This is a genomic window from Bacillus sp. TCT6 (genome assembly GCF_056033845.1).
In genome coordinates this window covers 4,973,864-5,031,276 of sequence record NZ_JBVYHX010000001.1, presented here as the reverse complement: position 1 = coordinate 5,031,276, position 57,413 = coordinate 4,973,864, and the positions used below count along the sequence as shown (strand labels likewise).

Sequence of the window (57,413 nt, the reverse complement as noted above, 5' to 3'; positions counted from 1 at the left end):
TTTTGAATAGAAGAGCTTGTCTTTTCAGATACAGCAGCTAGTTCTGTTGCGATATGCGTAATTGTCATAGCAGTTAGTTCTTTTTCTTTCTCATGCTCTTTTTGCATTCTTTCATATTCAGATTCATAAGCTGCAAGAACAAGTTCTTGTTCAAGAGTGAATAATTTATTTATGACATTTATAGAATAGGAAAAATCATCGATTGTTGTTATTTTTGTTTGCAAAATCTTCATAATAGAGCGGAATAATTCTTGATAAGCAGCAGTATACCATTTTCGATGTAAGCCAATTTGTACATGTCGTTTGGCAATCCTAACACGCTGTTCAATAAAATCTTCATGCATATTGCCGCTGAATAATTCTTTAATATGTGTTTTTAAAGTTTGCTTTAGTTTTGGAATAGAGCTGTAACGTTCAATAATAGTAATTAAATTAGGTTGTTTTGTAATGTTGGCATAGAATTTTTCAGTAATCCAATCAATTTCTGCATAAATAAAAGGCTGTAGTACTTTTACAACTTGTAAATCTTCTTTTGAAATGTGTAGCATATCCATTTGAATTTTCAGTTCAGAATTAGTAGGTACATTAAAAGTTATTTGTTGGTCCTTACTTAATTCGATTATACTGGTGTTTGTTTTATTAATATTTTTTTTGAAAACCCCAAGCATCATTCTTCCCCCTGTGTATAAAACGTTTTCAATTTTAAAACTAATATAGAGTAATTATATATGCTTATATATAATTACTCTATATTAGTTCGTAGAATAGTATATAAATTAAGAGAATTCTAGATAGAATTCTCTTAATGGCCTTTATTAATTTTAGCATGTGTTTTAAAGAAAACAGGGAAATGCACATTATATATTACAGTGACGACACGAATAACGAATGTTACTAATAAACAAACATAGAAAGCTAATACGTGCGCGCCCATAGCGTGTGTGATTAGGAAGCTAATTGCTCCTAAGATAGAAGCGATTGCGTAAATCTCTTTTCGGAATACGTAAGGGATATCTTGAGCACAAATGTCACGCAAAATACCGCCTCCAATACCTGTAATGACTCCCATTGAAACAACTAGAAATGAGGCGTCAACATGATGTGACATTGCCGCATTTGCACCAATAGCTGTAAAAACGCCTAAGCCAACAGCATCAGAAAGCATAATAACGACTTGAAGTTTATTGATGCGCTCAAAAAACATACAAGTAAATAATGCTGATAATACACTTACGAAAAAGTAAATGGGTTTTACAAATGCGACAGGGGGCAGGTTACCAATCATGATATCACGAATAATACCGCCGCCGAGCGCAGTAGCTACAGCTAAACAAAGGACACCAAATAAATCTAAATCTTTTTTTAAACCAACTAATGTACCAGAAATGGCAGCGGCGATAATGCCAAGAAACGTAAATATATCGATTAATAACATGGCCTTAATCCCTTCCTCTTAAAGATGTTCCAGAGAAAAAATATACACTAAAGTATTGGAAATAACAATTACTTTTCGTTACATGTAGAAAAACGGATAAAATACATAAAGAAAGCGTTTGAAAATGTTTAGGGGAAAACGAAGCAAAGTTAATTTTTAGTTGTAGGGTAGCCGAGTGAATGTCATTTTTTAACCGTTAAATTTTGTATATTAATAAAAGGATTAATAAATGTTTGCTATAATGCTGATAATAAGTGAAAGAGTGTTAGATAGTTTTTATAGAGATAGGGAAGGATAGCTAAAGGATAATATTTTCTAGTTACTACTTACGATGGATTGGCTAGTTTCGGTATAAAAATAGTTCTCAATTTAAATATGAGTTATGTTATAATTGCTAGGTGTGTTTTAACGATAATAAATTATGATTAAAAGATAATGTTAAGATTTTGTATGGAGGTCTTGGAATGTTAGCAAATCAAGCTAGGGTTAGATTTGAGCATTTTTTGCTCTTTTTTATTATTTTACAGCCTGTTTTAGATTTATTAACGTCTCTTAGCATCACTTTATTAAAGTCAAATGCTACCGTTGGAATTTTAGTAAGATTCCTTATTATGGCTGTTGGTGGTATTTACATTTTAATTCAGGCAAAAGAGAAGGAAAATAGAAAGTTTTTAATTTATCTTATATTATTAGCCGGAGTTTTAGGGGTAGGATTTATTAATAATAAACTAGTTAAGGATCCTATTGTACTTAGTGAAGAAGTTAAATTCGTTGCGAAAGCATTATATATATATATTATGCTGGGGTCATACATTTTAGCTTTAAAATCATTGAAAAAGACAGTTAATATTAGTGATAAGGTTCGAAATAGTATTGTATATTCTACATTAATCATTAATGCAATTATGGTTATTTCTATTTCAACATCTACTGACTTTGGTAGTTATGAATGGATGAAGGTTGGTTCTCGAGGTTGGTTCTATGCAGGGAATGAACTAGGTTCAATCTTAGCTATTATTTTCCCTATTGTGGTACTATATTCTATTCAAAAAACAAAAAGCGTGAAGCACGTTTTATATTGGATTCCATCAATTTTAATGATTTATTCTTTAATTCAAGTTGGTACGAAAGTAGGAATGGGTTCAATTGGTGTTACGTTAGCGGCAGCAATCGGAATCATTGTACTACAATTATTATTTGATAGAAAAAACCCGAATAAAAAAGCTCTTGCGCTTAACGCGGTAATTGCTATTATCCTATTAGCCGGTGTAGTTGGGACGTTTAAACAAACACCATTAGCGCAAAATATGGGTATTCACAATAACTATTTAACAGAGCAAAATGTAGCACAACAAGATCAAAAAGAACAAGAAATTAAAGATAAGCTGAAAAAAGAACAAGAACTTAAAGAAAAAGAAGAAAAGCACCATAAGGCTGAAAAACCAGAAGAAAAAGCGAAGATAGAAGTAGAAGTTAAGAAAGAACTTGAGAAAGAGCAAAAGAAAGAAAATCAAGAAAACCTTATTTTCAGTGGACGTCAAGTATATGAAGAAAGACATAAGCAGTTCTTTAAAGAAGCGCCAGTGTCACAAAAGTTATTAGGAATGGGTTATGCAGGTAACTTTAAATACAATGAACAAAAGCAACCAGATCCAAAATTAATTGAAATGGACTTCCATGATTGGTTTTATGATTTCGGGATTATTGGCTTTGTATTACTAATGATTCCATTTATTTATTACGGGCTAAGAATTCTACTAGCATTTGCTAAGAGATTTAAGGACATATTTAATATAAAATATGGAATGATTTCAGCAAGCTTATTGTTAGCGTTAGGTATTGCTTATATTGCAGGACATATTTTAACAGCACCAGGAGTTGGGATTTACTTTGTAGTGGTGCTAGCTTATCTAATAGTAGACCTAGAAATTGAATGATAAAAATAAAAGCTAACTTTTGTTAGCTTTTATTTTTTAGTACAGTAAAATAAAAATAGCTGGAAACGTAGCAAGGATTTAAAGGAGGAAAAAACATGAGAATATTGCATATGAATGCAGGAGCAGAAGATGGGGGAGGGAAAACACATATTATTTCACTTCTCGATCAGTTTCCAACTGGTGAAGTAGAATTAGCAGTATTTGAAGATGGAATTGTTGCGAAGGAAGCAAGGGAATTAGGGATAAAAGTCCATGTGTTTTCACAAAAATCGCGCTATGATTTATCCATTTTAAAGAATATAAGTGAATTTATTAATAAAGAAAAATTTGATGTAGTTCATACGCATGGTCCTAGGGCTAATTTCTATGTTTCTTTAATGAAAAAGAGAATAAAGGCAAAATGGGTAACGACTATTCATAGTGATCCATTTCAAGACTTTACTAAACAGGGCTTAAAAGGTTGGATTTTTACGAAATTAAATTTGAAAGCCTTAAAAAATATAGACTTATTTTTCGTAGTAACAAATAGATTGAAAAAAAGCCTGGCAGCATTAGGGATTTCAAATGAAAAGATGCATGTTATTTATAATGGAATTGAATACGATAAGGAAAAAGCAGAAGGCTATAATAAAAAAGAAATGTTCAATATTGCTGAAGATGTATTTACGGCAATCCAAGTAGCGCGATTACATCCTGTCAAAGGACATGAAGTTTTATTCGATGCGTTACAACAAACAAAATTGGAGAAAATTAAAGTATTATTAGTTGGCGATGGCCCATTAGAAGAAAATCTAAAGTCATTAGCTACTGAAAAAGGGATTAACGATAAAGTAGAGTTTTTAGGACATCGTCAAGATGTAAAACAATTATTTGCGTCGTCACATGTAAATTTATTAACTTCTCATAGTGAAGGGTTCCCACTAGTTTTATTAGAAGCGGCAAATCAACGCGTACCATCAATTGTGACTAGGGCTGGAGAAATTGAACCATTAATCGTAGATGAAACTTACGGATGGATTGTGCCAACAGATGATGGAAAGGCATTAGCATTAGCTTTAGAAGAAGCGTATGATAAGTGGAAAACTGGAGAATTAGCAGCAATGGGTAAACATATTTATGAGCATGCTACTATGAATTTCTCACTTCAAAAACTATATGAAGATACAAAGGAAACATATAAGCAATTAATAGCGAAAAACTTGTAATGATAGAGAGGATAGTTAACTATGGCAGTACAAACAGTTGATATTCTAGGCGTTCCTTTTTCTACAATGACAATGGATGAAACGGTCAAATATTTAAAAGAACAACTAGAAGCGGAGCGAACTCATACGTTTCAGGTAGTAACAGCAAACCCTGAAATTGTTATGTGCGCAAAAAAGGATGAAAAGTTCTATCAAACATTATTGAATACAGATTTAATTACACCTGATGGTATTGGGGTTGTAAAGGCAAGCGGCATGCTTGGTACACCTTTAAAAGAACGTGTAGCAGGTTTTGATTTAATGTGTAATTTACTTGCGAAGTTATCAGAAGATAGTAAACCAGTATCTGTTTTCTTATTAGGTGCAAAGCCGCATGTTGTACAAGCTGCAGCAGATCATTTAACAAAGACATATTCAGCTGTATCCATCGCCGGTACACAAGATGGTTATTTCAAACAAGAAGACGAAGAGAATATTATTTCTCGCATTCAAGAAGCAAAACCAGATTTATTACTTGTTGCACTCGGTTTCCCGAGACAAGAGAACTTTATCCAAAACAATAAGCATCGTTTAGAAACGAAAATGGCTGTTGGAGTGGGTGGAAGTTTAGACGTATGGGCTGGAGAGGTAAAACGTGCACCAAAATGGATTCAAGCGATTCATTTAGAGTGGTTTTATAGATTATGCAGTAATCCAACACGCTGGCGTCGTCAGTTAGTATTAGCGGAATTTTTAAAAGAAGTAATGCGTTCGAAAAAGTAGCGAAATATCGCTACTTTTTTTTATTTATTCATTTTTAATGAAGTGAAACTTTAATCAGTGAGTCATCCCTACTGATTATTAGCCCTCACCAATCGGGATAGACGTTTTACTTTTTGGGAATGATGAAGGAGAATTTTTTACACAAAAGTATTTTACTTATACAATTCACACATGTAAAATGATGTGTAAAGACACCTGTGTGAGGAGGACTTCTAGTGGGCAAGGTAAAAGAAATTTCGAAGCGCAAACTACTTGGTATAGCTGGACTTGGATGGCTATTTGATGCAATGGATGTTGGAATGCTTTCATTTGTAATGGTAGCCTTGCAAAAGGATTGGGGATTAACGAGCCAGGAAATGGGCTGGATAGGCAGTATTAACTCAATCGGTATGGCAGTAGGAGCGCTTATTTTTGGGATACTATCAGATAGAATAGGCCGAAAATCAGTCTTTATTATTACATTATTATTATTTTCTATCGGTAGTGGTTTAACTGCATTAACAACGACACTCGCGATGTTTCTCGTTTTACGCTTTTTAATTGGTATGGGGCTTGGCGGAGAGCTTCCGGTTGCCTCTACACTAGTATCAGAGAGTGTTGAAGCGCATGAGCGTGGGAAAATTGTTGTGTTATTAGAAAGTTTTTGGGCAGGTGGATGGCTAATTGCAGCCCTTATCTCGTATTTTGTCATTCCTAAATATGGTTGGGAAATTGCGATGGTATTGAGTGCAGTTCCAGCACTATATGCTTTATATTTAAGATGGAATTTACCGGATTCCCCAAGGTTCCAAAAAGTTGAAAAAAGACCATCTGTTATTGAAAATATAAAATCAGTTTGGTCTGGGGAATATCGTAAAGCAACAATTATGCTATGGATTCTATGGTTTTGTGTTGTCTTTTCTTATTATGGAATGTTCCTTTGGTTACCGAGTGTAATGGTGCTAAAAGGATTTAGTTTAATAAAAAGTTTCCAATACGTACTTATTATGACATTAGCTCAACTTCCAGGATATTTCACCGCTGCTTGGTTTATTGAACGTCTCGGTCGTAAATTTGTGTTGGTTACGTATTTAATCGGGACAGCTTGCAGTGCCTATTTGTTTGGGGTTGCGGATTCATTAACAGTATTAATCGTGGCAGGTATGTTACTATCCTTCTTTAACTTAGGTGCTTGGGGAGCATTATACGCCTATACACCTGAACAGTATCCGACGGTTATTCGTGGTACTGGTGCAGGAATGGCAGCAGCATTTGGGCGTATTGGTGGTATTCTTGGGCCACTATTAGTGGGGTATTTAGTTGCCTCAGAAGCTTCACTATCACTAATATTTACGATTTTCTGCGGATCAATTTTAATTGGTGTATTCGCTGTAGTAATACTTGGACAGGAAACGAAGCAACGAGAATTAGTATAAAGTGAAATTTTAAACGTAGCCCTGACCGTTTATTACCCTACACTACTCCGCTCTTTCTAGGCAGTTAATGTAGGATAAAGGGGGAGAGGAAACCGAAGTGGTTTCCTTTTTTCTGTTTTTTTAGATAAATAATGGTATAGTAAGAAAAAGGGATTATTTCTTATAAAAGCGAATGTATACAGCAGGACATATGGACAAAGAATTAGGTGGTTGAAGAAATGAAAATTTTACTGATCATGGAAGAGGCAGAAGAGAGAAGAGAGTTAGCTGAAAATTTCACTGAAAATATGAGAAATGTAGAATGTTTTGAAGCAAAGACAGGAACAGAATCTTTATTTATGATGAAAAAACATATACCAGACTTTGTTTTTTTAAGTTCCAAATTACTAGATGGTACTGGTTTTGAATATGCAAGTTTATTACGAGAAATAAATTGCTATACAAAATTTATTTTTGTAGGTGAAAACATAGAGGAATCTATTACAGCTTTTCGTTTCCAAGCATTTTATTATTTATTACGACCATTTCGTGAAGAAGATTTACAATTTCTTTTATATAAAATAGGTAAAGAACAAGGTGAGAAAGCAAAGAGTTATTTGCGGAAACTACCGATAGAAAGTCAAGAGGGTATACGATATATTCTTCCAGAAGATATCGTATATGTAAGTAAAAATAAAGAAAATAAAACTGTTTCAATTTACACAACGAATAATCAGTATATTTCAACATATACACTTCAGGAATTAGAAAATAAGCTAAATGCATATGATTTTTTACGTGTGCATAAAAGCTATTTAATTAATATGTCATATGTAAAAGAACTGAAACCTTATTATAATGGCACGTATAATTTGTATTTAGATAGGTATGATGAGCAACCGATTCCAGTCAGTCGTAATTATGTAAAACGCCTTCGAAATAACATTGAATTATAGTAGGTAATGAGAGTATTTTAACATGATAAACTGAAAATCCTTCATGATAGGGAGGATTCAAGTTAAATATTCAGAAAATTTAGTACAATCTCCACTAAGAAATAGTATTGGGGGAATTGTATGTGAAGACATTGAAATCGATCTTACTTTGGGGTGTTATTACAGCAGTAGGAGCAGGGGCTTTTGGGGTAATAGCTTTATCACAAGGTGAAACCATTAATGCTGTATGGCTCTTAGTAGCTGCTGTATGTGTATATGCAGTTGCTTATCGCTTTTATAGTAGATTTATAGCGAGAAAGGTTTTTAATTTAGATGATAATCGTCAAACACCAGCCCATACATTAAACGATGGGAAAGACTATGTTCCAACAAATAAGTGGGTATTGTTTGGACATCACTTTGCAGCGATTGCTGGGGCGGGACCTTTAGTAGGACCGATTTTAGCAGCACAAATGGGATATTTACCAGGGACCATTTGGATTATTGTTGGGGTAGTTGTTGCGGGGGCTGTCCAAGATTTTGTCATTTTATTTGCTTCGATGAGACGTAATGGTAAATCGTTAGGAGAAATGATTAAGGATGAGATTGGGCCTGTTACAGGACTAATTGCAATGATAGGTATTTTAGGAATTATGATTATTTTATTAGCAGTATTAGCGTTAGTCGTAGTAAAGGCACTGATTGGAAGTCCTTGGGGAATGTTTACGATAGCAGCAACGATTCCCATCGCTATTTTAATGGGAGTTTACATGCGCTATATTAGGCCTGGTCGTGTTGGAGAAGGGTCAGTAATTGGTATTATCCTACTTATTTTATCTCTTATTGGAGGACAGTATGTAGCAGAAAATCCAACACTTGCAAGTATGTTCACATTTAGTGGCGAAACAATTGCTATTATGCTTATTGTATATGGATTTATTGCATCTGCATTACCAGTTTGGATGTTATTAGCACCACGTGATTATTTAAGTACATTTTTAAAAGTTGGAACAATTGTTGGATTGGCGATTGGTATTTTAATTGTAGCACCTGATTTACAAATGCCAGCAGTTTCGCAATTTATTGATGGAACAGGTCCTGTTTTCTCCGGTAATTTATTCCCGTTCTTATTTATTACGATTGCCTGTGGTGCAGTCTCTGGATTCCATGCTCTTGTTTCATCAGGTACGACGCCAAAAATGATTGAACAAGAGGGACATGCACAGCCAATTGGTTACGGAGCAATGTTAATGGAGTCGTTTGTAGCTGCGATGGCAATGATTGCAGCTTGTGTATTAACACCAGGAACTTATTTTGCGATTAATAGTCCGGCAGCACTTATTGGTACGGATGTATCGCAGGCAGCTCAAGTTATTTCTTCATGGGGATTTGCTATTACACCAAATGAACTAAAAGAACTTGCTGTAAATGTTGGAGAGCAAACAATTTTATCACGTACAGGTGGCGCACCAACGTTAGCGATAGGTATGGCATATATTTTCTCACAAGTAATAGGTGGAACGGCGATGATGGCATTCTGGTATCATTTTGCTATTCTCTTTGAAGCCCTATTTATTTTAACAACGATTGACGCAGGAACGCGTGTAGGACGATTTATGATTCAAGATATTTTAGGGCATGTATATAAGCCGTTTGCGAAAACAGATTCTACATTAGCGAATGTAATAGCTACAACGTTATGTGTATTAGGATGGGGTTATTTTTTGTACCAAGGGGTAGTAGATCCGCTTGGTGGAATTAATACATTATGGCCACTTTTCGGTATTGCAAATCAAATGTTAGCAGGTATTGCATTATTACTTGGAACGACAATTTTGTTCAAAATGGGGAAAAAGGCATATGTTTGGGTGACACTTATTCCAACTGTTGGATTGCTTATTGTAACGATGACGGCGGGTTATCAAAAGCTATTTCATGAAAACCCTAAAATAGGATTTCTATCTCATGCAAAGGTGTTCCAGGGAGCATTAGATGAGGGGAAAGTGTTAGCACCAGCTAAAAATGTTGCTCAAATGAAGCAAATTATTTTCAATGATTATATTGATGCAGCGCTTTGCGGGATTTTTATGATAGTTGTAATCGCTGTATTAATTTCTGCAATTCGAATTTGGATTCAAGTATTAAGAAATAAGCCGATGCTGCTAAAAGAGGCAGCATATATTTCTAGAGATGAAAGTGAGTCGAGGAACTATTATGCTTAAACGACTACGGAAAGTATGGGGGGAAAGAAAACGCTTTATTAGTTTGCTCGTTGGGGTACCAAGTTATGAAGTATATGTGGAGCATATGAAAAAGCATCATCCTGAAGAAGAGGTTGTATGTCAAAAGCAATTTTTTGCTGAGGCACAAGAAGCAAGATTTAATGCAAAGGGTGGAAAAATATCACGCTGTTGTTAATGAAGAAGGGCGAGTTTTCGCCCTTTTTATTTTTTTTGCTGTTTCACGTGGAACAGCAAAAAATAAACAAAAAACTTTGGGAATTATAGGGATTTCGTATACAATAAAGTGGGGAAGGGGATAGATGGAAAAGTAGGGAGATTATTTTATGTTAAGGGACTTATTTGTAAATACAACAATTATTCTTTCCTTTATTTTTGTTGGAGGTCAGCTTTTAAGAGATAGGCCGTTAAAAGAAGAGTTTTCTCTTTGGCAGAAATGTGTAGTAGGTATTCTTACTGGAATATTAGGTATATTACTAATGTATTTCGGTGTTCATGTTGGTACCATCCTATTGGATTTGCGCTACTTAGCTGTTATTTTAGCTGTTATAATTGGAGGCCCGATAGCGAGTACTATAGCTGTTAGTATGATTTTAGTAACTAGGTTATTATTTATGGATTATTCATTAGCTTCTCAAGTAGCTTTTTATACAATTATTGCGATAGGAGTAGGTAGTATCTTTATTTCGCGTCTAAATATCTCTCTAGGAGAAAAGTGGGCATGGTTACATACATATATTTTATCTATTCTAATCCCCTCACTATATATATGGTTAATTAAAGATATTAACATAGTAGGATTATATTTAATTTCTAGTATTATTACAGGCTACATAACATTCATAAGTGCAAATTACGTTTTACAATCCAATGAGTTATTCCAAACGATGAAGCAATACGCAACGGTAGACGCATTGACAGGTCTAGGAAACGTAAGACAGTTTGATTTAGAGATGAATCGTCATATTAGTAATAAGAACATGAAAAATGATTCGCTTTGTTTACTACTTATAGATATTGACCACTTTAAGTATGTAAATGATACGTACGGGCATCCTGCAGGGGACGAAGTGTTAAAACAAGTAGGATGTATTTTACGAGAAACTTCACAATTTCCAGATTTGGCTTTTCGAAAGGGTGGAGAGGAGTTTGCGCTTTTGATACCGAATAAGGGATTAGCTTACGGAATTCGTATGGGCGAGCAAATTCGTATAGCTGTTGAAAGTCACCCATTTCAATTGTTAGATGGAACAAAAATAAAAATTACGGTTTCGGTAGGGGTTTCAGAGTATGAAGGGTCATCAGAGCAATTTATTCAAGCGGCGGATGATGCGTTATACTACTCGAAACGAAATGGTAGAAATAAGGTCAGCTCTGCATCTTAAAGATAAGATGACCAGAAGACATAAAGCTTATAAAAAACACTCACAGAGGCAATGTATGAACCTTGTGAGTGTTTTTATTTATATATTAGACAAGTTCTTTTGATACAACGAATTTACGATATGCACCATGGTGAGTTGGACCTACGTATTCGTTAATTTTGAATGAGTAACGAATAGCAGCTGTGATGAATTCTTTAGCAGTTTTTACTGCTTCTTTCACAGGTTTTCCTTTTGCAAGTTCTGCTGTAATTGCAGCAGAATATGTACAACCTGCACCGTGTGTATTGGTTGTATCGATTTTTTCTGATTCTAGAAGATCGAATGTTTCTCCATCATATAGGACGTCGATTGCAGTTTCCGTACCAAGTTTGCTTCCACCTTTAATTAGTACGTATTTGGCACCTAAAGCGTGGATTTTCTTCGCTGCTTCTTTCATGTCCTCAAGAGAATTAATTTTCACACCGCTTAATTGGTAAGCTTCAAATAAGTTTGGTGTTACAACTAATGCCTTTGGCACAAGAACGTCACGTAAGCAATCGTTCGTTTCAGGATGTAATGCTTCATCTGCACCTTTACATACCATAACAGGGTCAACTACTACATTTTTGAAATTGTGCTTTTCGATTGTTTCTGCAACCATTTCAATAATTTCTACTGATCCAAGCATACCTGTTTTTAAAGCGTCTACGCCAACACCTTCAATTGTTGTTTCTAATTGTGGTTTTAATGTAGAAGCTGGGATTGGAAATACGTTATGTGCCCAACCGTTATGTGGATCCATCGTTACGATTGTTGTAAGAGATGTCATTCCGTATACGCCAAGTTCTTGGAATGTTTTTAAATCTGCTTGTATACCAGCACCGCCACTTGTGTCAGAACCAGCGATAGTAAGTGCTTTATTTAATGTCATTATGAAAGCCCCCTCAAGTGATATAATGAAAACTATGTTTTCACCATTATATCAATGTTACGAATAAGTACAAAGTGAAAAGTAGATGATTTATTTTAAGAGCTATTTAAAATCTTGTATGCAGGAGACTGATTATGTTTCGAGATAATCGTACAAATGAATTAGTTATATTAAAGGAAATTGCAGAAACATTAAATACATCAAATGATACATATCATGTATTGCAAGCAGTACTAGAAAAATTGCTCAGTGTAACAGGTTTAACGACAGGCTGGATTTTTCTTGCGGATGAAAATGGGAAGTATACGAAGGTGATCGATTACCAGTTACCAGAGGCACTTAAATATGAAAATAAACGCCCGATGTGTGAAGGTGAGTGTTGGTGTTTACGCGGCTTCGTAGATGGGAAATTAGAGAGAGCCGTTAATATTATTGAATGTAAAAGAATTAATAATGCAATTGAATATAATTGGGGAGATACAGAAGGAATTCTTCATCATGCTACGGTTCCTTTAAAGGCTGGAGGAGAGAAATTTGGTGTTTTAAATGTAGCTAGCCCAGGTAAAACACATTTTTCGGAAGAAGAATTAGTATTGCTCCAATCAGTTGCTTTCCAAATCGGGACGGCTTTAAAGCGAACAAAATTATATGAAAATGAAAAGCGAAGAGCACATTACTATGTGAAATTGGAGCGGTTTATTCAAGCTTTAAAAACGATTCATAAGTTTAATGTATTATCTGAAAAGGTGGTAAATCACGTAGGTGAAGTATTTCAGTGGAATCAAGTGGCGTTTTTTATTAGGGAAGAAATAGAGTTATCTTTGCGAGCTTCTTATGGGCAGGAAGAGTTACAAGAGGATGTAAAAGAAGCGGCAAAGAAGGCGTTAGAACAAGGTGAGCTAGCTCTATTAAAACGTGTAAATGGAGTTGTTATTGCTACGCCAATACATATTCAAAATCATATATTTGGTGTTTTATGTGTTAGTTTAAATAATGGAGAATTTGATGTTAATACAATAGATATAATTCAAGCGTTATCGAATCACGTTTCATTAATAATAGAGAATCTAAGATTAAACGAACAGCGCCGTGAACTCGTACGACTGGAAGAAAGAAACCGATTAGCAAGGGATTTACATGATTCTGTTTCGCAAAAATTATTTTCATTAACCTTTATGACAAAAGGGGCTGAGGCCGTTTTAAAAGGTCAAAATGAAAAGGTTGACCAATCTTTGCATGAGATGCGGGAACTAGCGCAAGGAGCTTTAAAGGAAATGAGAACATTAATTTGGCAGCTTCGTCCGGCAGGATTAGAAAAAGGTTTATTACCAGCTTTAAAGCAGTACGGTGAAAACTTGGGACTGAAAATTCGGGAACAAGTTACAGGTGTTCGTGATTTACCGCGTGTAGTAGAGGAAGCGTTATGGAGAATTGGACAAGAAGCTTTGAATAACGTAAGTAAACATGCGAATGTCAGAGAATCAACGATTTATTTCAAAGTGACAGAGAAGAATGTATCATTAGAAATAGTCGATCAAGGAAACGGCTTTGTAGAAAAGGATATAAAAGAGAAGAAATCACTCGGCATGACTACGATGCGTGAAAGAGTAGAATTAGTTGGTGGAACAATTAAAATTGTAAGTAGTAAGAAGCGAACGAGCGTAAAAGTAAATGTACCATTATGATGTGAAAATGAGGGAAGTTTGTGAAAATAAAAGTATTGTTAGTCGATGATCATACAGTCGTTTTAAAAGGATTAGCATTTTTCTTAAGTACACAGGAAGATTTAACGTTAGTTGGAGAAGCAAATAATGGGAAAGAAGCGTTAGTGAAAGTAGGGGAGACGAATCCAGATGTTGTATTAATGGATTTATATATGCCCGAAATGGATGGTGTCGAGGCGACGGCGTGCATCAAAAAAGAATATCCGAATGTGAAAGTAATTGTATTAACTAGCTTTTCTGATCAGGCGCATGTTTTACCAGCGTTAAGGGCGGGGGCAAGTGGGTATATTTTAAAAGATGTAGAACCGGATCAGCTTGTTGAAGCTATTCGAAGCGCATATAAAGGTAATATTCAATTACATCCGGATATAGCAAATACTCTTCTCTCTCAAACACTACCTGTGGAAGAAAAGGAAGAAGAACCTTCTATTCAAGTGGATGTGCTAACGGCGAGAGAAAATGAAGTGCTGCAGCTATTAGCGAAAGGGATGAGTAATAAAGAGATCGCTTCTGTTTTAGTTATTACAGAAAAAACAGTAAAAGCTCATGTAAGTAGTATTTTGAGTAAGTTGAATTTATCTGATCGCACGCAAGCGGCGTTATATGCAGTGAAAAATGGAATTGTATAAGACAAAAGTCGTAAGACCTAGTTCGCCTTTAGAAGGTGGACTTTTTTTATGGAAAAATACGTCTATGTGAGGACGAAAATGTATTGATATAAAGATAAAATATGTTTGTAAGCAACAAAACAACAATTACAAGGGATACCTTTTTTGAAAGCATATAACAACATAAGAGTGAGTACTAGGAGGAAGAAATAATGGCAACAGTTTTATTTGTTAAAGCAAACAACCGTCCAGCGGAACAAGCAGTTAGTGTAAAATTATATGAGGCATTTTTAGCGAACTATAAAGAAGCACACCCAAATGATACAGTAGTAGAACTTGATTTATATAAAGAAGAATTACCATATGTAGGTGTAGACATGATCAATGGTACATTTAAGGCAGGTAAAGGATTTGATTTAACAGAAGAAGAGGCAAAAGCAGTAGCAGTTGCTGATAAGTATTTAAATCAATTTCTAGAAGCTGATAAAATTGTTTTCGGCTTCCCATTATGGAACTTAACGATTCCAGCAGTGTTACACACATATATTGATTATTTAAACCGTGCTGGTAAAACGTTCAAATATACACCAGAAGGTCCAGTTGGTTTAATTGGAGATAAGAAGATTGCATTATTAAACGCGCGCGGCGGCGTATATTCAGAAGGTCCAGCAGCTGAGGTAGAAATGGCTGTTAAATATGTAGCAAGCATGATGGGCTTCTTCGGTGCAACAAACATGGAAACAGTAGTTATTGAAGGACATAACCAATTCCCAGATAAAGCAGAAGAAATCATTGCTGCAGGTCTTGAAGAAGCAGCTAAAGTAGCAAGTAAATTTTAATTTAAATTATAATCGTCACTCAAAGAAACAGCATTAACGTTTATGTTAATGCTGTTTCTTTATATTTTCAGCTCGTCAGCAAGCTTTTCTAATGTATTTCGATCTTGTATATAATATGTTCGGCCTTCTTTTTTTAAATAATTTTGTTGGCAAAATTGGTTTAATACATATAAAAGATGACGATAGCTGACATTTAAGTATTCTGCAGCCTCAGTATGCTTTTCTATATAACAATTATTTTGTTCTGTTAATAAAATAAAAGCAGCTAATCGATTTTCGAAAGGATAACTATAGTTTTTTGCGTAATTTTCAGTGCGAGTAATTGTCTTTTCTCCAATAAATTTGCATAAGTGCTGTAAAAACGTTGCATCTTGTAATAAAAGTTGCTGACAATCTTTAAGAGGAAGTGCTAAACAAACACAATCTTCTAGTACTTCAACGGACTTGGTGATATTTTCTACTCCTATTAATCCTAATTCCCCGATAAAAGATGGTGCTTGAATAAAATTAATTAATGAAACTTTCCCGTTTTTATGATTCATATATATTTTTGCTTTCCCAGAAATTAAGTAATAGAGATAAGGGAGGGCGTTTCCTTCGCTACATATCATCTCTTTCGTTTGAAAAGAATGCAGCTCTACATATGGCAAGACATGAAATGAAAATAGGGTATGGAATTGATGGATTCGCATGTATTGATAAATTTCTTCTTCATTTTTGCTGATTTTCATATTTTCACCCCTATTTATAGTATGAGATATCTCCTATTATCTTTACAAGAAGGAATGATACGATTTATGTAAATTTGTTTTTGTAGAAAAGAGAGTGTGATGAATTTATGAAAAAATATAAAACATTGCTATTTGATGTAGATGATACATTATTAGATTTCCAAAAGGCTGAAAAAGTAGCTTTACAGGTGCTTTTTGAAGAGAAGGGAATCCCTTTAACAGAGGAGATAGGGGCTCGTTATAAAAAAATAAATAAAGGTCTTTGGAATGCTTTTGAAAAAGGTGAACTATCACGTAATGAAGTTGTAAATAAACGATTCTCTATGTTGTTTAAAGAGTATGGAGAAGAAGTAGACGGTATATTATTCGAAAATAATTATCGTAGCTACTTAGAAGAAGGAAATCAACTCATGCAAGGTGCGTTTGAATTTATAAATCAAATTCAAGGGGAGTATGAGTTGTATATAGTGACAAATGGTGTTTCTAAGACGCAAGATAAACGTTTGCGTAATGCAGGGTTACATTCATTATTTAAAGATGTTTTTGTTTCGGAAGATACAGGTTTTCAAAAGCCGATGAAAGAGTATTTTGATTATGTTTTTGAACGGATTCCTAACTTTGCACCTGAAGAAGGGCTGATTATTGGGGATTCATTAAGTGCCGATATTAAAGGTGGATATGTAGCGGGAATTGATACTTGTTGGTTTAATCCAGAAAGGAAATTAAATGATAGTGGGATTATACCGACATATGAAGTGCATAATTTTGAAGAATTATACGCTCTATTAAAACAGTTTGTTTAATGAAAATAGATGATTGGGGTTTATTTTACATGAATCATTTTTTCTAAAGGTCTTTTTCGAGTTAGTATGGAATATATTTCTTTTGTTGCTTTATATGAAATTGTTAATATTTATTTTAGAACATTCAGAAAAACTGTTTGACATTAGGAAATTATTGCTATAAAATCAACGGTAATTGCATAGTCTTATCAAGAAAAGGTGGAGGGACAGGCCCGATGAAACCTTGGCAACAGCCGTATAACGGAATTGTGCCAAATCCTGCAGGTAGTAATCCTGAGAGATAAGAAAGAGCCTTTAGAGCGTGTTTTCAAACTGCTCCTTTCTTGTTTTCAGGAAAGGGGCAGTTTTTTATTTTGTATAAAAGAAAGGAGAATGAGAGATGGGAGAATCATGGGGAAAAGGAACGATTTGTGTGCAAGGTGGCTATACGCCAAAGAATGGTGAACCACGTGTTTTACCACTTTATCAAAGTACAACGTATAAATACGATACTTCGGATGATTTAGCAGCCCTATTTAACTTAGAGGCAGAAGGATATATTTATACGCGTATTGGAAACCCTACTCTAGCTGCATTTGAGCAGAAGTTATCAGATTTAGAAGGCGGGGTAGGAGCTGTTGCAACGGCTTCTGGGCAAGCGGCTATTATGCTCGCAGTTTTAAATATTTGTAGTAGTGGAGACCATTTACTTTGCTCTTCAACTGTTTACGGGGGAACGTTTAATTTATTTGGGGTGAGTTTACGTAAGCTTGGCATTGATGTTACGTTCTTTAATCCCAATTTAACGGCAGATGAAATTGCGGCACTTGCTAACGATAAGACGAAGCTCATTTATGCAGAATCATTAGGAAATCCAGCGATGAACGTTTTGAATTTTAAAGAATTTTCAGATGCAGCGAAAGAGTTAGAAGTGCCTTTTATCGTGGATAATACATTAGCAACTCCTTATTTATGCCAAGCATTTGAGCACGGAGCAAATATTATCGTTCATTCTACGACGAAATATATTGATGGTCATGCAAGCTCTTTAGGCGGCATTGTCATTGACGGAGGGAACTTCGATTGGACAAATGGGAAATATCCTGAACTTGTTGAACCGGATCCAAGTTATCACGGCGTAAGTTACGTCCAAAATTTTGGTGCAGCAGCTTATATTGTGAAGGCGCGTGTTCAATTATTAAGGGACTACGGAAACTGTATGAGCCCATTCAATGCGTATATTAGCAATATCGGCTTAGAAACGCTGCATTTAAGAATGGAGCGTCATAGTGAAAATGCTCTCGTAGTTGCTAAGTGGCTTGCTAACCATGAACGTATTGAATGGGTGAATTATCCTGGATTAGATAGCAATGAAAATTACTCGTTAGCACAAACGTATTTGAAAAAAGGTGCTAGTGGTGTTTTAACGTTCGGCATTAAGGGCGGATTAGAAGCGGCGAAAGAATTTATCGCAAATGTAAAACTAGCAACTCTTGTAACGCATGTAGCGGATGCACGAACTTGCGTTATACATCCTGCTAGCACAACGCATAGACAATTAAGTGCTGAAGATCAGCGTCTAGCTGGCGTTACATCAGATTTAATTCGTTTATCTGTTGGCATAGAAGATGTTTCTGATATTATTGCAGATTTAGAAGCGGCGCTAGTCGGAGGCAAAGAACATGCCGATCATAATTGATAAAGATTTACCAGCTCGCAAAGTGTTGCAGAAGGAAAATATATTTGTAATGACGAAGGAGCGAGCAGAAACACAAGATATTCGGGCATTGAAAATTGCTATCTTAAATTTAATGCCTACAAAGCAAGAAACAGAAGCGCAATTACTTCGTTTAATTGGCAACACACCGTTGCAATTAGATGTTCATTTGCTTCATATGGAATCACATTTGTCTCGCAATGTAGCGCAGGACCATTTAATGAGCTTTTATAAAACATTTCGTGATATTGAAAATGAAAAATTTGACGGGCTCATTATAACAGGAGCACCAGTTGAAACTCTTTCTTTTGAAGAGGTAGATTATTGGGAAGAGCTTAAACGTATTATGGAGTATTCAAAAACGAATGTAACATCTACGCTCCATATTTGCTGGGGGGCACAGGCTGGCTTGTATTATCATTATGGTGTTCCAAAGTATCCTCTTAAGGAAAAAATGTTCGGTGTATTTGAACATGAAGTTTGCGAGCAACATGTGAAATTGTTACAAGGGTTTGATGAATTGTTTTTTGCTCCCCATTCTCGTCATACAGAAGTACGAGAGAGTGATATTAGAGAGGTGACAGACTTAACATTATTAGCAAATTCTGAGGAAGCGGGTGTTCACCTTGTCATTGGGCAAGAAGGAAGGCAAGTGTTTGCCCTTGGGCATAGTGAATATAGTTGTGATACGTTAAAGCAAGAATACGAACGAGATCGTGACAAGGGATTAAATATTGATGTGCCAAAAAACTATTTTAAACATAATAATCCAGATGAAAAGCCCCTTGTTAGGTGGAGGAGTCATGGGAATTTATTGTTTTCTAATTGGTTGAATTATTACGTGTATCAAGAAACCCCTTATATATTGTAAAGAAAGATTGTGTAACACGTGGCAACGTTTTCCTTGTAAAGATTAACCTTTATTTTTCCGAATGTTCTAAATACATTGTTTTTCAGATTTTTTATTCATATAATTTCATCTAAACACAATTTTTGAGGGGTGGACAGTACTATGAAAGAAATTCAAGTTGGGTTATTAGGTCTTGGGACAGTGGGTAGCGGTGTAGTTCGTATTATTACGGATCATCAAGAAAGACTCATACACCAAGTAGGTTGTCCAGTGAAGGTAACGAAAGTATTAGTGCAAAACATTGAGAAAGAGAGAGAAGTAGAGGTACCTTCTACTCTATTAACACAAGATGCAAATGAAATTTTAGATAATCCAAATATTGATGTTGTCATCGAAGTAATGGGTGGCATTGATGATGCAAAATTATATATTTTACAAGCTTTAAAAAGCGGAAAGCATGTTGTAACTGCAAATAAAGACTTAATGGCATTACATGGAGCTGAATTATTAGCGACAGCAAAAGATAATAAAACTGATCTCTTCTATGAAGCGAGTGTGGCGGGGGGAATTCCAATTCTACGCAGTATTGTAGAAGGACTCTCTTCAGATCTTATTACGAAAGTCATGGGAATTGTAAATGGAACGACAAATTTTATTTTGACGAAAATGTCAGACGAAGGGAGAGCATATAACGACGTGTTAAAAGAAGCCCAACAACTTGGATTTGCAGAAGCAGATCCAACATCAGATGTAGAAGGTTTAGATGCAGCAAGAAAAATGACGATTTTAGCTACTCTCGGTTTCTCTACAAATGTAGAGCTTGGAGATGTGAACGTAAAAGGAATTACCTCTATTACAGAGGAAGATATTGAATACAGTAAGAGCTTAGGTTATACAATTAAATTAATCGGTCTTGCAAAACGAGATGGTGAAAAATTGGAGGTTACGGTTGAACCAACTTTACTTCCAAATACACACCCTCTTGCGGCAGTACAAAATGAATATAACGCTGTGTATGTGTACGGTGAAGCAGTTGGGGAAACGATGTTTTATGGACCAGGGGCAGGAAGTTTACCGACAGCGACAGCTGTTGTTTCGGATTTAGTTGCTGTAATGCAAAATATTAGATTAGGGGTAACAGGAAATAGTGCTGTAGTCCCACAGTATCAAAAAGTATTAAAAGAGCCAGACGAAATAGTCGTGAAAAAGTTTTTAAGACTGCATGTAAAAGACGAAATTGGTGTATTTGCAAAAATTACTTCATTGTTCTCTGAGCGCGGAGTTAGCTTTGAGAAAATTATTCAAATGCCGCTTGAAGAGAAAGGAAAGGCTGAAATTGTAATTGTAACGCATCGTGCGTCTCTTGCTGATTATGATTATATTCTACATACGTTGCAAGGGTATGAAGAAATAGATTGTTTGAAAGCGAACTATCGAATTGAAGGGGATGCTAAGTAGTATCTCTTACCATAAAACAGAAAGAGCCTATTAAGCAGCTTGCTTAATAGGTTCTTTTCTATTTAAAATCTGTGTACCAACTTGAATAAATGCTTGGATAATCCAGCCTGTTGTAAAGGATAAGATGATGGTTCCAAAATAGATAGGTCCATCTAATAAAAAGCTTAAAGTTAAAAATAAAAAGGCTAATGAAATCTCTGTTCTTCTAAACGTCCATTTTTTCTTCTCACCAACGGTTAAAACGAAAGCTTCTTGAGGCGCTGCGCAAAGGTTTGTAGAGACGTAAAGACCAATTCCAGCTCCAACGAATAGATTTCCGCAAATAAGTGTTATATATTTTGGAAGAGAGCGGATAGCGTCCATAATAGTTATAATGGAACCAATCCAATCAACAAAAAGAGAAATAAGAACCATCGTTACAATTGTACCGATTGTAATTTGTTTTTTATTCCAAAAGAGTACGATAAGTGTAAAGGCAAAGTTAATCATGAAAATCCAAAAACCAATACTTATCCCAAAATTTTGATATAGTGCAATAAAGAAGGAATCATAAGGGCTAAGTCCAAAGGAAGTAATTGTCGTCATCATATTAATACCGATGGCAAGAATGAGTAAACCGCCAATGAAAAATATATATTCTAATTTGAATCGAAGCATAGTTGTATATCCTTTCTAAATATATTTGCTAGGAAAGGATATATTGTGGAAAGCTTACCAGGTCAAGAGAGAATTTTTGTGAGAAGGGGAAAGTGAGATGACAAATATAAGAAAGATTGCTGAACTTGCTGGAGTATCTGTTTCAACTGTTTCACGTGTACTAAATAATCATCCGTACGTAAATGAACAGAAACGAAAAGAAATTTTAGCGATTATAGAAGAATTAAATTACACGCAAAACGTGAATGCAATTCATTTAGTGAAAGGAAAAACGAATGTAATTGGCGTTTTATTGCCACACGTAAATGATCAATATTATAGCGCTATTATTGAGGGGATATCAAAAGAAACGGCAAAGAATAATTATAATATGATGCTTTGCCAGACAAATTATAGCGAAGAAAGAGAACTAGAAATTTTAAATATGTTAAAAATGAAAAAGCTTGATGGGGTTATTATTTGTTCTCGGGCAAATAGTAAGGAAAAGCTTGAAGAATATACGAAATTCGGCCCGATTGTTATGTGTGAAGAAATAGATTCAAAATGCATTTCAAGTGTCCATATTGATTACTACAAAGTATTTTCACGTGGGATGAAAAGCTTAATAGATGCCGGTCATACAAATATTGGATATTGTATTGGAAGAAGTAATAGCGTTAATAGCCAAAGACGAAAGAGGGCGTATGAAGATTCGCTTCAACAGAGTATCGTAACACCGTTAGAGACCTGGAAATTTGAGGGGTGTTTTACAGTGGAAGATGGACGCAATGTAATTAGAGAATGGGCTCATATGTCAGTAAAACCGACGGCGTTCCTTGTATCTTGTAACCATATTGCAGCGGGGATGGTTACAGAAGCAAAAAAACAAGGAATTCGTATTCCAGAGGATATTACGATTATTGGGTGTGATGATCAAGAGGTGGCAGATATATTGGGTATAACGACGATTTCGCATTCTAGTAAAAACGTTGGATTGAAAGCGTTTGAATTATTATATGAAAAGATTAATGAAGAGAAATTAGATGTGAAGCATATAGAGTTATTACCAGAGTTAGTAGATAGAGAAACGACATAATTGAGAAGGTGTGAAAATCGCTTTTCAAAATTTCGTTTGGTATAATTATGGACAATCTATGAGGGCTAAAAGGGGTTTTGATATGAGATCAAAAGTAGTAAAAGTAATTCTACTCATTACAATTGCATCTTTCTGTTTATTTGCATATGGCTTTGTTTCAGGTGTAAATGATGTATTAAATCCGAAAGCTTCAAATTTAATTAAAAAGACCGATGTAGTGGCAAAAGAGAAAAAGAAAACGGGAACGTTACAAATCGTTAGTTTAGGTGATTCATTAACGCGTGGCGTTGGTGATAAAGAAGGAATTGGCTATGTTGGGCGAATGAAAGAGGATTTACAAAAAGATTATAAGCAAAAAATTGCATTAACAAATTTAGCAGTTAGTGGTGCAAAAATGCCCGATTTATTAAAACAAATTGAAAGTAATGGCGCTCAATATTCAATTAAGCAAGCAGATGTAATCGTGTTAACGATTGGTGGGAATGATTTGTTCCCAGGCTGGGAATCGCTTGGGAAGATAGATTTAGATACGTATCGTCCTGACACAGAAACGTTTCAAAATGAAGCAAAGAAAATTATAGAAGAAATTCGTAAATTAAATACAGATAGTCCAATTTTTTGGCTTGGTTTATACAATCCTTTTGAAGATGTAGAAAATTTAAAAGGGTCTTCAAACATTGTTGTGGACTGGAATGCATCTTTAGAGAAGTTAGCGCTAAACGATAAAAATGTGTATATTACACCGACATTTGATTTATTCCAAAACCGCGGAAAAGATTTATTATACTCTGATCATTTTCATCCGAACGAAGTAGGTTATACGTATATGGCAGAACGTTTAGTTCAAAATGTTGTAAGTAAATTAAAACTAGAACAAGGAGGGGTAAAATGACGACGATACTTTCCGTACGAGACTTGAAGAAGGTAATTGGAAAGAAGACTCTTGTAGAGGACATTTCCTTTGATGTAAAGCAAGGAGAAGTGTTCGGGTTCTTAGGACCAAATGGTGCTGGAAAGACGACTACCATTCGAATGTTAGTCGGATTGATTACGGCGACAGAAGGTACGATTTCTATCGGTGGTTATTCGATTAAGGACAATTTCAGAGAGGCGATGCGTCAAATTGGGAGTATCGTTGAAAACCCAGAGTTGTATACATATTTAACAGGATGGGAAAATTTAAAGCAATTTGCTCGTATGTTAGGTGATATATCAGATGAACGTATTATTGAAATTGCTGAAATGGTTCATTTAGATGAAAGAATTCATGACAAGGTAAAAACGTACTCACTTGGTATGAAACAACGCCTTGGAATTGCGCAGGCGCTCCTTGGGAATCCAAAATTGCTCATATTAGATGAGCCAACGAATGGTTTAGATCCAGCAGGGATTAGAGAACTTAGGGAATTTATACATAAGCTTGTAAAAGAAGAAAATATGAGCGTGTTTATTTCAAGTCACTTGCTAAGTGAAGTGCAAATGATATGCGATCGCGTTGCTATTATTCATAAAGGAAAGATGATAACAGTTGCCAAGGTTGAAGAATTAATTAAAACAGCAAGTGATCGTGTAGAATGGATTGTTACACCAATTTCTAAGGCGAAAGATATGTTAGAAGCAGCCGAAGAAGTAAGAGAAGTGAGTGTAGAAGGCGAGCGATTATTATGCCGCATGGATATTGCATCTATAAGTAGTTGGAATAAACACTTGGTAGAAAATGAAATAGATGTACATAGTGTTAAGGAGCTTGTATTTACGCTAGAAGATTTATTTATTGAACTCACAAGGGGTGAGCAGCATGCGTGAATTTGCGAATCTAGTTTTAAATGAATCAGAAAAGATTTACCGTAAGAAACGTATTTTTGTTGTTATGCTTATTTTAGCAATCTTAATCCCGCTTTTTGTGTATGCGCAGTATCGCGAAATAGAAACGACACAAAAAAGACTCGGTACAACTGATTGGAAGGTTTCATTGCAACAGCAAATTGTTGATTCTCAGAACCGGTTGAATAATTCTAGATTGCCAGAAGAATGGCGTGATTGGTTAAAGGTAAGAGTTGAACAACAACAATATTATTTAGATCATGATATTAATCCGATGGCGCCAGGTGCACCGACTTTTGTCAGAGCATTTATTGAACAAGGAATTACATTGTTTATTCCGCTTCTCGTAATGATTGTCGCCATTGATATCGTTTCTGGAGAACGAAGTGATGGGACGATGAAGATGTTACTTACGCGGCCGATTCGGCGCTGGAAAATACTCCTTAGTAAATACGTGACGATGTTATTTTTCATTTCGCTCATACTGCTCCTTGTAGGTTTGTTTGCTTACATATTATCAGGGCTTGTATTTGGGTACTCGGGATGGAATTTACCTGTTTTAACAGGATTCGTCATTGATAAGGAAACGTTAAATACGAACTTTGTGCACCTTATTCCGCAGTGGCAATACATCTTAATGGCGTATGGACTAGCCTGGTTTGTTGCTATCGTTGTCGGAACTATATCATTTATGGTCTCTGTTTTAATTCGTAATACACCAGCTGGTATGGGCGTTATGCTAGCTGCATTAATTGCAGGCGGTATCTTAAGCTCATTCGCAACATCTTGGGAAGGCGCGAAATATATTTTTAGCGTGAATTTATCATTAACGGATTATTTATCAGGAAAATTACCTGCATTACAAGGCTTATCAATGGGATTTTCTTTGATGAATTTAACTGTTTGGGCAGTTGTTTCTCTTATTATTTCGTTCTTAGTATTTACAAAACAGGATATGTTGAATTAATTGGACAGGAAGTGAAAGCATGGAAAATGTTTTAAGAAATGATTGGGGACCATTACTGGCACCAGAATTTGAGAAAGAGTATTATCTTACTCTATCCAGTTTTTTGACAGAAGAATACAGCACGCATGTTGTTTATCCGAAGGTGGAAGATATTTTTAACGCTCTTCAGTATACAAGTTATGAAAATACAAAGGTTGTTATTTTAGGACAAGATCCGTATCATGGACCGAATCAAGCGCATGGTTTAAGCTTTTCTGTACAACCTGGTGTTAAAACACCACCATCATTGTTAAACATGTATAAAGAGCTTCGAGATGAATATGGTTATGAAATTCCGAATAACGGTTATTTAGTAAAATGGGCGGAGCAAGGAGTATTACTACTAAATACCGTATTAACAGTTCGTCAAAGTGAAGCAAATTCTCATAAGGGAAAAGGATGGGAGCACTTCACAGATCGTGTGATTCAACTGTTGAATGAACGTGAAAAGCCAGTTATTTTCATATTGTGGGGGCGCCATGCGCAGGCGAAGAAGAAGTTAATTACGAATCCGAATCATCATATTATCGAGTCTGTACATCCAAGTCCATTATCAGCAAGACGTGGTTTCTTTGGTAGTAAGCCATACTCTAAAGTAAATACGATTTTAGCTAATATGGGCGAAAGAGAAATTGATTGGGAAATTCCAAATTTATAAATAGAAAAGGTAGTTAACAGTCGTTAACTACCTTTTTATTATTATTGCTCGTTCTTTAATTTTGCATCTAGTACAAAAGTACCAAATGGGATAACTGATGAAACGAATGCTCCAAGTGCCCATAAAATTGATTTACGGTGTACGATTGTTACTTGAATTACTGCAAAGATGAATAGAATAAATAGAACACCATGAGCCATGCCTGTAATTTTAACAGCTGTTGCAAATCCTGCGAAATATTTCAATGGCATTGCTACAAATAATAGTAATAGGAAAGAAATACCCTCAACTAGTCCAATTGCTCTTAATCGTCCGATTGGTGTAGATAACATAAAGTAGCCTCCTTTAACGTATGCTTGTATATAGTAAATTTGTATTCTTTTTCAAAATAAAATAGTCTATTTTGTTTCATTATATACAAAAAGAAAGTTTACACTACGAGAATAGTGCAAAGTTCAAAATATAGTCACAAAAGCATGAGAATTTAAATAAAAACCTATTTGAAGTATTTGACTTCAAATAGGTTTTGTGAATGAAAATATTAAACAAGTACATCCGTTTTTAAAACAAATTTCTCTACAACTTTTGCAACACCATCGTTCATATTTGTATCTGTTACGTAATTTGCAATTTCTTTAATATCATCAGGTGCATTGCCCATTGCAACGCCAAGACCAGCAAATTCAATCATTGCTTGGTCGTTATAGCTATCGCCCATTGCGATAACTTCTTCACGCTTAATGCCAAGCTTTTGAATCAGTTTGTTTAAGCTCGTTCCTTTTGTAACACCGGCTTCAGTAAATTCTAAGAAGAATGGTTTCGAACGCATCACGCTTAATTGGCCTTCTAGTTGTTTTTGTAGTTTCTTTTCAACTTCAACAAGGCGTTCAGCTTCTTTATTCATTAATACTTTTACTACAGGCTCTTTAACTGCGGCTTTAAAGTCATCTACTACAACAATTGGCATACCAGTAATATCGCCCTCAATTTCAGTATAAGGATTATTTTCTTCCGTTACGATATCATCGCCCATATAAGTATGAATCCATACATCTTCAGTTTTACTAATTTCAAATAGGTTGTGAACGATTTCAGGAGATAGTGTACTACTAAAGATTTCTTCGTTTGTTTTACAGTTAATAATTTTTGCGCCATTAAAAGATAGAATGAAACTGCCGTATTCTTCTAAGCGAAGTTCTTTGGCTACATTGCGCATACCAAACGTTGGACGTCCAGAAGCAAGTACAACCTTTACCCCTTGCTCTTGTGCAGTCATTAACGCTTCTTTCGTACGAGGTGAAATAGTATGGTCATCACGTAATAAAGTATCATCTAAATCTAAAACAATCATTTTATAAGTCATATAGAAAATTCCTTTCTTTAATTGAAATCAAAATACATGTTCATGAAGATGTTGAGGAATAATAGTAAGACATCAAACCTCTTTGAAAAGAAGTAGATAAATCATTATGAGTGTGTTGCTCATAATATCGGTTAATAATCATTGGGGATGGATAAAACCCCAATGATTCAAGTTTGATTTTATCGTAACAACTCTAAAGGTAGAGTGCAATAATGGAAGTTTTCCAATTTACGATATTTGTTTTGCTGTGGAACGAGAAAATAGTATTTCTAGCAAAATGGCCATTACAGATCCAAGAACGAGACCGTTACTTAAAAACGATGCTAGAAATGGTGGAAGTGTGGAATATGCTCCTGCTGGAACAAACATAACTCCGACTCCTGTGAAGATTGAAAGACCGGCTACTTTAAATAATCGTTCTTTATCCTGGACAGTTTCGTATTCTCGAAAGGCAAGGCCAATCATGCTTGCGAATACAGGATAAATAGCGGCATAACCAACTGCAACAGGGATTGCTGCAAAGAATGAAGTGATCTTTGGAAATATACTAACGACAATAATAAAGCTTGACCCTAATATAAACGGGAGACGTTTATAAATATTAGTCGTTGCAATAAAACCTGCTGATCCAGAAATAGCGACAGGCCCAATAGCTGAAAATAGGCCGCCTAGCAATTGGTTGATTCCTGTTATAATGCCAGCTTGTTTAAAACGATCTGGTGCTGCATTCTTTTCATACTTAGAGACAATCCTTTGCACAACACGAATACTTGCTAACATATTTGTTAGAAGTAATAGTGTAACGAAAACGACCGTAATTGCCATGTTCCATTCAATACGAGGCATTCCGAAAACAAATAGAGACGGAAAACGGATTATATCTGTCACAGGCGTTACTGGATTTGATAACCCGAAGCATGCGAATAATATCCAGCCGCATACGATACTGAAAAGAACAGAATATTGTCCAATAATAGGTAGCTTCATGATGAAAAAGGATAGTAAAATAACAATGAGTGAAAGAATAAATACGTTAGGTTGTACTTCTGTATGTTTTCCATCAAGGCCAAACATTCCCTTTAAGAAGGAGCCACTAAGCTGCGCAACAAGAAGAAATAAATATGTTCCAATGACTGTCGGTGTAAAATAGCGAACGAGTTTATCAATAAGTCCAAAAGCGCTAAGAATAATACAAATAATACCGCTTAATAGGAAAGCATATTGAAGAACTTTAAGTGTCTCATTGTTTGATCCAAATAATACGACGCCTAAACTTGCGTAAAGGGAGAAAATTCCCCACCAAAGTCCAGCAGGACCTTCTTGAATAGGAAGTTTATGCCCAAATATAGCTTGCAAGAGACCAGCAAAGCCTAGAACAAATAATGTTCTTTGTACGAATGCGATAGCTTCAGCGCCATCAAGACCATAACTAGTTGCGACACTAATTGGTACAATAAGGCTTCCAGCTAAAATAAATAGTGCCCATTGTAAGGCGGAAAGAAATGTCTTCATTATATCAACCTCTTTCATAGATTCCGTATCTAGTATATACGTATTTTATTTCCACTGGCAAAGATTGTAGATAGAGAAAAGAGTTGAAATACGGTATGAATGCACGTAAGCAATTATGGATCGCAGTTATATGTATGACTTTTGTTGTAATTCTAGGAACGATAGGATTTATGACAATTGAAGAGATTAGTTTGTTTCAAGCATTTTGGATGACGATGATTACTGTATTGACTGTTGGATACGGAGATGCTGTTCCTGTAACGCAAGCGGGGAAAGTATTTGCGCTCCTTATTATTCCTGTTGGCGTAGGTATTGTTACGTATGCAATTGGGGTAGTGGCAGCTATGATTATTGAAGGGAATTTATTTCATGCAGTGCGGAGGAAGAAGATGGATAAACAAATAGCGCAGTTGAAAAATCATATTATAGTATGTGGTTGCGGTAGAGTGGGGCTTCAAGTTGTACATGAATTGCAAGAAAAGAAAATTCCATTTGTTGTTGTCGATAAAGATGAAAGTGTATTAGAGAAGGGAAAGCTTTTGTATATACATGGAGATGCGACGGAGGATCAAGTTTTACATCATGCTGGAATTTCAAAAGCGGCTGGTTTAGTTGCTATCGTAGCAAATGATGCTGAAAATGTATTTATTACATTAACAGCAAGAGGATTAAACGATGCAATTAAAATTGTGGCGAGATCTGAAAAGCCAGAAACTGAAGAGAAATTAAGGCGTGCGGGTGCAAATAAAGTTATTAATCCATCCAGTATGGCAGGAATTCATATTGCAAAAGGTATTGCGAATCCATTAACAGTTCATTATATTGATACAGTGCTGTATGGGATAGAACAGTCATTTGTCATTGAAGAAATTTTAGTTGGAAAAGATTCAATATTAGTTGGTAAATCGTTACTAGAGAGTGATGTGAGGAATCAGTTTGATGTAACGATATTAGCGATTTTGAGAAATGGGGATATTATACATAATCCAACGGGGCAGGAAAAACTGCAAGAACATGATATGATAATAGTATTTGGTTTAGTAGAGAAGCTGAAGCAATTTGAGAAAGAACTACAAAGTACGAGGTGATAAGGAATGCAAATATCGAGCGATAAGATTTTAAATAAAATGGCGAATGAAATTGCAAAGGCAAAAAGTAGTGAAGGACAAAAATCAAAAGATCATTTATTAGTTGTGCGTGCTTTATGCGATTTACTATTAGATGAACAGGTTGAATCTTCTACGTATAGGGAGCCGCAAATTCAATCGCAAGTAATTGGATCGCAGCCTATAAAGACAGTTCAACCAGTTATGCCAGTTTCTGGAGAACCTGTGTATATTAAAGAAGAAGGTGCAAATGGTAATTCTTTATTTGATTTTTAAGGATTAAATCGTTTGGCTTATATGAAAAAATTGCTTATGATAAAAGTAAAAAAGGGGAATTAAGATGAAAATTTTCTTTTTACTAGGTTGTATTGCAGCGGGGCTATCTGTTGCGTTAGGAGCCTTTGGAGCACACGGTTTAGAAAATAAAATTTCTGCGAAAATGTTAGAAGTTTGGAAAACAGGTGTTACATATCAAATGTTTCATGCAGGTGGACTATTCGTAGTTGCTTTATTGATGGATAAGGTTCAATCATCACTTTTAACTACTGCTGGTTGGCTTATGGTAGCTGGGATTATTATGTTTTCAGGCAGTTTGTATGCATTAAGTACGACAGGTATTAAGTTCTTTGGCCCAATTACGCCTCTTGGTGGCGTAGCGTTTATTGTAGCATGGATTTTAGTCGGAACTGCAGTTGTAAAAGGTTTATAAAAAAACAAAAGCTGGCATATGCCAGCTTTTTTTATGGTCTTGGAGCATAAGTTGCTTGTTGACTAGGTAAGTACGTAATTTCTTCGGGGAATTCCACATAATCTAAGTAAATCATTAATAGTAAAAAACGTTTCCCTGATTGTGGCTCACTAATTACAATATGATCGCGACCAGCTGCTTCGATAATACCTGTATACGATTGGGTACCGAGTGAGCTACCACGTTCATAAGTCATTACAACCGTAGCTTGCTTACCCTTGTTTAAACGAAGGATATTTTCAATATAGGATTGTTCTAATGGTAACATGCCTTGAGAAACGGCATATTGAGCTTGCGCCGCTTGTTGTTGCATTGCTTGCTGTTGTTGCTGTTGTTGTGGAGTCATTTGCTGCGGTTGTACATAAGTTCCAGATGGTTGATAAAATCCAGTTCCGTAATACGGGTTTTGTTGCTGTGCCATTCAAAAATCCCTCCTTATTATCAATCCTTAATATACGCTAGGACAATCTTCGCCAGATGGCTGGAAGAAGCAGTGCTTTTTGAAGCGACCAGAGTTTTGTTGATTATACCAAGTTGACGGACAAGGGCCTTCAGGTCTAAAAAACCATAAGGAAAAATTTGCAGGCCAAAAGCGTTGTCCCTGAATCGTTCGCCTTGCTAAAGCAATATCTTGTTCCCTTGCACGTTGATAAAAATACCCTTTTTGTGTTGCCTCAAAACCACCAGGATTTTGATACACCATTTGACGTAAATTACGTATTTTTTTAAAATCTAAACAATTTCCACGGACACGATTTACCCCAACGTTCCCGACCATCAACATCCCCTGTTGTCCTTCTCCTTCGGCTTCAGCACGCATCAGTCTAGCTAATAACTTTACATCTTCTTCGTTATAAGCAATAACGCCCATTATGTGTCACCTCTCTTTTTGGAATACCTTGTGGAAAGAGGTTTATCCCGCATTAACGGGCAGTAAGACTCCCACCTTAAAATTGGGCTGGAGCAAAGAAGGTGGGTGGGAGATCAAACTGCCCGTAAAAGCCCGATTAGTTCAACTAATAATCAGTGGGAATGAACAAAACCCCCACTGATTAAAGTTTCACTTTATCTCTAGATGAAGTGTGTAACAATTACTAGTTCATACGTATGAGGAAAAGGACTCAGATATGACAACCAAACGAAGTTTTACATGGAGAGAAGAAAATAAAAAAAGCTAGCGTGAGCTAGCTTTTCATCATTATTAAAATACTTTAGACCATAAGTTTGAGAAGAAATCTCCAATAGAGCGCATTGATAATACAAACCAATTTGCTTTTTCAACTTCTTCTGTCGTTTTTGCAGTAGCTTTCATACTTTTACTACCGTCTAAGAAACCATATTTATCAGTTGATTCTAAAGTAATTGAGCCTACTTTGGTATCTTTCTTAACAGGAGCAACTAAATGTCCATCTTCAGCAAGGGATTTATCTAATTCAGTCCCAATTTTATAAGGCTCTTTGCTACCTTTTTTCGCAATTACTGTTATTTCTTTTTCGGGTGCAACAGTTACTTGGTCTTCTTTCCCTTTTACTACAGAGATTGTATTGTTTTTATTAACTTTTAATTTTTGTTTTTCAAAGTTATTAAATCCATGTTCGATTAATTCACGAGATTCTGTGAAGCGTTCATCCATTGATTTTGTTTTAATAATAACCGAGATAAGACGAACATCACCACGTTTCGCTGTAATAGTGAACCCATATCCAGCGGTATCAGAACTACCAGTTTTTAAACCGTCCGTTCCATCATAAGAGAAGGCAGCGCCTGGTAACATCCAGTTCCAGTTTTCCATACGAATTGGTTTTGGATGATTGTCTGGGAAGTTTCTAAATCTTTGTTTTGTATCCTCTAGCATTTCTGGATACTTTGTAATAATCGTTTTTGCAAGAATACCCATATCGCGAGCTGACATGGAGTTTTCTCCGGTCGGATCTGTTCCTTCAGGATGTTTTCCTTTTAAATCAGCATTATTTAACCCGGTAGAGTTTACAAATTTATATTTCTTTAACCCTAGCTTTTTTGCATGTTCATTTGCAAGATTTAAGAAGTTTTTCTCACTTCCTGCAAGAAGTTCTGCTAAAGCAATACTAGATCCGTTTGCAGAGAATATAACAATAGAATGATATAATTCTCTTACAGTATATTGACGTCCTTTTTCGAACGATACATTAGAGAATTCATTATTACGAGAGACTTCATAAGCGTAATCAGAAATATTTACTTTCGTATCCCAAGTGATTTTTCCTTCTTTAATTGCTTCTAAAACAGCGTAAACAACAATTAATTTTGACATACTAGCAATAGCTAGCAATTCATCTGGATTTTGCTCGTGAAGTATTTTTCCTGTATCTGCATCAAATAAAAGTGCAGCAGCAGCCTCAATATGTATTTTTTCTTCCGCATGGGATGTTGTTACTGCTAAGGAAGAAATTGACAATACAAGCAATAGTAAAATAGACAAGATTTTTTTCATATAGATTATCACCTTCGCATCGTTATTTAGCATATAGCTCGTATCATTTTAGCATAAATTTGGATATAGAAAGGTTACAATTTTGTAAGGTATTTGAAAGAGATTTGTCGATTTTTGTTCAAATTTGCGGAGAAAAGCAGTTTTTTGAGGAGAAATATGGAGGGTAATAAAAAAAGGAACGAATTTCGTTCCTTTTTTTACGATTTTATATGTGTAAAAATTTCTCTACCTTGTCGTCTGGTAAAATGTTTCCAACGAAAAATGTTCCGAATTCACCATAACGAGCACTTACTTCATCGAAGCGCATTTCATATATAAGTTTTTTAAATTGAAGAACATCGTCAGCGAATAATGTTACGCCCCACTCAAAATCGTCGAATCCAACTGACCCTGAAATAACTTGGCGTACTTTACCTGCGTATTGACGACCAATTTTACTATGACTGTACATCATTTTTTTACGCTCTTCCATAGGAAGCATGTACCAGTTGTCATCACCTTGGCGACGCTTATCCATTGGATAGAAGCAAATGTGATTTGCTTTTGGTAGTTCTGGATATAAGCGAGCTAAGATTTGTGGGTTTTGATATGGATCTTCATCAGCTGGAAGGTAGTTGCTTAGTTCAACAACAGATACGTAAGAGTATGCAGGAACCATATATTCAGCTAATGTTGTTTTATTCAATTCTGTCTCAATTTCATTTAACTCTTCCATTGTTGGACGTAAAATCATAAGCATAATATCAGCTTTTTGGCCAACAACTGTATACATTGCATGACTACCTTTTTTCGCAGTAGATACTTCGTTCCATTTTTCAACGACATTTAAAAATTCAGACACAGCTTGTCCGCGTTCGTCGCTAGATAATGTTTTCCATGCAGCCCAATCAATAGAACGTAAATCATGTAAACAATACCAGCCATCTAACGTTGTTGTTGCTTCACTCATTCTATTCACCTCAGTTAATGATAGTTTTACACGTTAACTATAGCATATATAGTTTTAAAATCATCTATATAAAGCTTTGGCGCATAAAATTGTCACATTTAAATTTACTTGAAAATAGGAGGAGATAAGGATTAAAGGGGATTTATTTTTAGGCTGAATTTTATGAAAATATAATCATTTTCATTTTATCTATTTTTTGGGAGCTATAAGTTTAAAATATAGAAGAAAAGCAGTATTCTTAAAGATAGAGTTTTTTTAACATATGTAGGAGGGTTTATTCGTGAGCAACTTATTTACAACAGTAAAAGAAAAAGTTCAAGGAAAAGGCATTTCTATCGTACTTCCTGAAGGAACTGATGAAAGAATTTTAGGCGCTGCAGAGCGTTTAGCAAAAGAAGAGTTAGTAAAACCAATCTTAGTTGGTAATAAGGAAGAAATTAGCGCAAAAGCTGCTAGCATGAATTTAACATTAGCAGGCGTTGATATTTATGACCCAGCTACATATGAAGAAATGGATGCAATGGTAGCATCTTTCGTTGAACGCCGTAAAGGTAAAGCAACTGAAGAAGACGCTCGCAAAATCCTTAAAGACGAAAACTACTTCGGTACAATGCTTGTATACATGGGCAAAGCACACGGTTTAGTAAGTGGTGCAGCTCACTCTACAGCTGATACAGTTCGTCCAGCACTTCAAATCATTAAAACAAAACCAGGCGTTACAAAAACTTCTGGCGTATTCATCATGGTACGTGAAGAAGAGAAATATGTATTCGCTGATTGCGCAATTAACATTGCACCAAACAGCCAAGATTTAGCTGAAATTGGTATCGAGAGTGCAAAAACTGCTGAATTATTCGGTATTGACCCACGCGTTGCTATGTTAAGCTTCTCTACAAAAGGTTCTGCGAAATCTCCAGAAACAGAAAAAGTTGTAGAAGCAACTCGCATTGCAAAAGAAATGGCTCCTGAATTAACTTTAGATGGAGAATTCCAATTCGATGCTGCATTCGTACCATCTGTAGCTGAGAAAAAAGCTCCAGGTTCTACAATTAAAGGTGATGCTAACGTATTCGTATTCCCAAGCTTAGAAGCTGGTAATATCGGTTACAAAATCGCTCAACGTTTAGGTAACTTCGAAGCAGTAGGACCAATCTTACAAGGTTTAAACATGCCTGTAAATGACCTATCTCGTGGATGTAACGAAGAAGAAGTGTACAAGTTAGCTTTAATTACAGCAGCTCAAGCACTTTAGTTCTATAATGAATTGAAATAAAGACCGTCGCTATAATAGCGACGGTCTTTATTTTTCTAAGCCAAGTGCTTTATTGTTACGATCAATAATCCGTTGTAAATTCGTCTCATATAAAGGTATTTCATCTATTGTTAATTGAGATGGTGTTAACTTCGGAGCGAATTGCTGCAATGTTTTTAAAAGGCGCATCATTAAATCTTGTACTGTAATGGTTTCGCCAAGTAATTCTGAAAGTGAAGCCATCGTACTCGGTACAATTTCAGGATACGTAAAGCGTGTTTCTTCTCCTTGAATGGCTAGGTTATAGAAATCACGAACGAGTGCGGCACGCTCAGAGCCACTTCCTGTAGCACAAAGATAAATTTGGACAGCGACACCCCCGCGAATACGGCGCTGTGAAATGCCAGCGAATTTTTGATCGCGAATACTTAAGTCATAGCTACCAGGACAGTAAGAACCTACAATTTCTTTTGCCTCGATAGTAACGTCGTAATCCTTTAACATCTCCTTAATTAAATGCCACATCGTATCGTATCCAAGATCAATATCGATACCTTTTTCTGTTTCTTGGAATAAAAGTGATACGTTTAAAACACCTTCATCAAGCACGACTGCAAGCCCGCCAGAATTACGAACAATAACATTAAAGTTGTTCTTTTTTAACAAGGAAATGCCTTCTTCTAAGTGTGGTAGGCGTGAATCTTGAATGCCAAGAACAATTGTATTGTGATGAACCCAAGAACGCATTGTTGCAGCTGATTGACCATTTCCAATGCTTGTGCACAGTGTGTCATCCATTGCGAATGACTGCAATGCATGGAATGTTGGTCCCAAACTAGATTGATCTACAATACGCCACTCTGGCTGAGATAAAATGGAACGGGAATTGCTCATATAACTAACCCCTTATCTTTAAAATGACAATCTCTATTATAGCAAAAAAATGAAGAATAGAGTTTTCTCATATATAAAGGGGAAGTTTAGATGTGAAAGAATAAAAAGGATGCATTATATGCATCCTTTTTATTCTGCAATTTTTTCTAAATTACCGTTTCGATCCATTCGGAAAGATGTTTGAGAACGTTCTTCGTCATCCATGACTGCCAACTTACGAGCTCGGTTCATAATGTTCATAAGTGTTTCGTAATCTTCTTGTACAGTATGAGATTGCTTTTCTAATTTTTCTAGTTTCTTTTCTAGTTCTTCATTTCGAAGGATTTGTGCTTTAATTTCTTGTTTCAATCTCGTATTCTCGTTTTCAAGAGCTGTTACTTTTATATTTGAGGATCCAACTGTTTGTAAGAAATAAATAACATCTTGCATTGTCATAGAGCTTTTTGCAACAGGAACGGTAGATTCTTGATATGGAATAGCTTCTTTATATTGTACAATTGATTCCTCTTGTACGAATTCTTCATAATCAGTTATCGAATCTGAAGCTGGTGGTGTATAAAGTAAACGTTTTTTCGCTTGCTCACCGCTTGCAGCGCGCATTTTATCTTTACGATGTTTTTTTGCTAGTTGAAGAGCTTGTTCATAGCTATAGCGAACGACAGCATTCCAGCGGAAACCACAAGCAGCGGATGTACGATTTAACTGATCCCCTACTTCCTCAAATGCATTTAATTGCGTACTTCCTTCTCGAACATGACGAAGTACCGTTTCAGCAAGTAATAAATCATCCTCATCTGTCCAAGCATCTTGTCTTACTTTCATAGATTCAACTCCCTTTCTTTTTATGAACTTCCTATTTTTATAATGGGCAAAAAAATAAACTTTTATACAAAGCTTTTAAAAATATGGTAGATTTCGATGAAAGGTAAAAATTTTCCCATGAATGGTGAGCGCTTCTGTAGGAGAGCATATAAATATGTAGCATTATGTAGAGAATAGGCCCTGTAGGGAAACTTGCAACGAGCTTCAAAGAACGGTAAAATACCATTTAGTGTTTATTTTTAAATGTACTTGAGAAAAGTTTAAAATAGAGGAAGTGTTATATAATGGGAAACGAATTTCGCGTGTGCGATGACTGTCAGGCAACGAACGTTAAAACGTTAGTTCCGAAGTTAAAAAAAGTAGATTCATGTGCAACGATTGAAGTTGGATGTCAGTCTTACTGTGGTCCTGGTCGTAAAAAATCATTCGCATTTGTAAATAACCGTCCAGTTGCGGCTCCAACAGAAGATGAGTTAATCGTAAAAATTGAAGCAAAGTTAAATAAGTAAGAAAAAGAAGAGTGAAAAGATTACTCTTCTTTTTTATGCCCATAAGAGGAACGATTTATTCTGCGAAAGTGCTCTTGTGTGGACGAACGTTTTCTAAAGGATGGATATAACTTTTGTATTAAAGTTCTAATTTATATAAATTTGTATTTCAAAATAATGGTTGACAGTCTTTTAAAGCGATAGGTAGAATAGAAGTGTCTGATTCTGAGAATCATTATCAGGAAAATAACAATTCACCTAATTTTTTTATTACTATTTGAGAATAAATTTCATTTTAATAAATATATGTTGTTGGTTAGGATGGTTGAGGGATGGAAGCGAGCGCAAGCAGTATAGAACAGCAAGAAGAGAATGTTAAAGAGATTAAGAGCAGACCGCTCATTGCTTCTATTATTTTAGTAGCGGGTACAGTTTTGTTAGCTTTAAGCATGGCAGTTTCTATTTCTTTTGGGGCTGCAGATATTAGTTTAAAGACTGTATGGCAAGCTGTATTTCAGTTTGATGGATCTATTACACATCATAACGTAATTCAAGAGCTTCGCATGCCTAGAGCAATAGGGGGCGTAGTTGCAGGTGCCTTTTTAGCGGTATCAGGAGCAATTATGCAAGGCATGACGCGAAATCCACTTGCTTCACCATCGTTAATGGGGATTACAGATGGTGCAGTATTTGGAATTGCAATTATGTATGCATTTTTTCCTAATTCACCTTATTTGATGTTTGTTATTGCATCTTTTATTGGAGCTGCGTTTGGTGCAAGCATTGTATATGGAATTGGGTCTTCTTCACCAGGTGGATTAACACCTGTGAAATTAGCTTTAGCAGGTGCAGCTATTAGTGCTTTATTAGGGGCAATTTCATCTGGAATTGCATTGTATTTTAATCTTGCTCAAGAGGTGAGCATGTGGAATGCAGGCGGAGTTGCTGGAGTGAAATGGCAAAGTATTAATATGTTAGTGCCAATTGGCCTTGTTTGTCTTTTTATCGCAATTATGATGTCGAGATATATTACAATTTTGAGCTTCGGTGAAGAAATTGCGATTGGACTTGGTCAAAATACGACATTAATTAAATTTATCGGAACAGTACTTGTTCTTGTTTTAACGGGTTCCGCAGTTTCCATGGCAGGATCAGTTGGATTTGTTGGTCTTGTAATCCCGCATATGACTCGTTTCCTTGTAGGCTCGGACTATAGATGGGTTATTCCATGTTCTGCGGTCTTAGGCGGGCTGTTAATTGAATGTGCAGATATGTTATCTCGCGTTATTAACCCGCCATTTGAAACGCCAATTGGAGCAATTACAGCGCTAATTGGGGTTCCATTCTTCCTCTACTTAGCACGTAATGAAGGGAGAGGAAAGATGTGAGGACGAGTGTCTTAACAAAAAAGAACATTTCTATATTAACGATTTTAGTAGGACTAATCGTTTCTATATTTCTTATTAGTTTAAATACAGGAACTTTTAAAATACCGCCAATGGACGTATTAAAGTCATTGGTTGGAATAGGGGCTGAAGATCAGTCTGTTATTTTATTTGAATTCCGCATGCCGCGTATGGTGATTGCTATACTAGTCGGATCTGCTTTAGCGATGTCAGGTGCGATTTTGCAAGGATTATCACGAAATCCACTTGCTGATCCAGGTATTATCGGTATTAACGCTGGAGCGGGATTAACAGTTGTTATATTCGTCTACTTTTTCTTTGGAAAAGTTGGGACTGGTACATTTTTATCTGTATTTATCCTTCCATTCTTCGCGTTGGTTGGTGCAATATTAGCGGCGGTTATTATTTATTTACTAGCATGGAAAGACGGCGTTTCATCAACGAGATTAATACTAGTTGGTATCGCTGTTGCAGCCGGGTTTGGTGCTGTTAGTTTAATTTTTTCTATGAAGATGACATCTAACGATTTTCGTTTTGCTACGATTTGGTTAGCAGGAAGTCTATGGGGCACAGATTGGAAGTTCGTGCTAAGTGTACTTCCATGGATGGTTATTTTCTTGCCACTTGCTATTAGTAAGGCGCACATATTAAATGTAATGAACCTAGGCGATTCTACAGCAGTTGGTCTTGGTTTAAATGTAGAAAAGGAAAGACGTAAATTATTATTTATTGCAGTTTGCTTAGCTGGTGCATCTGTCGCTGTTGCCGGAGGAATTGGTTTTATCGGTTTAATGGCTCCGCATTTAGCGAGGCGCCTTGTTGGTGGTAAACATCAAATTATGCTGCCTACTGCTGCACTAATAGGGACGTTTTTACTCTTATTCGCAGACGTAATTTCAAGAAGCGTGTTAACAACTTCAGAAATACCGGTCGGTCTTGTTATTTCTGTAATTGGTGCACCATATTTCATATACTTACTTATGAGGACAAAATAAAGGGAGGCTTTTTGTATGGCAACTTTAGCAGTTGATGCGGTATCTGTTGGCTATAATGAAGGGTTAATTATTGATGGATTAACAGTTGAAATTCCGGAAGGGAAAATTACAACAATTATTGGACCAAATGGTTGTGGGAAGTCCACATTATTAAAAACGGCTTCTCGTATTTTGAAGGCGAAAAAAGGTACTGTTTATCTTGACGGAAAAGCAATCGAGAAACAACCAACAAAAGAAATCGCAAAGAAAATGGCGATTTTACCACAGACTGCAGAAGTGCCAACTGGCCTTACTGTGTTTGAACTTGTTTCATATGGACGTTTTCCTCATCAAAAAGGATTTGGAACGTTGAAAGAAGAGGATTATCGTTACATTCATTGGGCACTTGAAGTGACGGGAATGACAGAATTCGCAAATCGTTCAGCAGAGGCGTTATCAGGCGGGCAACGTCAACGTGTATGGATTGCGATGGCCCTTGCACAAGGAACAGAATTACTTGTATTGGATGAACCAACAACGTACTTAGATATGGCTCATCAATTAGAAGTATTAAACTTATTGAAAAAATTAAATGAAGAAGAAGGTAGAACGATTGTTATGGTTATCCATGACTTAAACCACGCTTCTCGTTTCTCAGATCATATGATTGCATTAAAAGCAGGTAAGTTAATGAAACAAGGAACGCCAGATGAAGTTATGACAAGTGAAACACTTCGCAGTGTATTTGAGATTGAAGCTCAAATCGTTCCTTGTCCAGTAAACTGTAAGCCAATTTGTTTAACATATGATTTAGCGATGATTAGTAATCAATTGCGTAAAAAAGCATAAGTAGAACCCCCTCGTGAAGAGGGGGGACTTCTAATGGACGTTGAGCTTCTTATATAAGAATGGGAAGTTGAACGCCCGTTAGAAGGGGTTATTAACAACAATTAATAAATATATATAAATTAATTAATTGTTATATTTGTTTCTTATAGTTCATTGTAACTTATAAGATAAATACAGCTAGAAGGAGTGGGAACATGAAGAATTTTAAAATGGCACTATTAGCAATGGTACTAGTTGTGACTTCTGTACTATTTGCAGCTTGTTCTAACAAAGAAGAAGAAAAGAAAGCAGATGCAAAGACTGAAGAGCGCACTGTAAAACATGCAAAAGGGGAAATTAAAATTCCTGCAAATCCAAAGAAAATTGCTGACCTTAGTGGTTCAACAGAAGAATTATTAATTTTCGGTATGAAACCGGTTATTACTGCTAATACATCTCAAGAAAAAATTGATGCACATATTGAAAAGAAACTAAAAGACGTTAAACCAGTTGGTTCTGCTTGGGGCGATAAAATTAACATCGAAGCAGTAGCTGCTGCAAAACCAGATTTAATTCTTGTAAATAATCGTCAAGAAAAGATTTATGATCAATTATCTAAAATTGCACCAACAGTTATGTTAAACACTCCATTAGATCAATGGCGTCCAAAATTCCAAGAAGTAGGTCAAATCTTCGGTAAAGAAAAAGAAACAAAAGAATGGTTCAAAAAGTATGATGAAAAAGCAAGCAAATTACATGACAAAATCGTCGCTAAAACTGGTGAAGCAACATTTATGAAAATGGCTGCATATCCAAATGCTTTCCGCGTATACGGTGACTACGGTTACGGTAGCGTAATCTTTAATGATTTAAAACTACCAGCAGTTAAAGGTACACCAACTGATAAACCGTTAGTACAAGTACAAAAAGAAGCTTTAATCGATTACAACCCAGATTACTTATTCGTATTTACAACTGGTGACGGTTCTCAGCGCTTAAAAGAATTCCAAGAAGAATCAATTTGGAAAAACATGAACGCTGTTAAAAACAACCACGTATTTACAATTAAAAATGAAGACTTAAACAAAGGTTACTTCCCATTAGGGAAAGATATGATCTTAGACGAAGTTGCTGAATTCGTTTTAGGTAAATAATGTATAAAGGAAATCACTTTTACTTCGGTAAAGGTGATTTTTTCTTTTTATAAAGGGAATTAATACAGTCTTTCATTTCTTTCTGTTTCTCATTTCGTTTATAATATAAAGTAAGAATGTAGTAAAGAAAGGGGGATGTCGGAAAGTGGTATATTTAAACGACAAACTCAGCGAAACAAAAGTGTTTAAAGACCCAGTACATAAATATGTGCACGTGCGTGATCGTGTTATTTGGGATTTAATCGGAACGAAAGAATTTCAACGCTTGCGCCGTATTAAGCAGCTTGGAACGACATTTTTTACATTTCACGGTGCAGAGCATAGTCGCTTTACTCATTCGTTAGGTGTATACGAAATTATTCGTCGTATGATTGATGATGTGTTTGATGGCAGACCAAATTGGAATGCTGAAGATAGATTGTTATGTTTATGTGCGGCATTACTTCATGATGTCGGCCACGGCCCATTTTCTCACTCGTTTGAAAAAGTATTTTCATTAGATCATGAGAAATTTACGCAAAAGATTATCGTTGGCAATACAGAGATTAATGATGTATTAAGTCGTGTTGATAAGGAGTTTCCACAAAAGGTAGCAGATGTAATTGCAAAAACGTCTACTAATAAATTAGCGATTAGTATGATTTCGAGTCAAATTGATGCGGATCGTATGGATTATTTATTAAGAGATGCTTATTTTACAGGCGTAAAGTACGGAAACTTCGATATGGAACGTATACTGCGTGTAATGCGTCCGTATGGGAATCAAGTAGTCATTAAAAATAGTGGTATGCATGCTGTTGAGCATTACATTATGAGTCGTTATCAAATGTATTGGCAAGTATATTTCCATCCGGTAACGCGAAGTGCAGAAGTTATTTTAACGAAGATTTTACACCGTGCGAAATCACTGCACGAGAAGTATTACACATTTAAAAATCATCCTGTTCATTTCTATTCTTTATTTGAAGAAGAAGTAACAGTAGAGGATTATTTAAAGTTAGACGAGAACGTTATGTATTACTACTTCCAAGTATGGCAGGAAGAAGAAGATCCAATTTTAAGCGATTTATGTCGCCGTTTTATGAATCGAAATCTATTTAAATATGTAGAGTTTACAGATAAACACGGTTTAGATAATTGGATGGAGTTAAGTAGTTTATTTAAAAAGATTGGACTTGATCCGGAGTATTATTTAGTAGTTGATTCAACATCGGACTTACCGTATGACTTTTATCGTGCAGGAGAAGAAGAAGAGCGTCTGCCAATCCTGCTTCTTATGCCAAACGGAGAGCTTAGAGAGCTTTCACGTGAATCGGATATTGTTGAGGCGATTACAGGTAAGAAAAGAACGGATCAAAAGTTATTCTATCCACATGATTTAATCTATGAAGATGGAAGAAAAGGAAAATATAAAGAGAGAATTATTGAGTTGTTAGAAGGAAAGAAATAAGAAGCAGCTAATGGCTACTTCTTATGAAAAAACTTGAAATTATTTGTCGCTTAAGCGTTTTCCGCCAACTGCATAATGGTTTTTAGACATTTCTTCGATGAAAACAACGATGTTTTCTTCAGGAGCACCAGTTGTTTCGCTTACTGCTGCTGTTACTTTCTCAGCAAGAGCTTTCTTTTGTTCTTCTGTGCGTCCTTCTAGCATTTTCACTGTTACGTATGGCATGTACAATCGCTCCTTTTATGTAAGTTACACTCTTATTATAGCGGATTATGGGGAAGAACAATCGAAAAAACAAATAATTTCTTTTTTTGACATATGGAAGAGGAGATGAAGTATGGATCAGTTATTTAGATATCCATTGCACGAAATTCCGTTGGTAGCAATGGCGATTATTATTGCATTATCCGTTCATGAATTTGCACATGCATATGTTGCATATAAATTTGGGGACGATACAGCAAAGAGACAAGGGCGTTTAACGTTATCACCGATGGCTCATTTAGACCCTATCGGTTTGATTGCAGTATTAATTCTTGGATTCGGTTGGGCAAGACCGGTTCCTGTTAACCCATATAACTTTAAAAGACCGCGTCTTGCAGGCATATTAGTTTCAATTGCAGGGCCGATTAGTAACTTAATTTTAAGTGCAATTGGTTTAATTATTTGGTATAGCTTATTAAAATTTGGTGTATTATACTCAATTCCATCTGCAGTAGCAGATACGTTAGCTCAATTTTTCCAGATTTTTATTATGCTGAATATCGTTTTACTTGTATTTAACTTATTACCGATCCCACCACTTGATGGGTATCGCGTAGTGGAAGATTTAGCACCAGCAAATATTCGCGCGAAAATGACACAGTATGAAAAATATGGGGCAATTGCGTTATTAATTCTCGTTATTACACCGCTTAGTAATTACACAATTCAACCTATTTTTCAGGTAGTTATTCCGCATGTATTTGTATTTTTAGATAGCATCATTGCGCCTATTTTTGGCCTTTTATAATTTTTAAGTGAGGAGGATTTTACATATGACAGAGAAAAAGAAAAAAATCGGTTTTAATATCGTGAAAAATGATTCAACAGATGGACATGGTGGATTTGGTGTTGGGGCATTAAGCTTAGAAAACATTTCACCTGTATTTGTTGATGTACTAGAGAAGACTGCATTCGTTGATATCGGTGCGATGCATGCGCGTAGTACAGTAGAAAAAGGTATTAAGTTTTTAACAAATAAAGATGAAGTTCCAAACGGAAAACCATTTTGGCTTGTTTGGGTAACGATTGAAAGAACTGCGACAGGTGCGTATTACGCAGGTGTAACAGCTTGTGAAATGACAGTTGACCGTGAGATTCGCCGCGGATATAAATCACTTCCAGAACACGTAAACAAAATGGATAAATCAATGAAGCGTCACATTATGGTTGACCATATGGATGAATCATCTAAAAAAGTACTTGGTACGTTCTTGAAAGAACATAATGAAGCGATTTGGAACGAATCTGGTGAAGAATTGCGCCGTGCATTATTAAGTGAATAAAAAATAGCTGACGGATGCCCGTCAGCTATTTTTTTTACCAAGGAAGATATTTTTTCCACCAACTTGTTTTTTTCTTTTCTTCAGTCGTTTTTTCAAATTCTTCTTTATCATCGACGTGATCCATACAATATTCAGTCGGTTCGGTACCTTTAGCGAAGTACATTTTCACAGAAATAGGACAATTTTTTGTAGCAATTTTACCGTTCTCTGGGTTGATATTAACCGCTACGACGTCACCTGGTTGTTTAAATTCTTTTTTTGGCTGTCCATCTAAGCCTTTCTCCATCGTATCAGTCCATATTTTCTTCGCATATCCTTGTTCTGCTACGTTTGAAATAGATTTAGGTTGATCGTATCCGACCCATACACCAGTTACGATTTGCGGAGTAAATCCGATCATCCAACTATCCGTTTCAGTAGAACCAGATTTTCCGGCATATGTTCTTGATAATTTTGATAACATCGATTGGCCAGTTACAGCAGCATAACTGCTTAGTTTCTTATTAAACATACCAGTCATCATTTCTTCCATTACAAACGCTTTGCTCTTGTCGAGAACTTGTTTACTCTCTAAATGAGCATCGTATAATATATTTCCTTCATGATCCATAATGCGGCGAATGAAAGTAGGTTTTACTTCTTTTCCACCGTTTGCGAACATGCTATAAGCGTTGACCATTTCAATTGGTTTTACTGGTGATGTACCGAGAGCTAGAGAAGGCACATCTTTTAATGCACTTGTAATTCCAAATTGTTTCGCTGTTTTTGCAAGCGCGTCATCTCCTAAAAATAAATTCGTTTTCACAGCATATATGTTATCAGAGACTGCGAGAGCTTGTGCCATCGTTACGAAATCATCGGCATAATAATCTTTATAGTTCTTCGGTTTATACTTTGAAACACCGTCACCTAAGGTGAATACAGTATATTCGCTTTTTAAGCGCGTAGCAGGTGTGAATCCTCGTTCTAATGCCGCATAATATAGAAATGGCTTAAATGTAGAACCAGGCTGACGGATGGCTTGTGTAGCCCTGTTAAATTGACTCGTAGTATAATCAGTTCCGCCAACAAGAGCAGCCACTTCACCTGTCGTTGGATTCATAGAGACGAGAGCAGTTTGTATGTTTGTTGTGTCAGGTATATGATCTTTTACAGCTTGTTCTGCTACAGCTTGTAGTTTAGGGTCTAGCGTTGTATAAATTCGCAAGCCACCTCGTTGTAAAGCTTGTTCGTCTAATCCAACATCACGAAGAAGTGAAGCTTGTACAGCATCTTGGAAATATGGTGCGACCTCTGCTACTTTTTTCGTATCTAATGAGGCAAAAGTTAGTGGCTCTTTCTTCGCTAAGGCTGCTTGTTGCTTCGTAATATATCCTTGTTCTACCATTTCATCTAATATGAGGGCTTGTCGTCCTTTAGCACGATCCTCTTTCAAAAAGGGAGAATAGACACTTGGCCCTTTTGGGATACCTGCGAGCATACTAGCTTCTGCTAATGTTAACTCTTTTGCTGTTTTATCGAAATATAGACGGGACGCAGCTTCGATGCCATAAGCGCCATGTCCGTAATAAATTGTATTTAAATATCCTTCTAAAATATGATTTTTATTATAGTTTACTTCAAGGCGGACAGTGTACATTGCCTCTAATAATTTCCGTTTCCACGTTTTATCATGATCTAAATACAGATTACGCGCGTATTGTTGTGTAATTGTACTAGCTCCTTGTACCTTTGCCATTGCTTTTAAATCAGCAACAATTGCACCTGCAATCCGTTTTACATCGAAGCCGTGATGTTTATAAAATCTTTGATCTTCAATAGAAAGGGTCGCTTCTTTTACATAAGGTGAAATTTCATTAAGAGAGACATTGTAACGTTTTTGAATTTCGTTACTTTGTCCAATAACAGTATCATCGTTTGCGTAAAAGACGCTTGTTTGCGGGACCGCAACAGGAGGAGGTCCCATAATTTTTGCAACTATAATAATAACAAAAAAAGAAAAAACGAAGAAAAGGACGCAAGAAAACATTGCGGTGAAGAAAAGACGTTTATATTTTTTAAGTTTTGGATTCATAGTTTGATCCATCTTTTTTCAGCCCCTCATTAATACAAGCGTTATTGTATTAGTATTGAGGGTTTTCGTTTATTTTAAACAATGAAATTTCGAAAATAAAAAAGCCCCTTCCATTAAGAAAGGAGCTCAAAGGCACGTGCTGGCCAATCGGTAATGATGACATCTACACCATAATCAATCATAGTTTGTAAATCTTTGTATTCGTTAATTGTATATGGACGGAAAACATATCCTTGCTCTTGTGCTAACTGCACAAATTCTTTCGTTAATAGCTGGAAGTTTGGATGTAATCCACTTGCTTCTCTATGTTTTGCTTCGGCAATTGGATCAGCAATCGGTGTATCATATAAAATTGCTCTTGGAATTTCAGGAGCAATTTCTGCTAATAATGAAACAGAGTCATGGTTAAATGATGAAAATACAATTTGATTTGAAAGATGATATTCACGCACAAGTGCAACAACTTTTTCCTCAATATTTGGGTAATGAATAACATCTGTTTTTAATTCGATATTTAGTTGTAAGTTCGTTGTGGAAAGCCAAATGAAAACCTCGCGCAACGTTGGAATTTTTGCTTCTTGGAAAGAAGGGGCTTTATGGCTACCAGCGTCCAATGATTGTAATTCCTCTACCGTTTTTTCAGAAACAAGTCCAACGCCATTTGTTGTACGATCGACGGTTTCATCGTGAATTACGACAAGTTCACCATCTTTTGATAGGTGGACATCGAGTTCAATTCCGTGAGCGCCAATGCGTTCAGCTTCTTGGAAGGCAATCATCGTATTTTCGGGATGTGTTCCTTTTACTCCGCGGTGAGCAAAAATAAGTGGTTTACTCATATGAAAATCTCCTTATTATCTCTTTTCTTTCATTATGAAACTGCTTTAGGGAAAATACAATTGAATATGACAAACATTTACAAAAGTCTAACAGTTGCAGAAAAGTTAACGTTAACGTAAAATGTAATAATTGAGTGAAGGGAGGAATAAACATGTATAAAATTGATGAAGTAACAAAGCAAGTCGGTTTAACAAAACGTACACTTCGTTATTATGAGGAAATTGGTTTAATTCATCCCCCAGAACGTAGTGAGGGGAATATTCGTCTGTATACGGATGAGGATATTGCCAGAATTAAAAGAATTGTAGAAGCGAAAGAAGTGCTAGGAATCACACTTCAAGAAATGCAACATTTCTTATCACTAAAAGAAAGAATGGAGCAAAGAAGAAATAGCGAGAACCCTCGTGATCGTGAAGTGATTCAAGAAATTAAAGATATGCTTGAAAAACAAGTGCAAACGTTAGACGAAAAAATGGAGCAAATGCAACGTGTAAAGGCAGAACTCGAAGATAGTTTACATCGTGCAGTAACATTTTTAGAGAGCACAAAAGGAGAGTAATCAAAATGGAGAGCAAACAAAAACTAGGGAGATTGATTACAGTGGTAGCTACCTTTCTTGCCTTTTCGGGTATAGGGGTAGTTGACCCAATCTTGCCGATTATTGCTGAGAAAATTGGTGCAACGCATTGGCAAGTTGAAATGTTATTTACCGCTTATATTTTAACGATGGCAATCATGATGTTACCAGCTGGTATATTTGCATCGAGATTTGGTGATAAACGAATGATGACAATCGGTCTTGCGATTGTGACTGTATTTGCGTTTATATGCGGTATATCGCAAACGATTGCTCAATTATCTCTTTTCCGTGCTGGATGGGGATTAGGAAATGCGATGTTTTTTGCGACAGCAATGACACTGTTAATAGCATTAAGTAAAGAAGTTCATGAAGCAGTAGGATTATACGAAGCAGCTATCGGCTTAGGTATGGCTGGGGGGCCGTTATTGGGTGGAATACTAGGTGGACATTCTTGGCGTTATCCGTTTTTCGCGACGAGTATTTTAATTTTCTTAGCATTTATTTTAGTATTCTTTTTTGTAAAAGAACCAGAGCGAAAGGTGAAGCGTAAGGCTGCTGGCGTAGGGGAATTACTTAACTTGGTGAAGTATAAACCATTTATGCAAGGTGCTATTTCAGGGATGCTATACTACTACGGATTTTTTGTTGTGTTAGCATATTCACCACTTATTATGCATTTATCAGCTATTCAATTAGGCTTTGTATTTTGCGGATGGGGACTGGCGTTAGCTTACGGTTCTGCAATTTTAGCACATAAACTAGAAGGGAAATATGAACCAAAAACATTATTGAAGGGGAGTTTACTCGTATTTGCGATTTTCTTAATTGCACTATTCTTTGTGAAAATTATGTGGTTACAAATTACTCTTATCTTTTTATCAGGATTGGCATCTGGCTTAAACAATGCATTATATACAAGTTATGTAATGGATATTTCACCTTATGAAAGATCTGTTACGTCAGGTGTTTATAACTTTGTTCGTTGGTTAGGTGGTGCGATTGCTCCAATTTTATCAGGAGTTATCGGGCACACAGTTTCACCACAAAGCCCATTTTTAGTTGGGGGAATTGTTGTGTTAGTTGGTTGTATTATGATCTTAATTCCAATTCGTAAACCAGTAGAACTAGAGACGAAAACCCTTTCTTAAGAAAGGGTTTTCTTTATACACATATGTTAGAACCCTCTGACTAAAATATATTTTCGGTATTTTTGTACTTTTAACTATACATTTTGGATGTTTTGTTTTATTTTTGTTAGGGGACATTAATGATGTCCCTATTATAAATTTGCATTGAAAGGCGTGATTGTACGATGGAACTATGGTTCACTGAAAAACAAACAAAACATTTTGGGATTACGGCGCGTATTAACCGCACATTACATACGGAGCAAACAGAATTCCAGAAACTTGATATGGTTGAAACGGAAGAGTTCGGAAACATGCTTATTTTAGACGGCATGGTTATGACAACAGAAAAGGACGAGTTCGTTTATCACGAAATGGTAGCGCACGTACCTTTATTTACACATCCAAACCCTGAAAACGTATTAGTTGTTGGCGGCGGCGATGGCGGTGTTATTCGCGAAGTGTTAAAACACCCAAGTGTAAAGAAAGCAACTCTTGTTGAAATCGATGGAAAAGTAATTGAGTACTCTAAACAATACTTACCATCAATTGCAGGCGCATTAGATAATGAGCGTGTAGAAGTAAAAGTAGGAGACGGTTTCCTACACATCGCAGAAAGCGAAAATGAATACGACGTAATTATGGTAGATTCTACTGAGCCAGTAGGCCCAGCAGTAAACTTATTTACGAAAGGTTTCTACGCTGGAATCTCTAAAGCGTTAAAAGAAGATGGTATTTTCGTTGCACAAACGGACAACCCTTGGTTCACACCAGAACTAATTACAACTGTGTTTAAAGACGTAAAAGAGATTTTCCCAATTACTCGTTTATACACAGCGAACATCCCAACTTACCCAAGTGGTCTTTGGACGTTCACAATTGGATCTAAAAAACATGATCCATTAGAAGTAAGTGAAGAGCGTTTCCACGAAATCGAAACGAAATACTACACAAAAGAATTACACAATGCAGCATTCGCATTACCGAAATTTGTTGGCGATTTAATTAAGTAAGAAATCGAGTTTGAACAAATAAAGTGTAGGTAGCTCATTTAAGGTGTTTGTCCAGAAGACTTGAACATGCTAGCTACTTACACTCCTGTAAAGAAAATCGTCTTCTTATTGTTAAAAAAGAAGACACCGGTAAATCGAGAAAGAGGAGCAGTTCGCTCCAAATTTGAGAAATAATGAAAGGTTGGGATACCTTAAGTTCCACATAAGGAGGAAAAGAATATGCGTTTTGATGAAGCTTATTCAGGTAAAGTATTTATTAAAAGTCATCCAAGTTTTGAAGAGTCAAAGGTAGTTATTTACGGGATGCCTATGGATTGGACAGTAAGTTACCGTCCAGGTTCTCGCTTTGGTCCTGCACGTATTCGTGAAGTATCAATCGGTCTTGAAGAATATAGCCCATATTTAGATCGTGAATTAGAAGAGGTAAAATATTTTGATGCGGGTGATATCCCATTACCATTCGGAAACGCACAACGCAGTTTAGACATGATTGAAGAGTATGTATCAAAACTTTTAGATGCCGATAAGTTTCCACTAGGTCTCGGCGGTGAGCACCTAGTGTCTTGGCCAATTTTTAAGGCAATGGCAAAAAAATATCCGGATTTAGCAATCATCCACATGGATGCTCATACTGATTTACGTGAATCGTATGAAGGGGAGCCTTTATCCCACTCTACACCAATTCGTAAAGTGTGTGATTTAATTGGTCCGGAAAACGTATATTCTTTCGGAATTCGTTCTGGAATGAAGGAAGAATTTGAATGGGCGAAAGAAGTAGGTATGAACTTATATAAATTTGACGTATTAGAACCGTTAAAAGAAGTATTACCGAAACTTGCTGGACGCCCAGTCTATGTCACAATCGACATTGATGTATTAGACCCAGCTCACGCTCCAGGAACAGGAACGTTAGAAGCTGGCGGTATTACATCTAAAGAATTATTAGATTCCATCGTAGCAATTGCAAATTCAAATATAAATGTAGTTGGAGCAGACTTAGTAGAAGTAGCTCCGGTCTACGACCATAGTGATCAAACACCAGTCGCAGCAAGCAAATTCGTGCGGGAAATGCTGCTCGGTTGGGTGAAGTAAAAGTGAAGCCGACTGTTTAGACCCGGTGAATAAGGTTCTTAGACGCAAGGGTCTAGGAGGCGTAACTGGATAGAAATAAAAGCGGAAGCGGCTCGCTTAGAATGTGTCGGTAAGTCGATATATAAAAAAATCGTCGATATAATCTTATTTACCATGGCAAGACATGAAAAAAAGAGTTATTCTCAAAAGGTGAGAATAACTCTTTTTCTTATGCAACTTTCTCTTCCGAATTAACGCCGCGAATTTCATCAGCAGAGCGGATCGGATATTTGCGGAACACAATAGATCCGATGTATCCGATAATAGTGGTAACGATTCCACATAGTACAGCAGCAATCGTTACTTTTATAACGTCATTAAATCCGAATAGGACGAGAAGACCTGGAATTGGTGATGCTGTTCCTGGTGCATTATTAACAAGCTGGAATAGCGATGTAATAATACCGGCAAGTGCACCGCCAACGAAATTTGTCATATAAATTGGAATTGGATTTGCTGAGACAACATCGGCTTGTGTTAAAGGCTCGATTGCTACAGCAATTGTATCTTTCTTTGAACAAATTTTTAATCGTTTAAAGAAAATAAAGTTCATCGGGGCTGAAGCTGCTACGGCAAGACTACCAATTGCCATTGGTAAACCTGTTAATCCAAGCATTGCAGTTAGTGCCATAGAACTCAGTGGAGAGGTAGAAATAACTGTTATTAATCCACCAAGCATAATACCCATAATGATAGGACTTTCTGTAGTTGCAACTGATATCATAGAACCGATTTTACCAAGTGTTGCGTTAACGAGCGGATCCATAAGCATTGCCATTCCACGTGAGATTGGTGCAGCGATAAATAGGATTGCTAAAAATTCCACACCAGCTGGTAATTTCTTTTCGAGAAATTTCACGACGAAGGCACAAACGTATCCGGCGAAAAATCCTGGTAAAATACCGAATCCACTAGTAGCGATACCAATTAAAACAGCGTATACGGGGGAAACACCGATTGCTAATGCGACTAAAATCGCTGCTGCAACACCGCTCATACTACCAGAAGCTTCTCCTACTGATTGTAAAAAGTCATTGTGAAACATTTCTCCACCTATATAACGGTGAAATGCTTCAATAAGAAAACTTGCGATTGCTGCATTAGCTAAAGCACCCATCGCCTTCATTCCGTAAGGCGCACGGTAACTGAAAAGTGTAAATAGACAAAGTACAACAAGTAATAGTGCTAAACCTTGCAAGATAGCCATTTGAAAACTGTCTCCTTTGATTTTTGTAATAAAAATTCGTATCATTCAATAATAATATAAAAGTGTATGAAACGGAAAAATTTTTTCTTGGGAACTTGCTGTAAGAAAAAATCCCTTACAATAATGTAAGGATTGTGTAAGACTTTTCGATAGAGTATAGTATACCCTTTTCCGTATAATACAGGTATAGACATAACATTAGTGAGAAAGAAGTGTAAAACAGGAGGCGCATGTATGAAATTGGTCATTAAAGTTTTAGCTGTATTCGCCATTATTTTAGGGGGAACAGCGTATTATTTGAATACAAAAACAGAAGGTGTACATGCTTTTGTAGACAACTTCTTTTCAAATAAAGAAATACAAGATTATTATGCGGTTGTAGATAAAGGTGAGAAAAAAGACGGTGAGTATTTGTATACATTTAAAGGGTATACAGAGGACGGAAATCAACAAATTATTAAAAGAATGGTAAATCGTGAATTGCATGCAGGTGCTTTTATAAAAATTTATGCAAAAGGTATGCAAGGAAAAGGATGGGCTGAAATAACGAAAGAGTCAATCCCGCAAAAAGCGTTGCAAAAAATAGAAAAACCATAAAAGGAGCGACTCATTCGCTCCTTTTTTAGTACGCTAAAATAGTGATAGATGTCTTTTCTTTGTTAGAAATAATTTTTGCACGTCCACCAATTGGGAAAGTGAAAATCGGGGTTGTATGCCCGAAACTTGCGTTTGCAATAATAGGAATATGTGCAAGTTCAGGTTTTGAAGCAATCATTTCTTGAATGTCCGCTATCGTACATTCTGCTTCTTTTTGCATTCTTCCTATTACAATACCTGTTATATGTTCAAAATTAGGTTGCTGCATAAGGGAATGTAGATAGCGATCAAAAGTTTTAAGTGTCGATTTTCCTGTTAAACTGTCTTCTTCAAGGAATAAAATTTTGCCCTTTAAGTTTGGCATATATGGTGTGCCTTGTAGTAAATTAAGTGTGCTCATATTGCCACCGATAATTTCTCCTGTCGCTTCCCCCTTTTGAATTGGAACATACCCTTCATTTTTAATAAATTCTCGATTTTCCTGATCCATATACCAAGAATCATCGCTCCACGTTTCCGCCGGAATGATTTCAATAGGCTCATTAGCGGTTAAGCATTGTAAAAAGTAATCAGCCGTGTAATGGAGTCCTTTTTCCATTCCAAATGAAGAGAAGTGGGGACCTGAATATGTAACGAGACCCGTTTTTGCGTAAATTGCATTATTTAAGGCAGTAATATCAGAATAACCACAGAAAAATTTTGGGTTTTCACGAATTAAATCAAAATCGAGATATTTCAATAAACCATTCGAGTTGTATCCGCCAAGTGTAGTTAAAATAGCTTTTACATTAGGGTCTCTAAATGCTTCATGGAGGTCTTGGACGCGGGAAGAAATAGAAGAGGAAGCAAATCGATCTATCTCATCGGCATATTTTGAGAATGTCACTTGAAAGCCCATGTCAGTTAATCTTTTTATAGCAAGTTTTCTATTTTCATTTGAAACAATACTTAAACTACAGGATGGTGAAATCACGCGTATTTCATCACCCTTTTTTAACTTTGTTGGTATCATTGAATTCACCTCTATAATTAAAAGAATATTTAGATTTAAAAAATATTTTATCATATGAAATAAAGATAGGAGGGAATTATTTTTTGAAATAGAGTTTTCCTGATTTTTCAGCAGACAGACAGCGTCTTTTTTTGATATGATAGGAAAAGTGATTTATTATAAGTAGTATTTAATATCTATAACATTTGAAAGGTGTGCAAGACGTGAAGAAACAACTTGCAGGCTTGCCGGTACACGTTCATTTCGTAACAGAAATCCGTGAAGGGGCGAGGAAGGAAACCGTTGCTTTTGAAGCAAATGGTCAATACTATGTAAAAGGTCAAGGTACATATGTAACATTCCAGGAGCCGAACGAACAAGGCGAAGTGAAAACAATTATTAAAATTCAAGATGAACAAGTTCTCATTATGCGTTCAGGTGCTATTTCTATGCGTCAGACGCATGTGAAAGGTGAATGGACAACGGGTACGTATACGAGTGAACTTGGTACGTTTGCACTGCAAACGAAAACTGATAACGTTCTTTTTAAATGGTCGGATGAAAAGAAAAAAGGACAACTCTTCTTAACGTACGCATTGCTTCTAAGTGAACAAGAAGCTGGCAGATATACAATTACAATTAATTTGAAGGAGGCAAAATAATGAATTCCTTAGAACAGGTAAAAGGATTGATTAAAGAAGAAATTCAAGCTGCTGTATTAAAGGCAGAATTAGCGACAGAAGAACAGATTCCAAACGTTGTATTAGAATCTCCAAAAGATAAAACAAATGGTGACTTCTCTACAAACATGGCAATGCAACTTGCACGCGTTGCGAAAAAAGCACCTCGTATGATTGCAGAAGAACTAGTTGCAAACTTCGATAAAGCAAAAGCTTCTATTGAAAAAATCGAAATCGCTGGTCCTGGTTTTATTAACTTCTATATGGATAATAGCTACTTAACAGATTTAATTCCAACAATCGTAAACGCTGGTGAAGCTTACGGTGAAACGAACACTGGTAAAGGTGAAAAAGTACAAGTTGAGTTCGTATCTGCGAATCCAACAGGTGACCTTCACTTAGGACATGCACGTGGTGCGGCAGTGGGTGACACTTTATGTAACGTATTAGCAAAAGCAGGATACGATGTATCTCGTGAGTACTACATTAATGATGCCGGTAACCAAATTCATAATTTAGCTCTTTCTGTTGAAGCTCGTTACATGCAAGCTTTAGGTTTAGATAAAGAAATGCCAGAAGACGGTTACCATGGTGCGGATATCATTGGAATCGGTAAACGTTTAGCTGAAGAGTTTGGCGATCGTTACGCAAAAGCTGATGCTGAAGAAAGCTATGAATTCTACCGTTCATACGGTTTGAAATATGAGTTAGCAAAACTTCAAAAAGACTTAGAGAGCTTCCGTGTTAAATTTGATGTATGGTTCTCAGAAACATCATTATACAAAAACGGAAAAATCGATGCTGCACTTACTGTATTAAAAGAGCGTGACGAAATCTTTGAAGAAGGCGGAGCAACTTGGTTCCGTTCAATGACTTACGGTGATGACAAAAACCGTGTATTAATTAAAAATGACGGTTCTTACACATACTTAACGCCAGATATTGCTTACCATCGCGATAAATTAGAGCGTGGTTTCGATAAGCTAATCAACATTTGGGGTGCTGACCACCACGGTTACATTCCTCGTATGAAAGCTGCTATTCAAGCGCTAGGTTACGATAAAGAAACACTTGAAGTAGAAATCATCCAAATGGTACAACTATACCAAAATGGTGAAAAAATGAAAATGAGTAAGCGTACAGGTAAAGCAGTTACACTTCGTGAGCTTATGGAAGAAGTAGGCGTGGACGCAATGCGATACTTCTTCGCAATGCGTAGTGGTGATTCTCATTTGGACTTCGATATGGACTTAGCTGTATCAAAATCTAATGAAAACCCAGTATACTATGCACAATATGCTCATGCTCGTGTATGCAGTATCCTTCGTCAAGGTGAAGAGTTAGGATTAGCTGCAGATGGAGACGTGAATTACAAACTTGTTACTTCTGAGAAAGAAGTAGAGTTACTGAAAAAGCTTGGTGAATTCCCAGCTGTAGTTGCGGATGCAGCACAAAAACGTCTGCCACACCGCATTACAAGCTATGCATTTGAATTAGCAGCAGCATTACACAGCTTCTACAATGCAGAAAAAGTATTAAACCAAGATAACTTAGAATTAAGTAAAGCTCGTTACGAGTTAATGAAAGCAGTACGCACTACGCTTCAAAATGCATTAGCAATCGTAGGAGTATCTGCACCAGAAAAAATGTAATGAAGAAAAGCGGAGCCGACTGTTTAGTCCCGAAGGCTAAGGTTCTTTCCCACAGAAGATGCATTTTATCTTCTCGTGGGGAAGGTTCTTAGACAGAAGGGGCTAGGAGGCAGAGCTGGACATAAAGAAAAGCGGAAGCGGCTCGTTCAGAATAGGAGGAGGAAGGCGCGAAGCCACCGAGTATTCTAGCCGCTGGAGCTAGACAATAAAGAAAAGCGGAAGCGGACTTTCGTTTTTAAATAAAAGGCAATCACATGATGTTGTGATTGCCTTTTTGTATGGAGATAATAAAAAAATAAAATTTTATCAAACAAAAGGATAATTTGCGTCGTCTTATATAAATGACAGGAGGCTTATGATGGAAGAAAAGGTAGAAGAATTAATTGATATATATAAGCAGCAAATATATTCCTTATGCTATAA

59 protein-coding genes, 1 pseudogene and 1 riboswitch (2 of these 61 running past the window's edge) are annotated in these 57,413 nt (G+C 36.1%); of the genes and pseudogenes, 40 read left to right on the top strand and 20 right to left on the bottom strand.

Translation table 11 applies throughout. The features are described 5' to 3' along the window. The 3 genes and pseudogenes from AC0ONG_RS25860 to AC0ONG_RS25850 all read right to left on the bottom strand — a co-directional run. On the bottom strand, positions 1-68 hold the start of the coding sequence (locus AC0ONG_RS25860; RefSeq protein WP_370541919.1) for a methyl-accepting chemotaxis protein. It extends 634 nt beyond the left edge of the window; only the first 68 of its 702 coding nucleotides appear in the window; its start codon is at positions 66-68; its stop codon lies beyond the left edge, outside the window. A 54-nt stretch (positions 69-122) separates the two neighbouring features. Further along, a pseudogene (locus AC0ONG_RS25855) lies at positions 123-668 on the bottom strand (protoglobin family protein); the annotation flags it as partial. Positions 669-802: 134 nt separating this feature from the next. After that, entirely contained in the window at positions 803-1,435 is a 633-nt protein-coding gene (locus AC0ONG_RS25850) for a trimeric intracellular cation channel family protein (protein ID WP_000924371.1), read from the bottom strand. Between the two features lie 464 nt (positions 1,436-1,899). Here AC0ONG_RS25850 and AC0ONG_RS25845 point away from each other — a divergent pair, with 464 nt between their 5' ends. From AC0ONG_RS25845 to AC0ONG_RS25810, 8 genes are all read left to right on the top strand, one after another. After that, positions 1,900-3,372: an O-antigen ligase family protein gene (locus AC0ONG_RS25845; protein ID WP_000880759.1), complete on the top strand. Its 1,473-nt coding sequence runs from the start codon at positions 1,900-1,902 to the stop codon at positions 3,370-3,372. A gap of 95 nt (positions 3,373-3,467) precedes the next feature. Further along, a complete protein-coding gene (locus AC0ONG_RS25840; protein ID WP_016078221.1) occupies positions 3,468-4,577 on the top strand; it encodes a glycosyltransferase family 4 protein in 1,110 nt (369 codons plus the stop codon). Between the two features lie 21 nt (positions 4,578-4,598). Next, positions 4,599-5,339 carry a WecB/TagA/CpsF family glycosyltransferase gene (locus tag AC0ONG_RS25835; RefSeq protein WP_000290744.1) on the top strand — a complete coding sequence of 247 codons (741 nt, stop codon included), beginning with the start codon at positions 4,599-4,601 and terminating at the stop codon, positions 5,337-5,339. A gap of 215 nt (positions 5,340-5,554) precedes the next feature. Beyond that, entirely contained in the window at positions 5,555-6,754 is a 1,200-nt protein-coding gene (locus tag AC0ONG_RS25830; protein ID WP_000521109.1) for an MFS transporter, read from the top strand. Between the two features lie 218 nt (positions 6,755-6,972). After that, positions 6,973-7,689 carry a LytR/AlgR family response regulator transcription factor gene (locus AC0ONG_RS25825; protein WP_000698256.1) on the top strand — a complete coding sequence of 239 codons (717 nt, stop codon included), beginning with the start codon at positions 6,973-6,975 and terminating at the stop codon, positions 7,687-7,689. Between the two features lie 122 nt (positions 7,690-7,811). Beyond that, entirely contained in the window at positions 7,812-9,890 is a 2,079-nt protein-coding gene (gene cstA / locus AC0ONG_RS25820; RefSeq protein WP_000854306.1) for a carbon starvation protein CstA, read from the top strand. Continuing rightward, a complete protein-coding gene (locus AC0ONG_RS25815; RefSeq protein WP_000919819.1) occupies positions 9,883-10,086 on the top strand; it encodes a YbdD/YjiX family protein in 204 nt (67 codons plus the stop codon). The genes cstA and AC0ONG_RS25815 overlap by 8 nt, the downstream gene beginning before the upstream one ends. Before the next feature lie 148 nt (positions 10,087-10,234). Next, on the top strand, positions 10,235-11,293 hold the full coding sequence (locus AC0ONG_RS25810; protein WP_000942921.1) for a GGDEF domain-containing protein: 1,059 nt from the start codon (positions 10,235-10,237) through the stop codon (positions 11,291-11,293). Between the two features lie 85 nt (positions 11,294-11,378). Here the strand turns inward: AC0ONG_RS25810 and pdxK are convergent, their stop codons facing one another. After that, complete coding sequence (gene pdxK, locus AC0ONG_RS25805) at positions 11,379-12,203, bottom strand: pyridoxine/pyridoxal/pyridoxamine kinase (protein ID WP_000174252.1); 825 nt, start codon at positions 12,201-12,203, stop codon at positions 11,379-11,381. Between the two features lie 134 nt (positions 12,204-12,337). On the opposite strand from pdxK, the gene AC0ONG_RS25800 reads away from it, so the two are divergent. The 3 genes from AC0ONG_RS25800 (at position 12,338) to AC0ONG_RS25790 (ending at position 15,374) form a co-directional block, all read left to right on the top strand. Next, complete coding sequence (locus tag AC0ONG_RS25800) at positions 12,338-13,888, top strand: GAF domain-containing sensor histidine kinase (protein ID WP_000488150.1); 1,551 nt, start codon at positions 12,338-12,340, stop codon at positions 13,886-13,888. Between the two features lie 20 nt (positions 13,889-13,908). Next, on the top strand, positions 13,909-14,556 hold the full coding sequence (locus tag AC0ONG_RS25795) for a response regulator (RefSeq protein ID WP_000695816.1): 648 nt from the start codon (positions 13,909-13,911) through the stop codon (positions 14,554-14,556). A gap of 191 nt (positions 14,557-14,747) precedes the next feature. After that, complete coding sequence (locus AC0ONG_RS25790; protein WP_000246718.1) at positions 14,748-15,374, top strand: FMN-dependent NADH-azoreductase; 627 nt, start codon at positions 14,748-14,750, stop codon at positions 15,372-15,374. 59 nt (positions 15,375-15,433) lie between these two features. On the opposite strand, the gene AC0ONG_RS25785 is transcribed toward AC0ONG_RS25790, so the two are convergent. Continuing rightward, positions 15,434-16,105 (bottom strand): transcriptional regulator YeiL, encoded by a 672-nt coding sequence (locus AC0ONG_RS25785; protein WP_000703316.1) that lies wholly within the window; start codon positions 16,103-16,105, stop codon positions 15,434-15,436. Positions 16,106-16,212: 107 nt separating this feature from the next. On the opposite strand from AC0ONG_RS25785, the gene AC0ONG_RS25780 reads away from it, so the two are divergent. The 4 genes from AC0ONG_RS25780 (at position 16,213) to AC0ONG_RS25765 (ending at position 20,912) form a co-directional block, all read left to right on the top strand. Then, complete coding sequence (locus AC0ONG_RS25780) at positions 16,213-16,908, top strand: YjjG family noncanonical pyrimidine nucleotidase (protein WP_000760178.1); 696 nt, start codon at positions 16,213-16,215, stop codon at positions 16,906-16,908. A gap of 182 nt (positions 16,909-17,090) precedes the next feature. After that, positions 17,091-17,195, top strand: a riboswitch (SAM riboswitch). 92 nt (positions 17,196-17,287) lie between these two features. After that, a complete protein-coding gene (locus tag AC0ONG_RS25775) occupies positions 17,288-18,586 on the top strand; it encodes a bifunctional O-acetylhomoserine aminocarboxypropyltransferase/cysteine synthase (protein ID WP_000504772.1) in 1,299 nt (432 codons plus the stop codon). Further along, positions 18,570-19,475, top strand: coding sequence for a homoserine O-acetyltransferase MetA (gene metA / locus AC0ONG_RS25770; RefSeq protein ID WP_001121544.1), 906 nt, complete (start codon positions 18,570-18,572; stop codon positions 19,473-19,475). Before AC0ONG_RS25775 ends, metA begins: the two co-directional genes overlap by 17 nt. A gap of 141 nt (positions 19,476-19,616) precedes the next feature. After that, positions 19,617-20,912 carry a homoserine dehydrogenase gene (locus AC0ONG_RS25765; RefSeq protein WP_000659105.1) on the top strand — a complete coding sequence of 432 codons (1,296 nt, stop codon included), beginning with the start codon at positions 19,617-19,619 and terminating at the stop codon, positions 20,910-20,912. 30 nt (positions 20,913-20,942) lie between these two features. On the opposite strand, the gene AC0ONG_RS25760 is transcribed toward AC0ONG_RS25765, so the two are convergent. Beyond that, complete coding sequence (locus AC0ONG_RS25760) at positions 20,943-21,569, bottom strand: YczE/YyaS/YitT family protein (protein ID WP_474204494.1); 627 nt, start codon at positions 21,567-21,569, stop codon at positions 20,943-20,945. Positions 21,570-21,666: 97 nt separating this feature from the next. Between AC0ONG_RS25760 and AC0ONG_RS25755 the strand changes: the two genes are divergently transcribed. The 5 genes from AC0ONG_RS25755 to AC0ONG_RS25735 are packed head-to-tail and all read left to right on the top strand — an operon-like array spanning position 21,667 to position 26,132. Continuing rightward, on the top strand, positions 21,667-22,644 hold the full coding sequence (locus AC0ONG_RS25755; RefSeq protein ID WP_000181960.1) for a LacI family DNA-binding transcriptional regulator: 978 nt from the start codon (positions 21,667-21,669) through the stop codon (positions 22,642-22,644). A 10-nt stretch (positions 22,645-22,654) separates the two neighbouring features. Continuing rightward, positions 22,655-23,536 carry an SGNH/GDSL hydrolase family protein gene (locus tag AC0ONG_RS25750; RefSeq protein WP_139195753.1) on the top strand — a complete coding sequence of 294 codons (882 nt, stop codon included), beginning with the start codon at positions 22,655-22,657 and terminating at the stop codon, positions 23,534-23,536. Next, a complete protein-coding gene (locus tag AC0ONG_RS25745) occupies positions 23,533-24,450 on the top strand; it encodes an ABC transporter ATP-binding protein (RefSeq protein WP_000207706.1) in 918 nt (305 codons plus the stop codon). Before AC0ONG_RS25750 ends, AC0ONG_RS25745 begins: the two co-directional genes overlap by 4 nt. Then, a complete protein-coding gene (locus AC0ONG_RS25740) occupies positions 24,443-25,435 on the top strand; it encodes an ABC transporter permease subunit (protein ID WP_001206482.1) in 993 nt (330 codons plus the stop codon). Before AC0ONG_RS25745 ends, AC0ONG_RS25740 begins: the two co-directional genes overlap by 8 nt. Positions 25,436-25,454: 19 nt before the next feature. Next, positions 25,455-26,132 carry a uracil-DNA glycosylase gene (locus AC0ONG_RS25735; protein ID WP_000432545.1) on the top strand — a complete coding sequence of 226 codons (678 nt, stop codon included), beginning with the start codon at positions 25,455-25,457 and terminating at the stop codon, positions 26,130-26,132. Positions 26,133-26,173: 41 nt separating this feature from the next. Here AC0ONG_RS25735 and AC0ONG_RS25730 read toward each other — a convergent pair whose 3' ends face one another. The 3 genes from AC0ONG_RS25730 to AC0ONG_RS25720 form a co-directional block, all read right to left on the bottom strand. After that, a complete protein-coding gene (locus tag AC0ONG_RS25730; RefSeq protein ID WP_000953395.1) occupies positions 26,174-26,464 on the bottom strand; it encodes a DUF3817 domain-containing protein in 291 nt (96 codons plus the stop codon). A gap of 209 nt (positions 26,465-26,673) precedes the next feature. Beyond that, positions 26,674-27,495, bottom strand: coding sequence for a Cof-type HAD-IIB family hydrolase (locus AC0ONG_RS25725; RefSeq protein ID WP_000221382.1), 822 nt, complete (start codon positions 27,493-27,495; stop codon positions 26,674-26,676). 228 nt (positions 27,496-27,723) lie between these two features. After that, positions 27,724-29,007 carry a purine/pyrimidine permease gene (locus AC0ONG_RS25720; RefSeq protein ID WP_000847020.1) on the bottom strand — a complete coding sequence of 428 codons (1,284 nt, stop codon included), beginning with the start codon at positions 29,005-29,007 and terminating at the stop codon, positions 27,724-27,726. Positions 29,008-29,102: 95 nt separating this feature from the next. On the opposite strand from AC0ONG_RS25720, the gene AC0ONG_RS25715 reads away from it, so the two are divergent. The 3 genes from AC0ONG_RS25715 to AC0ONG_RS25705 all read left to right on the top strand — a co-directional run bounded on the left by AC0ONG_RS25715 (position 29,103) and on the right by AC0ONG_RS25705 (position 30,822). Next, positions 29,103-30,095, top strand: coding sequence for a potassium channel family protein (locus AC0ONG_RS25715; protein ID WP_000993978.1), 993 nt, complete (start codon positions 29,103-29,105; stop codon positions 30,093-30,095). A gap of 6 nt (positions 30,096-30,101) precedes the next feature. Further along, complete coding sequence (locus AC0ONG_RS25710) at positions 30,102-30,389, top strand: YwdI family protein (protein ID WP_001167339.1); 288 nt, start codon at positions 30,102-30,104, stop codon at positions 30,387-30,389. Positions 30,390-30,453: 64 nt separating this feature from the next. Beyond that, positions 30,454-30,822, top strand: coding sequence for a DUF423 domain-containing protein (locus tag AC0ONG_RS25705; RefSeq protein WP_000688315.1), 369 nt, complete (start codon positions 30,454-30,456; stop codon positions 30,820-30,822). Between the two features lie 31 nt (positions 30,823-30,853). Here AC0ONG_RS25705 and gerQ read toward each other — a convergent pair whose 3' ends face one another. From gerQ to hemQ, 4 genes are all read right to left on the bottom strand, one after another. After that, positions 30,854-31,282: a spore coat protein GerQ gene (gene gerQ, locus AC0ONG_RS25700; RefSeq protein WP_000068647.1), complete on the bottom strand. Its 429-nt coding sequence runs from the start codon at positions 31,280-31,282 to the stop codon at positions 30,854-30,856. A gap of 27 nt (positions 31,283-31,309) precedes the next feature. Beyond that, positions 31,310-31,732, bottom strand: a complete 423-nt coding sequence (cwlJ, locus tag AC0ONG_RS25695) for a cell wall hydrolase CwlJ (RefSeq protein WP_000538164.1) — start codon at positions 31,730-31,732, stop codon at positions 31,310-31,312. Positions 31,733-32,062: 330 nt separating this feature from the next. Beyond that, a complete protein-coding gene (locus tag AC0ONG_RS25690; protein WP_474204486.1) occupies positions 32,063-33,334 on the bottom strand; it encodes a serine hydrolase in 1,272 nt (423 codons plus the stop codon). Between the two features lie 205 nt (positions 33,335-33,539). Then, the gene (gene hemQ, locus AC0ONG_RS25685; RefSeq protein ID WP_001287601.1) at positions 33,540-34,283 is read right to left on the bottom strand and encodes a hydrogen peroxide-dependent heme synthase; all 744 of its coding nucleotides are present in this window, start codon (positions 34,281-34,283) and stop codon (positions 33,540-33,542) included. Between the two features lie 280 nt (positions 34,284-34,563). Between hemQ and pta the strand changes: the two genes are divergently transcribed. Continuing rightward, entirely contained in the window at positions 34,564-35,535 is a 972-nt protein-coding gene (gene pta / locus AC0ONG_RS25680; protein ID WP_000067215.1) for a phosphate acetyltransferase, read from the top strand. Positions 35,536-35,583: 48 nt separating this feature from the next. On the opposite strand, the gene lipL is transcribed toward pta, so the two are convergent. Both lipL and AC0ONG_RS25670 read right to left on the bottom strand, forming a co-directional pair. Then, on the bottom strand, positions 35,584-36,429 hold the full coding sequence (lipL, locus tag AC0ONG_RS25675; RefSeq protein ID WP_000071959.1) for an octanoyl-[GcvH]:protein N-octanoyltransferase: 846 nt from the start codon (positions 36,427-36,429) through the stop codon (positions 35,584-35,586). 129 nt (positions 36,430-36,558) lie between these two features. After that, positions 36,559-37,251 carry an RsfA family transcriptional regulator gene (locus tag AC0ONG_RS25670; RefSeq protein ID WP_000868355.1) on the bottom strand — a complete coding sequence of 231 codons (693 nt, stop codon included), beginning with the start codon at positions 37,249-37,251 and terminating at the stop codon, positions 36,559-36,561. A 284-nt stretch (positions 37,252-37,535) separates the two neighbouring features. Between AC0ONG_RS25670 and AC0ONG_RS25665 the strand changes: the two genes are divergently transcribed. From AC0ONG_RS25665 to AC0ONG_RS25640, 6 genes are all read left to right on the top strand, one after another. Continuing rightward, entirely contained in the window at positions 37,536-37,760 is a 225-nt protein-coding gene (locus AC0ONG_RS25665; protein WP_000526079.1) for a YuzB family protein, read from the top strand. 311 nt (positions 37,761-38,071) lie between these two features. After that, positions 38,072-39,127, top strand: a complete 1,056-nt coding sequence (locus AC0ONG_RS25660; RefSeq protein ID WP_000388296.1) for a FecCD family ABC transporter permease — start codon at positions 38,072-38,074, stop codon at positions 39,125-39,127. Beyond that, positions 39,124-40,140 carry a FecCD family ABC transporter permease gene (locus AC0ONG_RS25655; protein ID WP_001260753.1) on the top strand — a complete coding sequence of 339 codons (1,017 nt, stop codon included), beginning with the start codon at positions 39,124-39,126 and terminating at the stop codon, positions 40,138-40,140. The genes AC0ONG_RS25660 and AC0ONG_RS25655 overlap by 4 nt, the downstream gene beginning before the upstream one ends. A gap of 15 nt (positions 40,141-40,155) precedes the next feature. After that, the gene (locus tag AC0ONG_RS25650; protein ID WP_000212066.1) at positions 40,156-40,968 is read left to right on the top strand and encodes an ABC transporter ATP-binding protein; all 813 of its coding nucleotides are present in this window, start codon (positions 40,156-40,158) and stop codon (positions 40,966-40,968) included. Between the two features lie 194 nt (positions 40,969-41,162). After that, entirely contained in the window at positions 41,163-42,101 is a 939-nt protein-coding gene (locus AC0ONG_RS25645; protein ID WP_000787726.1) for an ABC transporter substrate-binding protein, read from the top strand. 145 nt (positions 42,102-42,246) lie between these two features. Further along, on the top strand, positions 42,247-43,551 hold the full coding sequence (locus tag AC0ONG_RS25640) for an HD domain-containing protein (protein ID WP_000262742.1): 1,305 nt from the start codon (positions 42,247-42,249) through the stop codon (positions 43,549-43,551). 39 nt (positions 43,552-43,590) lie between these two features. Here the strand turns inward: AC0ONG_RS25640 and AC0ONG_RS25635 are convergent, their stop codons facing one another. Beyond that, complete coding sequence (locus AC0ONG_RS25635; RefSeq protein WP_001147171.1) at positions 43,591-43,776, bottom strand: 2-hydroxymuconate tautomerase; 186 nt, start codon at positions 43,774-43,776, stop codon at positions 43,591-43,593. 112 nt (positions 43,777-43,888) lie between these two features. On the opposite strand from AC0ONG_RS25635, the gene AC0ONG_RS25630 reads away from it, so the two are divergent. After that, entirely contained in the window at positions 43,889-44,563 is a 675-nt protein-coding gene (locus AC0ONG_RS25630) for a site-2 protease family protein (RefSeq protein ID WP_000372445.1), read from the top strand. A 25-nt stretch (positions 44,564-44,588) separates the two neighbouring features. Next, positions 44,589-45,098, top strand: a complete 510-nt coding sequence (locus AC0ONG_RS25625) for a YwhD family protein (RefSeq protein ID WP_000136681.1) — start codon at positions 44,589-44,591, stop codon at positions 45,096-45,098. A gap of 34 nt (positions 45,099-45,132) precedes the next feature. Here the strand turns inward: AC0ONG_RS25625 and AC0ONG_RS25620 are convergent, their stop codons facing one another. After that, positions 45,133-47,184 carry a transglycosylase domain-containing protein gene (locus AC0ONG_RS25620; protein ID WP_079246218.1) on the bottom strand — a complete coding sequence of 684 codons (2,052 nt, stop codon included), beginning with the start codon at positions 47,182-47,184 and terminating at the stop codon, positions 45,133-45,135. 101 nt (positions 47,185-47,285) lie between these two features. Continuing rightward, the gene (locus AC0ONG_RS25615) at positions 47,286-48,011 is read right to left on the bottom strand and encodes a glycerophosphodiester phosphodiesterase (protein ID WP_000042780.1); all 726 of its coding nucleotides are present in this window, start codon (positions 48,009-48,011) and stop codon (positions 47,286-47,288) included. Positions 48,012-48,163: 152 nt separating this feature from the next. Here AC0ONG_RS25615 and AC0ONG_RS25610 point away from each other — a divergent pair, with 152 nt between their 5' ends. The 4 genes from AC0ONG_RS25610 to speB all read left to right on the top strand — a co-directional run bounded on the left by AC0ONG_RS25610 (position 48,164) and on the right by speB (position 51,824). Next, positions 48,164-48,571 (top strand): MerR family transcriptional regulator, encoded by a 408-nt coding sequence (locus AC0ONG_RS25610; RefSeq protein ID WP_000276560.1) that lies wholly within the window; start codon positions 48,164-48,166, stop codon positions 48,569-48,571. 5 nt (positions 48,572-48,576) lie between these two features. Then, positions 48,577-49,740, top strand: a complete 1,164-nt coding sequence (locus AC0ONG_RS25605; protein WP_136997644.1) for an MFS transporter — start codon at positions 48,577-48,579, stop codon at positions 49,738-49,740. 164 nt (positions 49,741-49,904) lie between these two features. After that, positions 49,905-50,732, top strand: a complete 828-nt coding sequence (gene speE, locus AC0ONG_RS25600) for a polyamine aminopropyltransferase (RefSeq protein ID WP_000424696.1) — start codon at positions 49,905-49,907, stop codon at positions 50,730-50,732. A 219-nt stretch (positions 50,733-50,951) separates the two neighbouring features. After that, the gene (speB, locus tag AC0ONG_RS25595) at positions 50,952-51,824 is read left to right on the top strand and encodes an agmatinase (RefSeq protein WP_001209831.1); all 873 of its coding nucleotides are present in this window, start codon (positions 50,952-50,954) and stop codon (positions 51,822-51,824) included. Between the two features lie 208 nt (positions 51,825-52,032). Here the strand turns inward: speB and AC0ONG_RS25590 are convergent, their stop codons facing one another. After that, positions 52,033-53,070, bottom strand: coding sequence for a PTS sugar transporter subunit IIC (locus AC0ONG_RS25590; RefSeq protein ID WP_000996325.1), 1,038 nt, complete (start codon positions 53,068-53,070; stop codon positions 52,033-52,035). Positions 53,071-53,304: 234 nt separating this feature from the next. On the opposite strand from AC0ONG_RS25590, the gene AC0ONG_RS25585 reads away from it, so the two are divergent. Beyond that, positions 53,305-53,667 (top strand): YxeA family protein, encoded by a 363-nt coding sequence (locus AC0ONG_RS25585; RefSeq protein WP_000779933.1) that lies wholly within the window; start codon positions 53,305-53,307, stop codon positions 53,665-53,667. Positions 53,668-53,692: 25 nt separating this feature from the next. On the opposite strand, the gene AC0ONG_RS25580 is transcribed toward AC0ONG_RS25585, so the two are convergent. Beyond that, positions 53,693-54,679 (bottom strand): S66 family peptidase, encoded by a 987-nt coding sequence (locus AC0ONG_RS25580; protein ID WP_000613237.1) that lies wholly within the window; start codon positions 54,677-54,679, stop codon positions 53,693-53,695. Positions 54,680-54,882: 203 nt separating this feature from the next. On the opposite strand from AC0ONG_RS25580, the gene AC0ONG_RS25575 reads away from it, so the two are divergent. The 3 genes from AC0ONG_RS25575 to AC0ONG_RS25565 all read left to right on the top strand — a co-directional run. Beyond that, positions 54,883-55,320 (top strand): YwiB family protein, encoded by a 438-nt coding sequence (locus tag AC0ONG_RS25575; protein ID WP_000744343.1) that lies wholly within the window; start codon positions 54,883-54,885, stop codon positions 55,318-55,320. Next, the gene (argS, locus tag AC0ONG_RS25570; protein WP_001086463.1) at positions 55,320-56,990 is read left to right on the top strand and encodes an arginine--tRNA ligase; all 1,671 of its coding nucleotides are present in this window, start codon (positions 55,320-55,322) and stop codon (positions 56,988-56,990) included. The genes AC0ONG_RS25575 and argS overlap by 1 nt, the downstream gene beginning before the upstream one ends. Before the next feature lie 358 nt (positions 56,991-57,348). After that, a protein-coding gene (locus AC0ONG_RS25565; RefSeq protein ID WP_000391648.1) for an RNA polymerase sigma factor crosses the window boundary here: on the top strand, positions 57,349-57,413 show its 5' portion. Its footprint extends 463 nt past the window's final position; only the first 65 of its 528 coding nucleotides appear in the window; it begins with the start codon at positions 57,349-57,351; its stop codon lies beyond the right edge, outside the window.

What these genes read in the sequence shown, in the direction of transcription:
- AC0ONG_RS25850 (WP_000924371.1), bottom strand. Translation starts at nt 1,435, where the DNA reads ATGTTATTAATCGATATATTTACGTTTCTTGGCATTATCGCCGCTGCC.
- AC0ONG_RS25845 (WP_000880759.1), top strand. Translation starts at nt 1,900, where the DNA reads ATGTTAGCAAATCAAGCTAGGGTTAGATTTGAGCATTTTTTGCTCTTT.
- AC0ONG_RS25840 (WP_016078221.1), top strand. Translation starts at nt 3,468, where the DNA reads ATGAGAATATTGCATATGAATGCAGGAGCAGAAGATGGGGGAGGGAAA.
- AC0ONG_RS25835 (WP_000290744.1), top strand. Translation starts at nt 4,599, where the DNA reads ATGGCAGTACAAACAGTTGATATTCTAGGCGTTCCTTTTTCTACAATG.
- AC0ONG_RS25825 (WP_000698256.1), top strand. Translation starts at nt 6,973, where the DNA reads ATGAAAATTTTACTGATCATGGAAGAGGCAGAAGAGAGAAGAGAGTTA.
- AC0ONG_RS25815 (WP_000919819.1), top strand. Translation starts at nt 9,883, where the DNA reads ATGCTTAAACGACTACGGAAAGTATGGGGGGAAAGAAAACGCTTTATT.
- AC0ONG_RS25810 (WP_000942921.1), top strand. Translation starts at nt 10,235, where the DNA reads ATGTTAAGGGACTTATTTGTAAATACAACAATTATTCTTTCCTTTATT.
- pdxK (WP_000174252.1), bottom strand. Translation starts at nt 12,203, where the DNA reads ATGACATTAAATAAAGCACTTACTATCGCTGGTTCTGACACAAGTGGC.
- AC0ONG_RS25800 (WP_000488150.1), top strand. Translation starts at nt 12,338, where the DNA reads ATGTTTCGAGATAATCGTACAAATGAATTAGTTATATTAAAGGAAATT.
- AC0ONG_RS25790 (WP_000246718.1), top strand. Translation starts at nt 14,748, where the DNA reads ATGGCAACAGTTTTATTTGTTAAAGCAAACAACCGTCCAGCGGAACAA.
- AC0ONG_RS25785 (WP_000703316.1), bottom strand. Translation starts at nt 16,105, where the DNA reads ATGAAAATCAGCAAAAATGAAGAAGAAATTTATCAATACATGCGAATC.
- AC0ONG_RS25780 (WP_000760178.1), top strand. Translation starts at nt 16,213, where the DNA reads ATGAAAAAATATAAAACATTGCTATTTGATGTAGATGATACATTATTA.
- AC0ONG_RS25775 (WP_000504772.1), top strand. Translation starts at nt 17,288, where the DNA reads ATGGGAGAATCATGGGGAAAAGGAACGATTTGTGTGCAAGGTGGCTAT.
- metA (WP_001121544.1), top strand. Translation starts at nt 18,570, where the DNA reads ATGCCGATCATAATTGATAAAGATTTACCAGCTCGCAAAGTGTTGCAG.
- AC0ONG_RS25765 (WP_000659105.1), top strand. Translation starts at nt 19,617, where the DNA reads ATGAAAGAAATTCAAGTTGGGTTATTAGGTCTTGGGACAGTGGGTAGC.
- AC0ONG_RS25760 (WP_474204494.1), bottom strand. Translation starts at nt 21,569, where the DNA reads ATGCTTCGATTCAAATTAGAATATATATTTTTCATTGGCGGTTTACTC.
- AC0ONG_RS25755 (WP_000181960.1), top strand. Translation starts at nt 21,667, where the DNA reads ATGACAAATATAAGAAAGATTGCTGAACTTGCTGGAGTATCTGTTTCA.
- AC0ONG_RS25745 (WP_000207706.1), top strand. Translation starts at nt 23,533, where the DNA reads ATGACGACGATACTTTCCGTACGAGACTTGAAGAAGGTAATTGGAAAG.
- AC0ONG_RS25740 (WP_001206482.1), top strand. Translation starts at nt 24,443, where the DNA reads ATGCGTGAATTTGCGAATCTAGTTTTAAATGAATCAGAAAAGATTTAC.
- AC0ONG_RS25735 (WP_000432545.1), top strand. Translation starts at nt 25,455, where the DNA reads ATGGAAAATGTTTTAAGAAATGATTGGGGACCATTACTGGCACCAGAA.
- AC0ONG_RS25730 (WP_000953395.1), bottom strand. Translation starts at nt 26,464, where the DNA reads ATGTTATCTACACCAATCGGACGATTAAGAGCAATTGGACTAGTTGAG.
- AC0ONG_RS25725 (WP_000221382.1), bottom strand. Translation starts at nt 27,495, where the DNA reads ATGACTTATAAAATGATTGTTTTAGATTTAGATGATACTTTATTACGT.
- AC0ONG_RS25720 (WP_000847020.1), bottom strand. Translation starts at nt 29,007, where the DNA reads ATGAAGACATTTCTTTCCGCCTTACAATGGGCACTATTTATTTTAGCT.
- AC0ONG_RS25715 (WP_000993978.1), top strand. Translation starts at nt 29,103, where the DNA reads ATGAATGCACGTAAGCAATTATGGATCGCAGTTATATGTATGACTTTT.
- AC0ONG_RS25710 (WP_001167339.1), top strand. Translation starts at nt 30,102, where the DNA reads ATGCAAATATCGAGCGATAAGATTTTAAATAAAATGGCGAATGAAATT.
- AC0ONG_RS25705 (WP_000688315.1), top strand. Translation starts at nt 30,454, where the DNA reads ATGAAAATTTTCTTTTTACTAGGTTGTATTGCAGCGGGGCTATCTGTT.
- gerQ (WP_000068647.1), bottom strand. Translation starts at nt 31,282, where the DNA reads ATGGCACAGCAACAAAACCCGTATTACGGAACTGGATTTTATCAACCA.
- cwlJ (WP_000538164.1), bottom strand. Translation starts at nt 31,732, where the DNA reads ATGGGCGTTATTGCTTATAACGAAGAAGATGTAAAGTTATTAGCTAGA.
- AC0ONG_RS25690 (WP_474204486.1), bottom strand. Translation starts at nt 33,334, where the DNA reads ATGAAAAAAATCTTGTCTATTTTACTATTGCTTGTATTGTCAATTTCT.
- hemQ (WP_001287601.1), bottom strand. Translation starts at nt 34,283, where the DNA reads ATGAGTGAAGCAACAACAACGTTAGATGGCTGGTATTGTTTACATGAT.
- lipL (WP_000071959.1), bottom strand. Translation starts at nt 36,429, where the DNA reads ATGAGCAATTCCCGTTCCATTTTATCTCAGCCAGAGTGGCGTATTGTA.
- AC0ONG_RS25670 (WP_000868355.1), bottom strand. Translation starts at nt 37,251, where the DNA reads ATGAAAGTAAGACAAGATGCTTGGACAGATGAGGATGATTTATTACTT.
- AC0ONG_RS25665 (WP_000526079.1), top strand. Translation starts at nt 37,536, where the DNA reads ATGGGAAACGAATTTCGCGTGTGCGATGACTGTCAGGCAACGAACGTT.
- AC0ONG_RS25660 (WP_000388296.1), top strand. Translation starts at nt 38,072, where the DNA reads ATGGAAGCGAGCGCAAGCAGTATAGAACAGCAAGAAGAGAATGTTAAA.
- AC0ONG_RS25650 (WP_000212066.1), top strand. Translation starts at nt 40,156, where the DNA reads ATGGCAACTTTAGCAGTTGATGCGGTATCTGTTGGCTATAATGAAGGG.
- AC0ONG_RS25645 (WP_000787726.1), top strand. Translation starts at nt 41,163, where the DNA reads ATGAAGAATTTTAAAATGGCACTATTAGCAATGGTACTAGTTGTGACT.
- AC0ONG_RS25635 (WP_001147171.1), bottom strand. Translation starts at nt 43,776, where the DNA reads ATGCCATACGTAACAGTGAAAATGCTAGAAGGACGCACAGAAGAACAA.
- AC0ONG_RS25630 (WP_000372445.1), top strand. Translation starts at nt 43,889, where the DNA reads ATGGATCAGTTATTTAGATATCCATTGCACGAAATTCCGTTGGTAGCA.
- AC0ONG_RS25625 (WP_000136681.1), top strand. Translation starts at nt 44,589, where the DNA reads ATGACAGAGAAAAAGAAAAAAATCGGTTTTAATATCGTGAAAAATGAT.
- AC0ONG_RS25620 (WP_079246218.1), bottom strand. Translation starts at nt 47,184, where the DNA reads ATGGATCAAACTATGAATCCAAAACTTAAAAAATATAAACGTCTTTTC.
- AC0ONG_RS25615 (WP_000042780.1), bottom strand. Translation starts at nt 48,011, where the DNA reads ATGAGTAAACCACTTATTTTTGCTCACCGCGGAGTAAAAGGAACACAT.
- AC0ONG_RS25610 (WP_000276560.1), top strand. Translation starts at nt 48,164, where the DNA reads ATGTATAAAATTGATGAAGTAACAAAGCAAGTCGGTTTAACAAAACGT.
- AC0ONG_RS25605 (WP_136997644.1), top strand. Translation starts at nt 48,577, where the DNA reads ATGGAGAGCAAACAAAAACTAGGGAGATTGATTACAGTGGTAGCTACC.
- speE (WP_000424696.1), top strand. Translation starts at nt 49,905, where the DNA reads ATGGAACTATGGTTCACTGAAAAACAAACAAAACATTTTGGGATTACG.
- speB (WP_001209831.1), top strand. Translation starts at nt 50,952, where the DNA reads ATGCGTTTTGATGAAGCTTATTCAGGTAAAGTATTTATTAAAAGTCAT.
- AC0ONG_RS25590 (WP_000996325.1), bottom strand. Translation starts at nt 53,070, where the DNA reads ATGGCTATCTTGCAAGGTTTAGCACTATTACTTGTTGTACTTTGTCTA.
- AC0ONG_RS25585 (WP_000779933.1), top strand. Translation starts at nt 53,305, where the DNA reads ATGAAATTGGTCATTAAAGTTTTAGCTGTATTCGCCATTATTTTAGGG.
- AC0ONG_RS25580 (WP_000613237.1), bottom strand. Translation starts at nt 54,679, where the DNA reads ATGATACCAACAAAGTTAAAAAAGGGTGATGAAATACGCGTGATTTCA.
- argS (WP_001086463.1), top strand. Translation starts at nt 55,320, where the DNA reads ATGAATTCCTTAGAACAGGTAAAAGGATTGATTAAAGAAGAAATTCAA.